The following is a 54049-nucleotide window of genomic DNA, read 5'->3' on the forward strand; positions in this document are numbered from 1 at the left end:
TCGCCTTCGACGGCGACGCGGACCGCTGCGTGGTCCTCGACGAGAAGGGCGTGCCGGTGCGGCCCTCGGCGATCACCGCACTGATCGCCGAGCGGGAGATCGGCCGTGCCCGCCAGGAGGGGCAGGAGCGGCCCGCTGTGGTCGTGAACCTGGTCTCCTCACGCCATGTCACCGAGACGGTGCGCGCCGCCGGCGGGGAGCCGGTGCGCTCGCCCGTGGGGCACTCCCGGATCAAGACCCTCATGGCCGATCATGATGCGGTCTTCGGCGGGGAGCACTCCGCCCACTATTACTTCCGCGACTTCTTCTTCGCCGACTCCGGCATGCTCGCCGCGCTGCACGTGCTGGCCGCGCTCGGTGCGACCGACGCCCCGGCCTCCGCACTGGTCGCCGCGCACGATCCCTATCCCGCCAGCGGCGAGATCAACTTCCGCGTGGTCGACGCCGAGGCCTCCCGCGAGCGGGTGCGCAAGCATGTCGCCGCCCTGCCCGGCGCCGTCACGGACGACCTGGACGGGCTCACCGTCCAGCACTGGGACCAGGAGCTGCCCGCGGAGGACCGCTGGTGGTTCTCTCTGCGCTCGTCCCACACCGAGCCGCTGCTGCGGCTGAACGTCGAGGCGGAGCGGGAGACCACCATGATCCGGATCCGCGAGGAGATCCTTGCGCTCGTGCGCGAGGAGGACACGAGCGCCGTCGCGCCCGCACCCGCAGCGGCGTCGGCGGAGAGCGCCGCCTCGCTCTGGACGAGCGACGGCGAGGAGCAGAGCCGCGCCGATGCGCTGCCCGCAGGAGCCAGCGGCGCCGATGTGCCGCGCTGGGCGCGGGCGATCCTGCGCTGCCCGGACTGCGGCGGCACACTGCGCGACGTCGACGCGGCGATGCAGTGCGAGAGCTGCCATCGGGTCCACCCCGTCGAGGGCGGGATCCCCGTACTGATCGCCGGCCGCCACGAGGCGCCCGGCGCCGGGCTCACGCGCTGAAGGGCACCGTGCGGACCTCCGCCGAGAGCTCCTGCTGACGCTCCTGGGCACGGCGCAGCCGTGACTCGTCGCGCCGTGAGCGCTCGGCGAGCACCGCGGTGAGGAACTGCTCCGGATCGGTGCCCGGCGGGGGAGCGGGAGCGACATGCGGCAGGGTGCGGCGCAGCAGGTCCCGCGACAGCTGGCGGCGCGACTCGGGATTGATCGTGCCGGCCCGGGGCAGGAACGAGCGGATGTCCTGCATCAGCGTGAGCGGGAGCCGGCCCACGTCCGCACCGCGCACCCAGTCCTGCAGCGCCTCGGGCACCGCGGCACGCTGAGGGGTCAGATCGCGCATCCGCTCCTGGACCACCATGGTCCCGGCCAGCAGGTCTCCCACCCGGCGGGATTTTCGGTCGATGACCGAACAGGTCAGCGCGATCGCCCCGGAGGTGGACCAGATCTCGAGCATCGCCATCACGGCGCGCAGCAGGCTCTGGCGCACGTGCACGGGACCGCCGTCGTCGCGCACCACGCGCGTGCCCATCACGAGCCGTCCCACCGACCGGCCGCGCAGCAGCAGCTCGCACAGCACCGGATAGCCGACGTACGCGGTGACGGAGGCGACCAGGACGCCGGCCACGACCAGGCCGTCGTCGAGATCGGCCCATTCCGCGGTCCAGGCCATCGCGATGCTCCCGCCCACCAGGAGCACGAGCTGGATCACCCCGTCGATCACCGCCGAGAGCATGCGGGTGGCGAAGGAGGCGGTGCGCAGATCCAGCAGCACCGCATCCCCGGTGATGAGCGCGTCGCGCTCGGCGGAGGGTGCCTGCGCCGGCGAGAGCGTGGATGTCATGCCCCCATCCTTACATCGGCGCCGCGCGAGGGTCAGCACCGACCGTCGGCTTCCGACGCGCTGGCCTCCGACTTTCGTCGGCGGTCCTGCTGCGGCCGGGACTCTAGTCTGGAGGCGTGGACACCGACGCCTTCATCGCCGTGCACCGGCCCCGCTGGGACCGTCTCCAGGAGCTGACCCGGAGCCGGGAGCTCGACGCGTCCGGCATCGACGAGCTGCTCGCCCTGTATCAGGAGACGTCGACGCATCTGTCCACCATCCGCTCCACCAACCCGGACCCGGTGCTGATCTCGCGGCTGTCGCTGCTGGTGCATCGTGCCCGGCTGCGCATCACCGGGGCGCGCACCTCGCTGTGGAAACACGCCCGCACCTTCTTCTGGGAGGACCTGCCGGCCGCGCTGTTCGACGCCCGCTGGACGGTGGCGCTGGCCGCCGGGATCTTCCTGCTCTCGAGCATCGTGACCGGGCTCTACTTCGGCTTCGATGCGACGGCGCGGGAACTGCTGGTGCCCGAGGCCCAGCAGCGCACGCTCGCCCAGCGCGACTTCGTCAGCTACTACTTCCAGGGCGAGGCCTCGGGCTTCGCCGCCCGCGTATGGACCAACAACGCCTGGATCACCGTGCAGGCGGTGGTCTTCGGGGTCACCGGCTTCTGGCCGGTGGTGATGCTGGTCCAGAACGGGCTGAACATCGGCCTCTCGGCCGGGGTGATGGGCGCCTACGGCGGGCTGGACACGTTCTTCGTCTTCATCCTTCCGCACGGCCTGCTCGAGATCACGGCCGTCCTGGTGGGGGCGGGGGCCGGGCTGCGCACCTTCTGGGCGTGGGTGCGCCCGGGCCCGGTGCCGCGCCTGTGGGCGCTCTCCCGCGCGGCCCGCGCCCTGGTCACCGTGGCGATCGGCCTGGTGCCGGTGCTCCTGGTGGCCGGCTTCATCGAGGCCTTCGTGACGCCGAGCTCTCTGCCCCCGGCAGTGCGGATCGCGATCGGTGCGGCCGCGTGGCTCGCCTTCATGGTGTTCATGCTGGGCCGGGGTCGCCAGGTGCGCCGCGCAGGGGTCACCGGCGACCTCTCCGAGGAGCTGGTCGGCGCGAAGGTCGCCACGGCCGGCTGAGGCCGGGGCACTGCTGAGCGCCGAGTGCTGAGTGCTGAGTGCTGAGCACCCCGCAGCCGGCACCCGGTGCCTGGCATCTCGCATCCCTGACCATCGCTCCCTGACCATGGCTCGTGTGCTCCGGGCGAGATCGGCGCTGCACGGTCGATCACGGGATGGTCGATCACGAGCGCCACGGCGAGGAGTATGCCGATATCTCCGCAGTCATCGCTCCTGCGCCGGTACCCGACCATGAGGCACGGGCCTGCATTCGCCGTCGGCGGGAATGGGGCCGAAGGTGACCGCGTGCTGATCCGCGTTGCTGCACGTGCCGATCCGCGATACTGGATGCGTGTCGAACACGCTCGAGGGGCTCCCGCCGGATGTTCTGCCGGAGCTGCGGCGGCGCCTGCCGGAGCTGCCCTGGGATCACGTGCGCGAGACCCATGGCGCCTTCCATCACGTGCTGCTGCTCCCGCCGAGCGCAGCGCTTCGGGTGCGCACGGGTACAGGACACGAGGCCGCGATCCGACGGGAGCATGACACGGCGGCAGCACTGTCAGCCGCCGACCTCCCGGTGGCGCGACCGCTCCTGGACCCGGTGCACGCCGCGGAGTGGTCGGTCATGGTGGCGGAGCTCGTGGACGGGCACTCGCGCGAGCCGAGGACCTGGTCGGAGGATCGCATCGGCGTCCTTGCCCTGCTGGAGTCCTGGACCCCGGCCGCGACTGAGCATCCGGAGCTCGCCGTCTCCCTCCCCTCGGCGCGTGCCTGGTGCGGCGGTGACTTGTGGCCGATGCTGGTCGAGGAGATGACCGCGGCGGATCCCGAGGTGCAGGAGGGGGCGCGGGCTCGGATGGACACCGTCCTCGAGCTCGAGGCGTCCGCAGAGGGTTATGCGGTCCACGGTGACCTCGGGATGCACAACATCCTGTGGAAGAGAGACGGATCGGCCGTGCTGATCGACACCGATCACGCGGCGTGGGCGGATCGCGCGATCGACATCGCGCCCCTGCTCAGCGCCTACGGCCGCGACGCTCTGGCCGCGGATCTTCCCGGGGAGGTCCTCGATCGGGCGGTCGCGCACCGACGCGTGCTCTCGCTGCAGGTGGCTGCAGCTGCCGAGCTCCGCGGGGACGGGAAGCTGCGCGACCACGCCCTGGCCAACTTCGCTCTGAGGATTCGCAGCGGGGACCCGCAGTGGTGAGCGCGCGGGACGAACGGATGGGCGAGATGCCGCGTCGCAGCCCCGAGCGGGACTTCTCCGGATACAACGCCGCGCAGGCGGAGCGACCGGTGCGCCCACTCGCCCGAGCTGCGGTCTCGCTGGCGCTCGCAGGACCCCGCGCCGCCGGGCAGGTACCCGGTGCTCTCGCGGCCCTGGCCCCGCGGGTCGCAGTCGAGCTCGGCAGCGGAGCCGGGGTGGAGGCACGGTTCCTCGCCGAGAACGGCTTCGAGGTGCACAGCTATGACGCCGATCCCAGCGTCGCCGATGCCTACGCCGAGCTCGCGCGCAGTCTGCCGATCAGCCATACGACGGCGGACCTCGCACAGATCGAGACGTTCCCGGCAGCGGATCTCGTGCTGTCCTGTGCCACGCTGCCCTTCGTGCGACGGGACGAGTTCCCGGCGCTCTGGCGCAGGATCCTGGACTCGCTGCGCCTGGGCGGGATCCTGGCCGTGGACCTCTTCGGTGACCGTGACGACTGGGCCAGCACAGACGGCACCTTCCTCTCCCGGGACGAGGTGGAGCAGCTGCTGCGCGGAACCGACGTGCTCGAGCTGGTCGAGGAGGAGCGGGAGGGCCGGTCCTTCAGCGGGCCCAAGCACTGGCACACCTACCGGGTCCTCGCTCGGCGCACGTGAGGTGCGGCGTGGTCGGGACTGGCGCCACAGCGAGGAGTATGCCGATATCTCCGCAGTCATCGCTCCTGCGCCACCTCCCGACCATGCCCCAGCATCCCGAGCCCCGAGCCCAGGCACGGCCAGCCCCGAGCACGGGCAGCGGTGGGCTCAGAGCCTCCCGGCGGCCTTGAGGGCGAGGTAGGCGTCTGCGAGGGCCTGCGGCGCCCGCTCCGGCGGGGCGTCCACGACGTGCGCGCCCACCCGCTCGAGGGCGTGAGCCACCCCGGCCTTCTCGGAGCGGGCCTGCTCCGCCGCCGCGGCCTGGTAGACCGCCTCGGTATCGCCGCGCCCGGCGGCGAGCTGCTCGAGCGCCGGATCGGCCACCGAGGCCACCACGAGGGGATGATCCTTGGCGAGCCGGGCCGCGATGGGCAGCAGCCCGGTGTGGACCACGGGGGCCTCGACCGGGGTGAGCAGCACCACCAGCGCACCGCGACGGGCGCGCTGGGCGATCGTGGCCGCCGCCAGCTCCCAGTCGGTCTCCACCAGCGCCGGCTCGATCGCCGCGGTGGCGGTGACCATGTCGTGGAGCACCTTGGTGCGGGTCGAGCCGATCACCGAGAGATGGGGGATGCGGTCCACGCAGATCAGGTCCACCCGGTCCCCGGCCTGACCGGCGAGGGCGGTCAGCAGCAGCGCGGCGTCGAAGGCCGTGTCCAACCGGGTGGAGTCCCCGAGCCGGCCTGCGGAGGTGCGGGAGGTGTCCACCACGATCAGCACGTGGCGGTCGCGCTCGGGGCGCCAGGTGCGCACCACCACGCTGCGGCGCCGGGCCGTGGCGCGCCAGTCGATCGAGCGCACGTCATCGCCGTCCACGAAGTCGCGCAGGGAGTCGAACTCGGTGCCCTGGCCGCGCTGATGGATCGCCGCGAGGCCCTCGATCTCCCGCAGCCGCTGCACCCGCGAGGGCAGGTGACGTCGCGCGCCGAAGGGGTGCAGGGCCAGGAGCCGCCCGGGAGCGTCGACCTCGGTGGTGCGCCGGGCCAGACCCAGCGGGCCCAGCGAGCTGACCAGCAGGGCCCGAGAGCTGTGCTCGCCGCGGCGGGTCGGGGTGAAGGACTGCGCGATCGCCCGGCGCTCCTGCGCGGGCACCTCGATCCGGGCGCGCTGCTCGGCGAGACCCGCGGTGGGGTTCCAGGCGTCCCGCACCGCGAGCGAGGCGCCGCGCGAGGTCGGGTTGGTCAGCAGCAGCCTGCCGCCGACGGTGCTGCCGAGCCGTACCTGCGTCGGAGCCTCGCGGCGCACCCGGAGGCGTCGCGGGTCGGTGGCCCGCAGCGCGTCGGCGAGGATCACCAGCGCCCACAGCGTCACCAGGATCAGCAGCACCCACCAGTGGGGCCACAGCACGATCACGGGCAGCGCGATCAGCGCGACCAGGGCCGCGCGCGGGGTCAGGGAGATCCTCATCGAAGCGAGCCTCAGCGGGGGACCGGGACCGAGGCGAGGGTGGCGGCGAGGACCGCCTCGACCTGTGTGCCCTCGAGCTCGGCCTCGGTGGTCAGCCGCACTCTGTGGGAGAGGGTGGAGGGGGCCATGGTCTTGACGTCGTCGGGGGTGATGAAGTCTCGTCCCGAGAGGTACGCCCAGGCGCGCGAGGTGCGCAGCAGCGCGATCGCGCCGCGCGGGGAGACCCCGAGGGCCAGGCTCGGGGAGCGGCGCGTCGCCCGGCACACGTCGACGATGTACTGCACGACGGGGTCCTCGGCCTTCACCGCGGAGACGTCCTGCTGGGCGCGGTGCAGGGAGGGGATGTCGACCACGGCGCGCAGCCCCGTGGCGGCGAGATCGGTGGTGTCGAACCCGTCGGCGTGGCGGCGCAGCACGTCCACCTCGACCTCCCGCTCCGGAAGCGGCATCACGGCCTTGAGCAGGAAGCGGTCCAGCTGCGCCTCGGGCAGAGTGTAGGTGCCGTCGAACTCGATCGGGTTCTGTGTGGCGACGACCAGGAACGGGTCCGGCAGCGGGCGGCTCGCGCCGTCGACGCTGACCTGCCGCTCCTCCATCGCCTCCAGCAGCGCGGACTGCGTCTTCGGGGGAGTGCGGTTGATCTCGTCGGCCAGCAGGAGATTGGTGAACACCGGTCCCTCGCGGAAGACGAGGTCGCTGCTGGCGTTGTCGTAGACGAGGGAGCCGGTGATGTCGCCGGGCATCATGTCCGGGGTGAACTGCACGCGGCGCATGCGCACGTCGAGCGCCGCGGCCAGGGAGCGCACCAGCAGCGTCTTGGCGACGCCGGGCACGCCCTCGAGCAGCACGTGGCCGCGGCAGAGCAGGGCGACGACGAGGCTGGTCACGGCGGCGTCCTGGCCCACCACGCCCTTGTGGATCTCGGTGGAGAGCTGCTGGAGCTGGGCGCGGGTGTCGAGGTCGACGTCCGGCCCGTCGGCCGATGCAGCATCGCCCTGCGGTGCGGGGTGCGCGGCGGCATCCGGGGTGGTGTCGGTCATCGGTCGATCTCCTTCTCGAGACGGTCGAGGTCGTGCGCGAGGCGCACGAGGTCCTGGTCGCTGGTCACGGGGGTGGGGCCCAGCAGCGTGCGCAGCTGCTCGGGGGTGCGGTCCACGTGCGGGGCGAGCGCCGCGAGCAGACCGTCGAGGGCGGTCTCGTGGCGCAGGCCGAGCCGGTCCGCGAGGCGGGTCGAGGTGGCCGAGCGCAGGGAGCGCGCCGCGGCGTCACGGGAGCTGGAGCGTTCGAGCAGCCGGGCTCGGCCCAGCACCAGCTCCTGGGGGCGGACGGTCACCGGCAGCGGCTCGACCACCACGGGCCCGAAGCGCCGGCCGACCGCCACCAGGGCGACCACGGCGATCAGCCCCAGCCACAGCAGCAGCGGCCCGGTCCAGTCCGGCAGATATCCCAGCAGGGTCTGGGAGGTCGTGGCCATGGGATCGGTGGGGGAGGGGACATACCAGCTCAGCGCGCCGTCGGCGCCGAGAGCGTTGAGCACCAGGGCCGAGTTGTCCGCACTGCCCACACCATCGTTGGTGAGCAGATCCGCGCTGCCCAGCACCAGCACCCCGTCATGCTCGGCGACCAGGGCTCCCTCCTGCGCGGTGAAGCAGCTGGTGCCCTCCTCGCCCACCCGGTACAGGGAGGCGGCGCCGTCGATCCCGTCCTCGGCGCCGGGCAGCTCGAGCGTCCGGGCGCCGTGGGCGAGGTCCCCGCAGTCGGGCCCTGCGAGGACCTGCCCGCCGGAGCGCAGCGCACCGGCGGGGGAGATCTGGGAGGTGAAGGAGGACAGGGTCACGAAGTCCGGCTGGACCAGCACGATCCGCCCGCCGCCCTGCTCATGCGCCTCGGACAGCGCCGTGATCTGTGAGGCGCTGAGAGTGCGCGGCGCGGTGACCAGGACGGTGCGGCCGCTGAGCAGGGACTCCTCGGCATCGGTGGTGTGGCGGTCCACATCCACCTCGACGCCGAGGTCCTCGAGCACCTGGACCGTCGCCTTCGAGCCCTGCCCGGTGGGGGCGTCGGGCTCGAGCGGGCCATCGCGGTAGTAGCCGCGGGCGATCGAGACCAGGACCGCGGCGAGCATCGACAGTACGAGCAGCACGGTGAACCAGTGCCGGCGGCCCGAGCGCGGCGCGGCGGGCGCGCCGGCGGCTCCCGGCGCGGGCGCGGCCGGCGCGGGGGAGGGGGCCGACGGAGCGGGCGCGGCCTGGATGCTCATGCCGACGCTCCGGCCGACGCGGCGCTCACGGGCGGCTCGTCCTCGACGGCGGTGAGATCAGGGACGGACTCGGCGATGTACTCCGCCAGGCGGAGCAGATCATCCGCCTGCTTCGGCGAGGCCGCACGATGGGAGTAGGCGGCGGTGTCGAAGGCGACCGCCCCGCGCTGCAGGCGCCCGCGCAGCTCGGGGAAGGGAGCGGCGGCGAGCACGGCGGCCTCGTGCGCGGTCATCCCCGCGGTGACATCCATCAGCGTGCGCTCCTCGAGATCGCGCACCAGGGCCCGCAGCGCCAGCACCGTGCCGTCATCGGTGCGGCCGGCGCCGATCGCCTCGCGCGCCGAGTCCCGCAGCTGGGACCCGCTGAGCACCGGTTCGGCGTCGAGCTCGGACGCGACGGCGAGAGCATGCGAGCGGCGGATCAGACCGGTGCGACGCAGCACCAGGAACACCACCGTGAGCAGAGCGACCACGATCAGCACGGCGATGCCGGCCTGCGCGGTCGAGGAGCCGTCGATCCCGTCGATCACGGACATCAGCCAGTCCTCGATCACACCGAGCAGCCAGGGGATGAAGCCGGGGGAGTCGTCGTACTCAGGCTTCGAGAGCTCCTCGAGCACGCGCGAGCGCGCCTCGTCGGGGTCCAGGGGCGGCCCGGCGGGTCTCACCGCTGCTGCGCCCCGTCCCAGCTCTCGCGAGCCCGCCGGATCAGCTCGACGTCCCAGGCCTCATGACGCATCCGGCCATCCGCGTAGACGGCCACGAAACCGGCCGAGAGGAAGGGCGCCAGCAGGACGGTCGCCACGTAGCTGCCGAGCATCGTGAGCACGGTGAGCACGATCATGCCCAACAGGAGCGCCTCGAACCCGCTGATCAGCAGGATCCCGATGTAGACGATGACGGCCACGGTGCCGAACACCCCGGCGATCACCTGCACGGCGACCATGTACAGCAGGGACAGCAGCAGCCCGATCCCCAGCACCCTCCACAGACGGCGTCCACGGGTCATCTCGAGGCTGCGGCGGAGCGCGCCGAGGATGCCGGTGTCCTCGAGGACGAGGGCCGGGATGGCCAGCAGCGTGCGGGCGAAGACCCACAGCACGCCCAGCACCGCCAGGACCAGACCCAGCAGGAGGAGCACCACGGTCAGGACGGTCGGCTCCCCGAGCAGGATCAGCGGGAGCATCGCGAGGCCGAGCACGACTACGAACACGACGGAGCAGAGAACACCGATCAGCAGGCTCACCACCATCGCGGGCAGGCCCTTGCGCCGCATGGTCGCCCACATCTCGGCGCTGCTGACGGGGGTGCCCACCGCTTCTCCCAGGGCGACCCGGGTCAAGGCCACCGTCACCAGCGCCGCGGAGACCAACGAGATGATCCCGGTGACCAGGCTCGAGACGACCGTCAGCACGACGTCGCCTACGCTGCCGGTCCAGGTGGGCACAGCCTCCGGATCCTCGAGGGTGGCCTGCATGTCCCCGAGCATGGGGACCATGCTCGCGCCGGTCGCGAACGTCATGATCACGAAGGCGACCCCGTAGACGATGGCCGCGACGCCGAGCACGGACCGGGCGCGCAAGCGGTAGATCCGCACGGAGGCGCCGAGGATCTCGCCCAGGCCCAGCGGGCGCAGCGGGAACAGCGGCATCGACTGCACCAGCTCGCGCCGTGGGCCGCCGGGAGCGGCGGGCTCCCCGCCGCCGGGCCCGGCGGCGAAGGGGCCGCCGCCCGGAGCCGGTGACGGCGAGGGCTCGCCGGCGGCGCTCGTCCCGGGGGCGGTCCACTGCGTGCTCATCGGTCCTCCTGGTGCTGGTGCTGTCCGAGCATCGACCGCCGCGCCCTGGCGGGCCGGGACCGGTGCTCCTGGGACGACCCTACGGAGTGCAGGGGCCGCAGCCGATCCGACGAACGTCGAAGACCGCGCGTCTTCCGGACACCCTCGGGGCCCGCCTCCCAGGTGCACGCCGCGGGCGGTGGCACAATGACCGCATGACGACGCCTTCACGGATCCTCGTGGTCGACGACGATCAGGCGATCGCCGAGATGGTCGGGATCGTCCTGCGCGGCAAGGGCTACGAGGTCGCCACCTCTCCTGACGGAGCCTCGGCGCTCGAGACCTTCCCGCGCCTGCGGCCCGACCTGGTCCTGCTCGACCTCATGCTCCCCGGCATGGACGGGATCGAGGTGTGCCGGCGCCTGCGCAGGGAGTCCGGCGTGCCGATCATCATGCTCACCGCCCGCACCGACACCGCCGATGTGGTGGAAGGTCTCGAGGCGGGCGCCGATGACTACCTGACCAAGCCCTTCGAGCCCGAGGAGCTGGTGGCGCGGATCAAGGCGCGCGTGCGCCGCGTCGAGGCGCCCACCACCGAGCAGCTCACGATCGGTGATCTCACGATCGACGTCGACGGCCACGAGGTGCGCCGCGGGGACGAGCTGATCTCGCTCACCCCGCTCGAGTTCGATCTGCTCACCCAGCTCGCCCGCAAGCCCTGGCAGGTCTTCACCCGTGACGTGCTGCTGCGGGACGTGTGGGGATACCGCCACAGCGCGGACACCCGCCTGGTCAACGTCCACGTCCAGCGCCTGCGCTCCAAGATCGAGCACGATCCGGAGAAGCCCGCGATCGTGGTGACGGTGCGCGGCGTCGGCTACCGCGCCGGGGGCGGATCCTGAGAGCACCGGCACGACCGTGAGCACCTCCGACCACGCCGAGCGGCGACCCGCGCCCGAGGCGACCGGCATGGTGCTCGGCCCCGACCCGCGCAGCTGGCCGCTCGCGCTGCGGGTGGTGCTGGTGACGACCCTGCTCTCGATCGTCGCGCTGCTGGCGGTGGGCGCCTATCTCTCCTCCGTGATCGCCGACGGTCTCTACGAGCAGCGACGTGACCGGGTGCTCGAGGAGACCCTCGAGGTGACGAGCGACCTCACCGACACCCTGACGCAGGTCTCCGGCGCGACCACCACCCAGCATCAGGACGCGGTGAGGGCCTTCGTGCAGAGCTCCGGCGGGCAGGGCGGCGGCGACCGCCGGGAGGTCGCCCTGGTGCCGGTGGAGACCACCGGCAACGTCTTCCCCGTCGCGTCCTCGGACGGGACGCTGTTCGACGAGGTCGATGCCGAGTTCGCCGCCGCCGTCGCGGAGAACCCGGAGACCATGTCCTGGCGCTCGATCGGCCGCGAGAATCCCTCCGGACGGGTCGATCCCGCGCTGCTGGTGGGGACGCGCGTGATCGTGCCGGGGGCCGGGTCCTACGACCTGTACCTCGTGTACTCGATGCAGGAGGAGCAGGAGACCCTCGCCTTCGTGCAGCGGGTGATCCTCGGCGGCGGCGGGGTGCTGATGGCGCTGATCATCGGCATCGGCACGGTCGTGGCGCGGCTGGTGACCACGCCGCTGAAGCGCGCCGCGCTCGCTGCGGAGAAGATGGCGGCCGGTGATCTCACCAGCCGCGTCGAGGTCTCCGGGGCGGACGAGCTGGCGCGGGTGGGGCAGTCCTTCAACCACATGGCCCGCAGCCTCGAGCAGAAGGTCGACGACCTCACCGAGCTCTCCCATCTGCAGCAGCGGTTCGTCTCGGATGTCTCCCATGAGCTGCGCACGCCGCTGACCACCATCCGCATGGCCTCCTCGGTGCTCGACTCCCAGCGCGCGGAGCTGCCCGGTGAGCTGCAGCGCACCGTCGAGCTGCTCGTCGCACAGGTCGAGCGCTTCGACGTGCTGCTGGGGGATCTGCTGGAGATCTCCCGCTTCGACGCCGGGGCCGCGGAGCTCGAGGCGCACCGCGAGGATCTCAACGCCCTGATGGAGCGGGCGCTGGATGATGTGCGACCGCTCGCCGCGGCGCGCGGATGCCGCCTCGAGGTGCAGCTGTCCGGCGTGGACGTGCGCGCCGTGGTCGATGCCCGCCGGATCGATCGCGTGCTGCGCAATCTGCTCACCAATGCGATCGAGCACGGCGCCGGGCATCCGGTGCTGGTGCAGACGGGCGCCGACGACGAGGCCGTCGCCGTGGTGGTCCAGGACTTCGGGCGCGGCATCTCGCCCGAGGACGCCCAGCACGTCTTCGACCGCTTCTGGCGCGCCGATCCCTCCCGGGCACGCACCATCGGCGGCACGGGGCTGGGCTTGTCGATCTCGGTCGAGGACGCTCGCCTGCACGACGGCTGGCTCCAGGCCTGGGGGCAGGAGGGCGAGGGTGCGGTGTTCCGGCTGACCCTGCCGCGCAGGCCGGGAGCGGTGCTGACGCGCTCGCCGCTGCGGCTGGAGCGCCCCTTCGACCTGCGCGCGATGGAAGCGCCGGGCTCGGCGACGCCCACGGGGGAGATCCGGATCGATCCCGGTCAGCTGCCCAGCCTCGAGGACGATCACGACGCGGAGCAGAGCGGAGGCGAGCGATGAGACCGGCACGACGCCATGTGCTGCGCGCGGCAGGGGCCGCGGCGCTGCTGGGGCTCGGCGCCGCCTGCGCCCGCATTCCCACCGACTCGCCGATCGACTCCCGACCCCTGACGGGGCAGTCGCAGCCGGGCGCCCCCTACGTGCGCGCTCTGCCTCCCGCGCCCGACGCCACCGCTCCCGAGGTGGTCAACGGCTTCGTGCAGGCCGGCGTCGGCTCCGAGGAGGACTTTGCGGTCGCCCGCGCCTATCTCACCCCTGAGGCCAGGAACAGCTGGGACCCCGCGGCAGGGATCACCGTCTACTCCGGCAGCCAGGAGCTGAAGGTCGAGGAGGTCGAGGAGGGGCGCCTGCTGCTGATGCTCCAGGTCGTCGCGAGCGTCGACCGGCAGGGCGTGCGCCACCTGCTGGCCGGCCCCGTGGTGCGGGAGGTGGAGGTCGCGGTCGAGCAGGTCGAGGGCCAATGGCGTCTCAGCGCGGTGCCCGACGGGATCTTCCTGTCCGAAGCCGCGTTCGAGTCGCTGTTCGTCCCAGCCCGCCTCTATTTCCTCGACGCCCGCGAGGAGCTGCTGGTCCCCGACCACCGCTGGTTCTCGCTCCGGCGAGGACCCACCGCCGTCCTCGAGGCGCTCGCCGCCGGGCCGACGCCCTTCCTCGACGGGGCGGTCACCAGCCGGATCCCGAGCATCTCCAGCGGCACAGAGCTGATGATGGGCACCGGCGCGGACGGCACCGCACAGATCGCCGTGCCGCGCGCGATCGCGGATCTGCCCCAGGGCCCCAGGATGCTCGCGCTCTCGCAGCTCGAGGCCTCGCTGCGCTCGATGCGCACCATGGCGGGGGTGCGGCTGGTTCTGGACGAGGTGGAGGTCAACCTCGACGAGAACACCAGAATCGAGAGGGCGCTGCCGGGGCACCGGCCGATCGCCGCCGGCCCCACCGGAGTCATCTCGCTCGCCGATCCCGGCGCGTCGGCCCCCGCCGTCCAGCTGGTCCCCGCGCTCGCGGACGTCGAGGTGTCCTCCCCGGTGATCTCCCACGGAGGGGTGCTCGCGGCGGCCCGGAACCCGGAGGGATCCGTGGTGCTGATCGCCTCGACGGACGGCTCGGTCCCGGTGCGCGAGGCGGCGACCGGCGGGTCCTTCGTGCCGCCCACGATCGATGCCGCGGGCTACGTCTGGACCTCGACCGTCTCGAGCGCGGGGGCGCTGCTGGCCCTGTCCGGCCACGGGGCGGAGCTCGATGCGAAGGTCGACGCCCCCTGGCTGACGGGCCGGGAGGTGCGCTCCCTGGCGATCGCCGCCGACGCCACCCGGATGCTGGTGCTCTCCGACGATGCGGCCGGGACACGGCTGGACCTGTGCGCGGTGGTGCGGGGCTCCGACGGGGCACCCTCCTCCCTCACCGAGCCCGTCGTGGTGCGCACCTCCCTGACGGACATGACCGACGCCAGCTGGTACGACGAGATCGCGGTGGTGGTGCTGGGCACGGACCCCGCCACCGGGGACCGGCGCGCCCTGATCGTCGACCTCGCCGCCGGACGCGACCCGCTGCCCACCCTCACCCCCGGCGCCGCGCAGATCGCGGGATCCGTGGTGGCCGAGACGGTGTGGATCAGCACCGAGGACGGTGAGCTGCTGCGCAGCGACGGGGAGACCTGGAACGCGGTCGACATCGAGGGCGTCGACCCGTCGTTCTACTGACCCGCGACAGCCGCAGCGCCCCTCCACCGCGGGCCCATGCCGGACGGTCCCTCCACACCGCCGGTTCGTCCACAGCGAGAACAGGAAGCATCCACGAACCGGCCCGCTGCGGTGGACTCGGAGGATGCACCCCGAGGACTCCGCGAGCTGGTGGGGCCACCTGCGCGAGATCGCCGCGCAGACCTGCTCGCTGGTGGCGCCGCGGCAGTGTCCCTGCGGCGAGGAGGGGACGCTGCTGTGCGCCCGCTGCATCGCGCTGCTGGAGGCGGAGCCGCAGCGGGTCGAACAGTGCTGCGACGCGCTGCAGGAGCTCAGCGCCGCCCGGGTGCGGGACGTCCGCGTCGGTGCCCAGCTGCTCCCCGCCGGGGTGGACCACACCCCGCTGCTGCCCGTGCTCGCGCTCGGCGAGTACGAGGGCGACCTCCAGCGCCTCATCCTCGCCTGGAAGAACGGCGGGATGCTCCACCTCGCAGCGCGGCTCGCCCCCGCCCTGCTCCCCGCCGTCCACCGGCTCACCGCTCCCACCGGCGCGGCGACGGTGCACCTCGTGCCGGTGCCCTCCCAGCGCAGCGCACGGCTGCGCCGCGGGGAGGACCACACCGCCGAGCTGGTCCGCGCGATGCAGCGCTGCGGGGCAGGGCACGCCCTGACGCTCGAGGCGCGGCCCACCACCGCCCAGGACGGCCAGGGGGCGCGGCAGCGCCGAACCCGCCGGATCGTGCTCTCACCGCGCAGCATCCGCCGAGCGCAGCGCGTCCCCGGACCCGTGGTGATCATCGACGACGTGGTCACCACCGGCTCCACCTTGCGCGGCATGCACCGAGCCCTCACGGACGCGGGGATGGACGTGCTGGGCGCCGTCGTGATCGCCTCGGCACGGATGCCGCCGGGATCCGACGGGACGAGATGAGAATTCGGGACCAACGCCCAGGAAACATGCGGCGAAACATGGCATGCTGGTGACCCCCGCCACAGAAGGGCGGGACCCCCTTCATCAGGAGGTGCGACACCCAGCCGAAGAGCCATCGCGGCCGGGCTCAGAGCGGCCGCACCCGGATAGGAGGAGAACCCACTCATGGAGATCAACGTCGTCGGACGCCACATGGACGTCCCGGACCGTTTCCGCCGTCATCTCGCCGACAAGCTCGACAAGGTCACCCAGTTCGCTCCCGCGGCCCTCCGCGTGGATGTCGAGATCTCACAGGAGAAGAATCCCAGGCAGGCCGAGCTCAGCGACCGCGTCGAGCTCACCGTGCACGAGAACGGCACGGTGATCCGCTCCGAGGCCCGGGCGGACGACCTCTACGGTGCGCTCGACGTCGCCTACGGAAAGCTCCTCGAACGCCTCCGCCGCGCCCGCGACCGCCGGAAGGACCACCGCCGGGGCCGCGACCGCGCCCACCAGAGCAGCGGAGCCAGCCTCCGCACCATGCCGGCGGATCAGGAGCTGCCCGCAGCGCTCCAGCAGGATCCGCCCGCAGCCGCCGTCGAGACCGAGGAGACCCCTCGCGCCGACGAGCACGATCTGGCGGATGCCGGCAGCCCCGTGGTGATCCGCGAGAAGAAGCATTCCGCGACCCCGATGAGCATCGACGACGCGCTCTATCGCATGGAGCTCGTCGGCCATGACTTCTTCTTCTTCGTCGACGCCGACTCCGGCAACCCCAAGGTGGTCTACCGCCGCAAGGGCTGGAACTACGGGGTTATCGAGCTCGAAGCGGAGAAGACCGCATCCTGAGCACCCACCCCCGGAAGAGGGCGGGAGGAGCGCACCGGCGCCCTCCCGCCCTCCGCCGTGCCGCGCACCGCAGGAGCACTCCCGCATGAGCGAGACCCTCAGCTGGACCGCCGCCCGACGCATCGCGCTGCGGGCGCAGGGGATGGGCGCCGCTCGCCGAAGCCGGATGCCGCAGCCCGCCGCCAGCAGGAACGCGATGCTGCGCGCCCTGCAGCACACCCACCTGTTCCAGATCGACTCGGTGAACGTCTTCGCCCGCGCCCACCACCTGCCCGTCTACACCCGCAGCGGGATCTGGGACCCGGCCGCCCTGGATCGCGCCGTGCGCCCCGGACCGCACCGGGCCCTGCGCGAGGGCCTCGCTCACGAGGCCGCCTACACCGACATCGACGTCCACGACCTGCTGGCCTTCCGCCGCCACGCCACCTCTCAGCGGGACTGGGGCGTGATCCGTGAAATCGCTGAGAACTTGGAGTCCTCGCCCGAGCTGTTCACCCGGATCGCACAGGCCCTGCGGGAGCTCGGCCCCAGCAGCGCAGCCGCCGTCTCCCGGCACCTGGGCGACACCGAGCGCGGCGAGGGCTGGGGATGGCGCCGCACCGCCAGCCAGTGGGCGGTCGAGTACCTCTTCCGCAGCGGCGCCCTGGACTGCGTGGGACGCAACGCCCAGTTCGAACGACTCTATGTCCCAGTCCCACTCCCACCGGCACCGGAACCGGCGGCTCCGGACGCGGAGGCCGCGGACGAGGCGACGGCGATCCGTCAACTGGTCGCACGAGCGGCCCGCTCCCTCGCCATCGCCGAGATCGACTCGCTGGCCGACTACTTCCGGCTGCGCATCGGGCAGGTGCGCCCCGCCGTGCAGGATCTGCTCGAGGCGGGAGAGCTGCTCGAGGCCGAGGTGAGCCACCCGGCCGGCCCCCGCACGATGCTGCTCCATCGCGAGGCGCCGCGACCCTCGCCGCTGCGCACCGCCGCACTGGTCAGCCCCTTCGACCCGATCGTCTTCCACCGGCCCCGGCTGAAGACCCTCTTCGACGTCGACTACCGCATCGGCATCTACACGCCCGCAGCCCAGCGCACCACCGGCTACTACGCCCTGCTGTTCCTGCTGGACGACCTGCTTCCCGCACGGGTGGATCTGCGCGCCGACCGCGCGCGCGGCGTGCTCGAGGTGCGCGGCACCTACCGCGAGCCCCTGCCCCATCTGACCGGGCGGAGGCGCCCGGCGGAGGAGCGGGTGCTCGAGGCGCTCGCCGAGGAGCTCGGGCGCGCCGCCCGCTGGCAGGACCTCACTCGCATCGAGGTGCGCACGGGGGAGGGGACGGGGGAGCTGGCCGCCCCGCTCGCGGAGGTCATCACGGCCCGGTGAACGGGGGAAGGCCCTCGCCCGGCACGCCGCGCCGAGCACCGCCGGGCCGACCTGCGCGGGTGAGGAAGCGCGCAGGTGGTCACCTTCGGGGACGGTGACGCATACGATGGGGCAGGCATCAACCGCCCCGAGGGCGGCAACGAGATCTACGGGAGCACGAGTGGTCAACCTCTTCGACAAGATCCTGCGCGCCGGCGAAGGCCGAGAGCTGCGCAGGCTCGAAGCCATCGCCCAGCGAGTGGGCCAGGCGGAGGACGTCTTCACCGAGCTCACCGATGACGAGCTCCGCGCCGAGACCGCTCACTTCAAGGAGCGGCTCGAGGACGGCGAGACCCTCGATGACGTGATGGTCGAAGCCTTCGCCGCCGTGCGCGAGGCGGCGCGCCGCACCCTGGGCCAGCGCCCCTACGACGTGCAGATCATGGGCGGCGCGGCCCTGCACCGCGGCCGCATCGCGGAGATGAAGACCGGTGAGGGCAAGACCCTCGTCGCCACCCTCCCCGCCTATCTCAACGCCCTCTCCGGCAAGGGCGTCCACGTCGTCACGGTCAACGACTACCTGGCCAGCTACCAGAGCGATCTGATGGGCCGAGTGTTCCGCGCGCTGGGCCTGACCACCGGTGTGATCAAGTCCGGCATGACCCCGGCCGAGCGCCGCGAGCAGTACAGCGCCGACATCACCTACGGCACCAACAACGAGTTCGGCTTCGACTACCTGCGCGACAACATGGCGCTCTCGCCCGAGGACCGGGTCCAGCGCGGCCACAGCTTCGCGATTGTCGACGAGGTCGACTCGATCCTCATCGACGAGGCGCGCACCCCGCTGATCATCTCCGGTCCCGGCTCGGGCGATGCGAACAAGTGGTTCAGCGAGTTCGCGAAGGTGGTCAAGCTCCTGCGCAAGGACCGCGACTACGAGGTCGACGAGAAGAAGCGCACCGTCGGAGTGCTCGAGAGCGGCATCGACAAGGTCGAGGACCACCTCGGCATCGAGAACCTCTACGAGTCGCTGAACACCCCGCTGATCGGCTTCCTGAACAACGCCATCAAGGCCAAGGAACTGTTCAAGAACGACAAGGACTACGTGGTCCTCAACGGCGAGGTGATGATCGTCGATGAGCACACCGGGCGCATCCTCGCCGGTCGCCGCTACAACGAGGGCATGCATCAGGCGATCGAGGCCAAGGAGGGGGTGAAGATCAAGGCGGAGAACCAGACCCTCGCCACGATCACCCTCCAGAACTACTTCAAGCTCTACGACAAGCTCTCGGGCATGACCGGTACGGCCGAGACCGAGGCCGCCGAGTTCATGAACACCTACACCCTGGGCGTCGTGCCGATCCCCACCCATCGCGAGATGCAGCGTGTGGATCAGCCCGACCGCATCTACCGCACCGAGAAGGCGAAGTTCGACGCGGTCGTCGAGGACATCGTCGAGCGGCACGAGAAGGGCCAGCCGGTGCTGGTGGGCACCACCAGCGTGGAGAAGTCCGAGTACCTCTCCAAGATGCTCACCGCCCAGGGTGTCCGGCACGAGGTGCTCAACGCCAAGAACCACGCCGGGGAGGCCGCGATCGTCGCGATGGCCGGTGCCAAGGGCGCCGTCACGGTGGCCACGAACATGGCCGGCCGAGGCACGGACATCATGCTCGGCGGCAACGTCGAGTTCATGGCCCACGCCGAGCTCGAGAAGCGGGGCCTGGACCCCGAGGAGGATCGGGAGGCCTACGAGCGCGCGTGGGACGAGGAGCTCGAGCGCGCGAAGAAGGCCGTCGCCGAGCAGCATGACGAGGTCGTCGAGATCGGCGGGCTCTACGTGCTGGGCACCGAGCGTCACGAGTCGCGCCGCATCGACAACCAGCTGCGCGGCCGCTCCGGGCGCCAGGGCGACCCGGGCGAGTCCCGGTTCTACCTGTCCCTGCAGGACGATCTGATGCGCCTGTTCAACTCCGGTGCGGCCGAGTCCCTGCTCGCCCGCGGCGGGGTGGACGAGTCCGTGCCGCTGACCGGCCGCATGGTCTCCGGTGCGATCCAGCGTGCGCAGAACTCGATCGAGTCGCGCAACGCCGAGATCCGCAAGAACGTGCTGAAGTACGACGACGTGCTGACCAAGCAGCGTCGCAAGTTCTACGAGGAGCGCTCCCGCATCCTCGAGGGCGAGGAGCTCGACGCGCACGTCGAGCGCTTCATCGAGGAGGTCATCGGCGGCACCGTCGATGCGCACACCAAGGGCAAGCCCGCCGAGGACGTCGACCTCGAGGAGCTGTGGGGTGCGCTGCGCCCTGCCTACCCGGTCTCCCTCACCGCGGACGAGCTGATCGAGGAGGTGGGCGGCAAGGAGAACCTCGAGGCGAGTGTGCTGAAGGCGGAGATCCTGGCCGACGCCCGCGTCGCCTACGAGAAGCGGAAGGAGGAGCTCGGCGAGGAGGGCCTGGCCCAGCTCCAGCGCCGTGTGCTGCTGTCGGTGATGGATCGTCGCTGGCGCGAGCACCTCTACGAGATGGACTACCTCAAGGAGGGCATCGGCCTGCGTGCCATGGCCCAGCGCGATCCGCTCATCGAGTACGAGCGCGAGGGCCACCTCATGTTCAACGACATGATGGCGGGCGTGAAGGAGGATGTGGTCGGCTACGTCTACAACCTCGAGGTCCAGGTCGAGAAGCCCGAGCCGGTGGTCCCCCAGGCCGTCAGCGATCTGCTGCGCAGCGCCTCGAAGGTCGCCGCCGCGGCGAAGGCCGCAGGCGCATCCACGATGGCGAGCGGATCCGCTCCGACCGACGGGCCGACGGGCGAGAACGCCGAGAAGGCGGAGACGGCCGCTGCGCCGGCCGAGGCCGATGAGACGGACGCGGAGGCGCAGGACAGCGTTGCCGACACCGACACCGACGCAGACACCGACGGAGCGGCCGAGACCGATGAGCGGTCCGCCCAGCTCGCCGAGGAGAACCGGGTGGTGCTGCGCGCCAAGGGTCTGGACGACGGCCCCAGCGAGCGTCAGCTGCGCTATTCCTCCTCCGAGGGCAGCGGGGTCCAGGACTCCTCGACGCTCTCGCGGGCCCAGCGCCGTCGCCAGGCGCGTCAGGAGCGTGCGGGCGCCTCCGGCACCGCCTCGACGGACAAGGTGCAGGACAAGCCCGAGGGCGCTCCCGTGGAGTCGAGCCAGAACCGCGCTCAGCGCCGGGCCAAGCGCCGCCGCGGCTGATTCAGCCGATCTCCAGCACGGTCACGCGCCAGCCGGTGTGCCGCAGCTCCCAGCGCATCGCGAGGAAGCGGACCCGGTCCGGCTCGCGCAGCACGCAGCTGGCCTCGACGGTCTGATCGTTGACGATGCAGCAGCGCACCCCGGTCACCATCAGCTGCCGGGGCGGTGCGTAGCCGGTGCTCGCCCGCAGACGCCGAGTCAGTGAGGCACGGCGCGCGAGATGCTGCGTGATCTCCGGGGTCACCCACCGTGACAGGGAGTTCTCCGGGCGCATGTCGCGGACGATCTCGACCGCGCGGCGGGCGACCGGAGCGATGAGCTGCTCGACGGTGCGAGGGTCCTCGGGAGCGTAGGACTCCGCGGGGGAGGTGACGGGCGCGGGGCGCTGATCGGTGGTGCTCATGGCAGATCCTCAGGGGTCAGTGATGCGGGCACGGTCAGTTCCATTCCGGGGTGCAGCTCGTCCGGGTCCTCTCCGATGAGGTCCTCGTTGGCCTCGTGGAGCAGCGGCCAGGCGGCGGCGATCGCGGCAGAGTCGGAAGGCGCAGGGCCCAGCAGGTCCTCGGAGATGCTCCACAGGCTGTCGCCGTGCCGCACGGTGACTGTGAGCGGCTCCTGCGGCGCCGGGTCATCGACTGCTCGAGGCTCCTCGGGCGCGACGGGCTCGGACTCGGTCCAGCCGAGGCCCGGCAGCGGCGCACCCTCGGTGCGACTGCTCGTGCCCTCGGGAGCTCCCGGGGCAGCGGCCTCCGGAGCCGGATCCGGGATGACGCGCTCTGCCGGCAGGTACTGGGCGCTGTGAGCCGGCGCGTGCTCCGAGAGCGGCGCGGGCTGCGGCGGCGCCTCGGAGGCCATCGACGGGGCGAGGACCAGAGCGGTGGCCGTCGTGGCGACAGCGGCGCCAGTCGTGACCCTTCGCGCCAGGTGCGGAGCGAGGACCTTCAGCGCGCCCAGCAGGGCGGCGCCGGTCCGGGTGGCCGGGCCGCTCAGCAGCACCGCAGCGGCCAGAGCCCAGATGAGCGTGAGGTAGAGGCAGAGCAGGAACCCCGTCGCGGCGACGCCGACCAGCACCCACGTGATCAGCGCCTGGGTCGGAGGGCTCGAGGACGCATCGATCCACAGCGTGATTGCCGCGGCCGTCATGGCCGCAGCGCCCGCTGCGGCGAGCAGTGCCCGCAGCAGCACGGGGCCCGGGCCGGAAGCCGGCCGGAGCATTCTGACGTTCTCCATGGATCCCCCTTCACGCAGCAGCCCGGCGTGGGCCGACCCTGCCAACTATGTCGTTTGATGCAGTTTGATGCTGTCTGCATCGATATGAAGCAACCTAACGCGTTGTGATGCAGGGCGCAATGAGTGCGCGAAAGTCTGTGGATCCAGACGGGATCGGGAGGGGAGGAGGCGGCGCCGTGCGTAGAGTGGGCCCATGCGATTCGACCGATTCTTCGACGACCTCGAGGGGCGGTTCGCGCATCATGAGCAGCAGGAGATGCGCGCGGTCTCGGAGGATCTCGCGCGCGCCGAGCGAGCTCAGCTCACCCTCGCTGACCGTCTGCGAGGCGCCGGTGACCAGCGCCTGACCATTCATCTCGGCGCAGGACTGCAGATCAGCGGCGTCGTCGACGAGGTCGGGGCCGACTGGGTGATGCTGCGGGACGGAGGTGCCGTGCGTCGCTCCCTGGTGCCTCTGGGCGCGATCGTGCTGGTGCACGGACTGCCCACCAGGGCGCGCACCCAGGAGGAGTCGCTGCGCTCACCGCTGGGCCTGGGGTCCGTGCTGCGCGAGATCGCGCGTGATCGGTCCGTGGTGCGGATCGAGACGACCGGAGGCGGGGTGATCGGCAGGATCGCCGCTGTCGGCGCGGATTCCGTGGACGTCCAGTCGCTGCCGACGGGGGAGTCGGTGATGGTGCCGGGCACCGAGCGGCTCACCATCACGAGCACATCGCTGCTCGCCGTGCTGCCCCGGTGACCTCGAGGGCTCGACGGATGGCCGGTTCAGGCCGGCGGGATGCCGTGCGGCGTCGGGAGCATGGAGCTCAGCCCTTCTGCTCCGCCCGCCGTCGCTCCTCCTCGAGGATGTGCTCCGTCTCCCGGTAGCTCCGCTCGATATAGGACTCGAGCTCGCTGACCTCGACCCGCCACTGCCCGCGACCGCCCACCTTGATCGCTCGCAGCTCTCCGGAGCGCACCAGGGCGTATGCCTGCGAGGCGGAGATCGAGAGGGTCTCTGCGACATCGGACAGCGGGACGAAGCGTGGCGGCATGGACGTTCCTTCCGGGGAAGACCCCTGCGGGTGCGCTCTTATTCTCGCATCATCCCTCAGCGCCTGCCTGCGCCGATGTGGACAGTGTGTCGTCGGGGCCCGGTGGCGCGTTCTCTGGGCTCCGTCGCCGAAGTTGTCCACAATGCGCCGACTCCGACCCCTGGGAGCATGCAGTGCCGGTACTCTCCCGGGAGATCCCGGCAGTCCGGGACGATGACCGCCTGGGGTGAGGAGAACGTCGTGGGGCCGACTGCACCGGTGATGAGGCTGCGCAAGCCGCGGTGGAAGGATCCGAGGCTGATCGTGGGGATCGTGCTGGTCGTGGCGAGCGTGCTGATGGGAGCGCTGCTGGTCTCGCGACTGTCCGCGACCACGCCCGTGCTGGTCGCGCGCTCCGCGATCGTGCCCGGTCAGACGATCGAGGCCTCCGACTTCGTCGTCGCCGAGGTGCGGCTCGGCGATCACACCGAACGCTATGCCGGCAGTGTGGAGGCCGTGCCCGACGGAGCTGTCGCGATGCAGGCGGTGCAGGAGGGTGAGTTGCTGCCGATGTCCGCGATCGGTCAGGCAGCGGATGTCACCCTGCGGCCGGTGCTGATCCCCGTCGACGCCACGGTGGCCGAGTCCGTCGCCCCGGGTGCCACGGTGGAGCTCTGGCACACCTCGCCGGCCACCGATGAGTCGGAGGAGGCCAGCGCCGTGCTGCTGGTGCCCGATGCGGTGGTCCGCCGGGTCGACGAGGGCAGCTCCCTGGGCATGCGCTCGATGTCCGTCGAGGTGCTCGTGCCCAGTGACAGCGTGCACGAGGTGCTCGAGGTCCTCTCCGAGGACGAGCGCCTGGACGTGATCGGCGTGCCCGGAGCCCACGGACTGGCGCCATGATCGACATCGTGCTCTGCGCCTCCGGGAGTGACGAGGTCCGTATCGTCCACGATCTCGCCGTCGACCGCAGCCGGACGGCGAGGGTCGTGCGCCGCTGCGCCGACCTCGCCGAGACGCTCGCCGTCACCGCGGCCGGCATCGGGGACGTGGTGCTGATCGACGTCTCGGTGCGCGGCCTGGGACGCGACGCGATCGCCGCGATGATGCGGGATGCCTCGGTGGTGGGCCTGACCTCCCAGGAGGATTCCGGGCAGACCTCTCTCGGTCTCCGGCACGTCCTCGCGGCGAGCGCCCCGATCGAGGAGATCCTCGCGACGGTGAGCACGGCGGTCGCCGGCGAGAGCGAGGGGACCGTCTGGATCCAGGAGCCGGAGGAGGTCACGGAGGAACGAGGGCGCCTGGTCGCGATCTGGGGCCCCGTCGGCGCGCCGGGCAGGTCCACCGTCGCCGTGAACCTCGCCGCCGAGGCGGCTGCCGCCGGGACCGAGACCGTCCTGGTCGACGCCGACACCTACGGACCTTCGCAGAGCCAGCTGCTCGGTGTGCTCGACGAGTCGCCGGGGCTGGTCGCGGCGGCGCGCGCCCATGATCGGGACACACTCGACGCGGAGACGATGGAATCGCTCCTGCCCCTCGTCCAGCCGGGCCTGCGCCTGCTCAGCGGCATCGGTGTCCCCGGGCGCTGGGCGGAGCTGCGCCGCACCTCGATGGACGGCGTCTGGTCGGCCCTGAGGCGCAGAGGTGGTCTGGTGATCGCCGATGTCGCACCGCTGCTGGAGGAGGACGAGGAGCTCAGCTACGACACCATCGCACCGCAGCGCAACGCCGCGGCGATCAGCGCGATCGAGGCGTCGGACGCCGTGATCGCCGTGGTCACCGCCGACCCGATCAGCATCACCCGCCTGATGCGGGAGCAGAGCCGGCTCGCCGAGCTCGGTGTCGAGGAGCTGCATGTGGTGGTCAACCGGGTCGGACCGCCCGTTCTCGGGGACAAGGTGCGGGAGCTGATCACCACCCGGCTCCCGGTTGCCTCCCTGACGCTGCTGCCCGATGATCCGGTCGCCTGCCGCACCGCCGGCTGGGACGGCGCACTGCTGGCCGAGGCCGCTCCCCGCTCCGCCCTGCGCAAGGGACTGCGGGAGCTGGCTGGGACACCGGCGCTGAGCGGGGAGGGAGTCGCCGCCAGCGGTGACACGGAGCCGGTGAGAAGATGACCCCATGAGGATCTACCTGCCGCTGACCCCGACCGACCCCCCGGCGCTCGAGAACGCCGGAGGGCACCTCGAGCTCACAGCAGGGCGCCCTGCATGGGCCGTCACCGCGGAGGCCCGTGCGGACCGGCCCGGTGAGGACGAGGAGGACCTCGAGTACGACGCCCTGCAGGATGCCGTCCACATCGCGCTCAGCCAGGGCGCCGACGACGCGCGGGCGCTCGTCATCGCCGCCGACGTCCCCGATGCGATGACCGCACCCGCCGCGGAGGAGGGCGGGGCCTTCGGTGTCAGCCTGCGCGAGACGGCCTCCGCGCGGATCGCCAGCTTCCACGTCACCGAGCTCGATGCCGCAGCGGCGGCGGCTGACGACACGGATCCTGCGCTGCTGTGGTTCGACGCCTCCGAGGGCGCCGCGGCGCTCGAGTTCCTCGCCGGTGGCCCCGCCGAGTGAGGGAAGGGCCGCCGCAGCAGGAGGCTCAGCCCGCCTGCGACTCCCGGTAGGTCTTCGCCGAGCGCTCCTCGGCGCGCAGCACCGTGGAGACGTACGGGATCGCGGCCTTCTCCAGCCGCGGGCCGAGCAGCGGGATCTTCGCGACCAGATCGCCGTCGATGTCCACCGAGCTCGCCGCCTCACCGGACGGCGACAGGCGCAGCGTCGCGGTCAGGCCCGCAGGGGTGCCGGCAACCTCCAGCGTCATCGTCCCCTCGCGGCCGCCGTCCGCCGCGGGCGCGGACCAGGACTGCTTCTCATGGATCGTCACCGAGGAGCCGACGAACGGCTTGACCATGTCCGGCACCCGGTCCGTGGGCATCGACAGCTCGGTGCGGACCGTGAACGCTCCCTCCGGGCTGCCCTCCACGGTGGACTCGGCCCGGGTGGCACCGAGCGTGCGACGCCGGATCTCGGTGTACTCCTGGTCGGCGTACATGTCCGCGGCCGAGCGTGCCGGCAGCGGGAGCGACAGATTTTCGCGAAGCTTCATCCTGGTCCTTCCTCGGAACTGATCGGTCTCAGCCTAGGGCAGTGACGGAGCGGCCGTCGTCGCGGACCGACTCGGAGAACACCGCTGCGACCCCTATTCTGTCCTCATGCCGAGCCTGTCCAAGTTCCTCGCCGACAACCGTGGTCTCTCCGAGAAGGAGGCCGACTGGCTGCAGCATCTGGTCGGTGACTGGAATCTGCTCGCCGATCTGCTGCGCGCCGACCTGGTGCTGTGGATCAAGGAGGAGGAGGGTCCGCTGGCCGTGGCGCACTGCCGCCCTGCCACCGGCGCCACGGTCTACTACGAGGACCCGGTGGGCAGCATGGGCGACGGCGGCGAGGAGAGCACCGAAGTCTCCCGGCTCCTGGACGGCGGCGAGCCGGATCACCGGCGCCTGCCGATCGAGCGGGAAGGGCGTCCGGCCACCGGCACGCTGGTGCCCGTGCGCAAGAACGGGCGCACCCTCGCGGTGCTGGCCGCGGAGGTCCCCGTCGCCGAGCACGAGCCCTCGGACAACGAGATCCATCAGCGAGCTCTGGGTCACCGGCTGCTGGGAATGCTCCAGAACGGTGCCTTCCCGATCGAGGGCGCCCCGATCCCGCCCCGGCGAGGCGCACCGAGAGCGGGCGACGGCGTGGTCGAGCTCGACGAGGCCGGAGTCGTCCAGTGGACCTCCCCGAACGCACGCTCCGCCTTCCACCGCTTCGGCATCGCCGGCGCGATGGAGGGCATCACCCTCGCGGAGCTGTCCACCGAGGTGCTGCAGTCCCGCTCACCGGTGGACGAGTCGCTGCCGCTGGTGCTGATGGGCCGTGCGGCCTGGCGCTCGGACATGCAGGCCCGCGGAGGCACCCTGTCCCTGCGGGCGGTGCCGCTGACCGAGAACGGGACACGGACCGGAGCGGTGATCCTGGTGCGGGACGTGACCGAGCTGCGCCGGCGGGAGCGGGAGCTGATCACCAAGGATGCGACCATCCGCGAGGTCCACCATCGGGTCAAGAACAACCTCCAGACCGTGGCCGCGCTGCTGCGCATGCAGTCGCGGCGGATGAAGACGGAGGAGGCGCGCGAGGCTCTCGCCGAGGCGATGCGCCGGGTCTCGACGATCGCTCTGGTGCACGAGTCGCTGCTGCAGGGCTCTCAGGAGGCCGTCCACTTCGACGAGGTGATCGACCGCTGCCTGCGCCTGGCCGTGGATGCCGCGAGCGCGACCGTCCACCGGGCAGGGACCCAGAAGCTCACCGACACCCAGGTCGAGGTGCGCACCCGGAAGGTGGGCCGGGTCGGCTCGATCCGGGCGGAGGAGGCCACTCCGCTCGCGCTGGTGGTCACCGAGCTCGCCACCAACGCGGTCGAGCACGGGCTGTCCGAGACCGGGGGGACCCTGACCATCCGCAGCGACCGCAAGGGATCCCATCTCGTCATCTCGATCGAGGACGACGGTGAGGGGATGGGGGCCGCGAAGCCCACCGGTCTGGGGACCAACATCGCGCTGACCCTCGTGCAGGGACAGCTCGGAGGAACCCTGACCTGGGAGGACCGCCCCGAGGGTGGGACTCGCGCGGTGGTCGAGGTCTACCTGGATCCGCTCACGCTCTGAGGGAGATCCACTCACGCGCTGAGGGATCCGCCTGGGGGAGGGATCGCCCATCGGGGCGCTCCGGGCGAGCCACTCATGCGATGCGGGCCCGGAGCGGGGTCCTGCGGCGCCTCTCAGGGGGCGTGCCGCAGGACCGGGGAGTTCAGCTCGCGCGACGGGCGCGAGCGTTGCGGCGCTTGAGGGAGCGACGCTCATCCTCGGAGAGGCCACCCCAGACGCCGGAGTCCTGGCCGGACTCGAGCGCGAACTTGAGGCATGCCGTCATGACGTCGCACTTCTGGCACACCGCCTTCGCCTCCTGGATCTGGGTGATCGCCGGTCCGGTGTTCCCGATGGGGAAGAACAGCTCGGGATCATGGTTGAGGCACTCGGCACGGTGGCGCCAGTCCATCGTCACTCTCTCTTTCCAGGACGCCCCGCCCGGCCCCAGGGGCCCGGCGCGGCGAGGGTCACCCCCTGACGGGGCGTTCTCGGGTCTCTGGCTCCTCCGGGCGGTGACGGTCGCAGGGTGCTCCTGCGACGGACCTCGATCCGACGAGCCGTTCTCCATTCTGCGGAGCGCCCCGCGCCTCGACAAGGGTCTGAATGCGCAAGCCTGGTGGCACTTCCCACACCCGTCGGTGCGGAGCCCGGGAGGGCGTGATGCCTGGCACGAAGGCGTTGCATCCGGGTGCGGAAGATGGTTGAGCGGCACCCGCCCCCGAGGGGCACACGGACGGGCACGACGATTACAGTGCCACCATGCCCACTGACTCCTCTTCCGCGCGGCGGGGCCGCTCTGCGGATGATCGCGCCTCCGGACCGGCCACGGCCACGGACCCGAGCCCGCGCATCCGGCCCGTCGTCTCCCTCCTGCTGGGACTCGAAGCGCTGCTGCTGCTCACCGCCGCGGTGTACTGCTTCGTCTCCGTCTCCGGGGGAGGGCTCCAGGCCCGGCTCGGCATCGGCCTGGGCATCTTCCTGATCCTGTTCGCGGTGCTGCTCGGCCTGGCGGCGCGGTCGATCCTGGTGAAGGGGCGCTTCGGCCTGGGCTGGGGCATCACCTGGCAGCTGTTCCAGGCGCTCGTGGGGGCGAGCATGCTGAACGCGGCCCTGTACTGGCAGGGGGCGCTCGCGCTGGTGCTGGCGATCGCCCTGTTCGTGCAGCTGACCCGCCTGGTCCACTCCACCCCGCTGCCCTCGCGCGGCGACTGAGAGCCGCCGCGACCCGCCGGCGCCGTCGGGCCGAGGGGCCGTGCACCGGAGAACTCCGAGGCACGGCCCGTCAGCTGCGAGGGGACGATGGCCGCCGCCCCGGTCGATGGGGCGGCCGGGTGTTTCAGTCTGCGTCGGCCAGAGCGGCGGCCGGTGCGGTCCGTGCGGCCGCCCTGCCGGGCAGCACCGAGGCGAGAGCGCCGGAGAGGATCGCGAGCACCAGCACGAGCCCCAGCTGCCCCCACGGGATGGTGATCGAGACCGGGAAGGTCGAGCCCAGCAGCGCGTTGATGCCCAGCACGCCGTACATGCTCCCCAGCAGGAGCCCGAGCACCGCTCCGACGAGGGCGAGCAGCACACCCTCCCAGCCGAGCATCGCGCGCATCTGCCGTCGCGTGGTGCCCAGCGCACGCAGCAGCGCGTTCTCCCCGGTGCGCTCGACGACGCCGAGGCTGAGCGTGTTGGCCACACCGACCAGCGCGACCAGCACCGCGACCGCCAGGAGCGCGACCGTGATGCCCAGCAGCACATTCAGGACCTGGGTATAGGACTCCCGTTCAGCGCCGCCGGCGACCGCCGAGGCCTCGGACCAGCCGCTGCCTCCGGTGAGCTCGTCCACCGAGCTCATCAGCTCGAAGGCGTCCACGCCTGCACGAGCGGGGCTGCCCGGATCCGCGAAGTCGGCCAGCACCACCGGAGAGACCGCATCGCCGAGCAGCTGCTCGAGGGTGGCCGGGGTGACCAGGGACATCTGCAGGTTCGCATCGACCTGCACCCGCAGCTCATGGGACCGACCGTCGTCCCCGGAGATCTCGAGCACCTGCCCGTCCTGCACCCCGAAGCGCTCGGCGCGCTCCTGACCCAGCAGCACCGTGCCGTCGCGCAGCTCCTCGGCCATCAGGGGCCGGTGGGAGGTCTCCCGCAGCGCCTCGGGCGTGGCGGAGTACAGGGTCATCGGCTCCTCAGCACCTACCTCGATGTCTCCCCGGGCGGAGGCATGGGCGGTGTCCATGCCCTCGAGGGCGGCGATCTGTGAGGGGGCGTCCTCGGGCATCTCCTCGGCGCTGACGATCAGATCGATGGGACGGCGGGAGTCGACCTCGGAGGTCAGGGTGGCCTCGGCGGTACGGGCGCCGACGGCCATCATCGTCATCAGCGTGGTGCCGATGAGCAGCGCGGCGATCGTCGCGGCGCTGCGCCGCGGGTTGCGGGCCACGTTGGCGCCGGCGATCCGGGCGGGCAGCCCGCCCAGACGGCCGACGGCGCGTGCCACCAGCGCGGACAGGGGTCGGGTGAGCACGACCAGCGTCAGCAGCACGCCGGTGAAGGAGACCACCCCGCCGATCATCGCGGCGAGGATCCCCGGCGCGACGCTCCCGGCGAGGGACAGCAGGGTGCCCGCCCCGAGCGCGATGATCCCCAGCACCACCGCCGCCAGGCCCAGTACACCCTGCACCCCGAGACCGCGATGGGTCGCCGGAGGCGCCGGGCGCAGCGCCTGCAGCGGGGCCACACGGGTGGCCGCACGCATCGGAGCCAGGCTCGCCAGCAGCGTGATCAGCACCCCCGCGACCACGGGCAGCAGCACCGACAGCACCGAGACGGGCACCGGTGCCAGCCCGTCGAGCCAGCCGAGCGCGGCGGCCCCGGCGAGGGCGGCCTGCGCCAGCAGGTGCCCGCCGAGCATGCCCGCCACGGCGCCGAGCAGTCCCACCGTCAGCGACTCGCGCAGCACCGTGCCCCGCACCTGGGCGCGAGTCGCGCCGAGGGTGCGCAGCAGGGCGAGGGCGCGGGTGCGCTGGGCGAGGGTGACCGCGAAGGTGTTGGCGATGACCACGGCGCTGGTGAACAGTGCGATGACCACGAACACGGCGAGCATCATCCCCAGCGCCCCGAAGCCCCGCAGATACGTCTCGGCTGCCTCGTCCTCGGCCTCGTCGACGGTACGCACGCTCAGCCCGTCGGTGTCGGCCGCCTCCGCGACCTCCGCCGGATCGGTCCCGGCCGGCACCGTGGCGAGCCAGGTCTCGGTGATCGTCCCGGCGGTCGGGCCGAGCAGGGCCTCGGCGTTCGACTCCGAGATCACGGCGCGCGGCGTGCTGCCGAAGGCGGCTCCGGACGGCGCCGGGGCGATGCCGACGACGGTGAAGCTCTGCTCCTGGCCCGTGGCCGTGCTGTCCTTCGGCAACGTGACGGTGTCCCCGAGGGAGACCTCGAGGGTCGAGGCGGCGTTCTCGTCGAGCACGATCTCGGTGTCTTCCGCGGCCGGGACGCCCTCGAGCAGGTGCTCGGCGGTGTCCTGGCCCGGAGGCGCCATCGTGGCCTGCAGGAAGGAGCTGGTCCCCTCACCCTCGAGAGGGAGGTAATGGTTCAGCAGGGGCCAGACGGCCTCGGCGCCCGCGACCTCCGGCGCCGCAAGCGGCTGCACGCTCGCCCAGTCGTCGTCGGTCAGCTCTCGGGTGATCTCGAGATCGGCGCCGTCGAACTGTTGCGCGGCCTCGGCGCGCAGGGAATCCTGCATCAGGCTCCCCGCCACGACCATCACGGCGACGAAGGCGCAGGACAGCGCGATGGTCAGCACGGCTGCGAGGTGCCGGCGCAGCGGGGTGAGCTTCACGGTGGTGCGGCGTGCCATCAGCGCTGCCCCCGCAGGTCCTCGTCGCTGCTGATCCGACCGTCGGCCAGGGTGAGGACGCGGTCGGCTCGCTCGGCGGCGTCGCGCTCATGGGTGACCATGACGACGCTCTGCCCGAGCTCGTCGACCGAGAGCCGCAGGAAGTCCAGCACCTCCTCGGTGGTGCGGGAGTCGAGGTTCCCGGTGGGCTCGTCCGCGAAGACCACGGCGGGCGAGGTCACCAGCGCGCGGGCGATCGCGACGCGCTGCACCTGCCCGCCGGACAGCTGCGAGGGGAGGTGCGTGAGCCGGTCGGAGATCCCGAAGGCGGAGGTGAGGGTCTCCAGCCAGGCACGGTCCGGGCGCTTCCCGGCCAGCTCGAGGGGGAGCAGGATGTTCTGCTCGGCGGTCAGCATCGGCAGCAGGTTGAAGGACTGGAACACGAAGCCGATCCGCTCGCGACGCAGGCGAGTCAGTGCATCGTCGCCCAGCGCCGTGATCTCGGTGCCGTCCAGCTGGATGGTTCCGCGGTCGACCTCGTCGAGACCGGCCAGGACGTGCAGCAGGGTGGATTTGCCCGAGCCCGAGGGGCCCATGATCGCGGTGAACTCGCCGCGGCGGATGTCCACGTCCACGGCATCCAGCGCCGTGACAGCGCCGGCGCCGGTGCCATAGAGGCGACTCACCCCGCGCGCGATGATCGCGGGGGACTCCGCAGGGAGGGCGGGCGAGGCGGTCATCAGGTTCCTTCGAACGAGGGTTAGCGGTCATCGTCTATCCTGTGAGATCCGCCCTCACGGAGTCGTCCACCCGTGGTCGCGGCCCGGGCCCTGATGCTCAGACCATGACGACGGCGGGGTCATACCGTGGTCTGATCCGCCAGGGTCAGCTCACTCCGCGCCCGGGGAGACCAGTCCGGTCTCGAAGGCGATGATCACGGCCTGCACCCGGTCGCGGGCGCCGAGCTTCGCGAGCACGCGGCCCACATGCGTCTTCACCGTCGCCTCGGCGACGAACAGCTCCGCGCCGATCTCCCGGTTGGAGTGCCCGCGACCCATCAGGGTGAGCACCTCGAGCTCTCGCTCGGTGAGAGGGGACAGCACCGAGGTGTCCTTCTCCTCGGGCTCCGGCGCCCGCACCACCCGCTCGAGCAGACGCCGGGTGGCCGAGGGCGCGATCACGGCGTCACCGCGGTGCACGGTGCGGATCGCGCCCAGCAGGTCCTCGGGCTGGGCGTCCTTGAGCAGGAAGCCGCTGGCGCCCGCACGGATCGCGGCGACCACGTACTCGTCCAGATCGAAGGTGGTCAGCACGATGATCTTCGGGGCCCGGTCCACGGGCACCTGGTCGAGGATCTCGGCAGTGGCCTCGATGCCGTCCTTGCGGGGCATGCGCACGTCCATCAGCACCACGTCCACGGTGCGGGCGCGCAACTCGTCCACGGCGGCCTGGCCGTCGGAGGCCTGGACGATGACCTCCATGTCGTCCTGGGAGTCGATCACCATCGCGAAACCGGCGCGCACCAGCGGCTGATCGTCGACCAGGGCGATGCGCAGCGGGCGGTCCGGCTGAGCGTTCATCGGGTCTCTCCTCGGAGGTGATGAGCAGGGGAGGGTGGATGCGCGGAGCGGTCCACCTGCGGTGCGAGAGTACCGGTCAGCGGCACGGAGGCGCGCACCCGGAAGCCGCGGGAGGGGAGCGGGCCGGCCTGCAGCGTGCCCCCGAACACGGCCATCCTCTCCCGCATTCCGGTCAGGCCGTGGCCCTGCCCGTCGGAGGCGGGATCGGTGCCCTGGCCGTCGTCGAGCACCTCGATCAGCAGCTGCTGGGGGTCGCGGCGGATCCGCACCGCGGCGCTGCTGCCGGGCCCGGCGTGCTTGAGCACGTTGGTCAGCGCCTCCTGCACCAGGCGGAAGACGGACAGCCCCAGTGCCTGGGGGAGGTCCTCGAGGGAGTCGTCCATCTCGAGGTCGACGGCCAGGCCCGCGGCATGCACTCGCTTTACCAGCTCGGGCAGCATCTCCGGGCCGGGCTGGGGGCCGAAGCTGGTCTCGTCCTCCTGCCGCAGCACGCCCAGCAGGGAGCGCATGTCCGCGAGCGCCGCCCGGCCGGTCTCGCCGATGGTGCCGAGCACCTCGGCGGCCTTCTCGGGCTTCTGGGAGGCGACGAAGCGGCCGCCGTCGGCCTGCGCGATGATCACGGAGAGGGAGTGGGCGACCACGTCGTGCATCTCGCGGGCGATGCGGGCGCGCTCGTCGGCGACGGCGAGGGCGGTGCGCTGCTCGCGCTCGCGCACCGCCTGCTCCGCCCGCTCGCGGGTGAGGGCGAGCTGACGCATTCGGGCCCGCTGAAGATTCGCCAGCGCCCACACCGCCACGATGGTGATGGTCCCGACGACGGTCAGTCCCACGAAGCTGGCCAGCGCCTCGAGCGCTCCTCCGTACTCCGAGCGCAGCGACTGCACGGACCAGTAGGCCGCCTGGACGAGCACGCCGAGCATCCCTGCTGCGATGCCGATCCCGTGCACCAGCGGGCGGCCGTAGGCGACCGCGCAGAACATCGCGTAGAAGGTCATCGCATCGCCGAGCACCACCGGGACGTTCACCAGCACGTGCAGCACGGCGATCGCGCCGATGACGATCACCCCGGGCAGCGGCCGGATCCGGCACAGCGCCCCGGCGGCGACCATCGGCACGCTGAACAGCGTCCACCAGCCGTAGGACCTGGTGGTGAGGGCGAACAGCAGCACCATCACGGCGGCGCCGCCGAAGACGATCAGGTCGACCTTCCCGGGATTCTCGATCACCCAGCGGAACGGGTCGCTGAGGCGGACGCGCCTGCGGGGCGCGTCCGGGCTCTGCACGGGTCCGTCGGTCATGGCCTCGAGAGTACGGCGGCTGCATCGCGCGGCGCGTCAGACCGCGGTCGGATTGCGCGGATCACAGCAGGGTCTGCGGCGGCTCGAGCAGCTCCGGGCCGTCGTTGCCCACCTTCCCCACCGCCGGATCCACCTCGCGCACCGAGAGGGTCGCGTCGTCCAGCAGGTGGGAGTCCTCGAGGATCCACTCCTGAGCCGCGTGGCGATCATCCATCGCGGTGTCGAGCCAGCTGTCGATCTCGCTGCGCGGCAGCATCACCGGGGTGCGGTCGTGGATCCTCGCCAGCTCGCCGCTCGCCTCCCGGGTGATGATCGTGGCGCTGAGGAGGAAGGCGCCGTCCTCGCTGGCCGCCGGCCCCTCATGCCCGCCCGGGCCCCGCCACCACGACACCAGCGCCGCCATCAGCAGCGGGGAGCCGTCGGCGGAGGAGATGAAGTACGGCTGCTTGCGCCCGCCCTTCGCATCGCGCACCCACTCGTAGTATCCGTCCATCGGCACCAGCGCTCGATATCGGCCCAGGCTCCCGCGGAAGCTCGGCTTCTGCCCGAGCGTCTCCCGGCGCGCGTTGAAGGTGCGCGAGGAGAAGGCGGCGTCCTTCGCGAACGGAGGCAGCAGCCCCCAGCGGGCGATGCGCAGGGCGCGCAGCACCTCGCCGGTCTCCTTGTCGATCGATTCGGTGACCACGTGGATCGGTGCCGTGGGCGGGATGTTCCATCGGGCGCGCAGCCGGGGGTCACTGAGGTCGACGGCGTCGAGATCGTCGATCAGCGGCTCGATCTCCTGGTAGAACGCGAAGCGCCCGCACATCTCAGGAGTCCTTCGACGGTGCCTCGGCCTCGTCCGGGTCGACGGAGGGCACCCCGTGGCGGGGCGTGAGCCGGGCGCTCTCGCCCGTGTAGGCCTCGGAATCGTGGTGGAGGTTCTGGAGGCGGATGTCTCGCCCCTCGTCCACGATCTTCTCGTGCTTGGCCTCGGCCTTCTCCGCGGCGGAGGTGTCGCGCATCGGCAGGGTCAGGGACTCCTCGGCGGGTTTGCCCGAGGCGAGCTCGCGGGCCCGCTGGTACTCGGCGTCCACCTCCGCGCCCATGATGATCACGATGTTCATCACCCACAGGGCGAACAGCACCGCCATGATGCCGCCGATCGCGCCGTAGCTCGAGTACCCGGCGACGGTGCCCATGTAGATCGACAGCGCCACCGCTGCCACGCCGATCCCCAGGATCGCGAAGACCCCGCCGGGGGAGATGAAGCGGAAGGGCTTGTCGACGTTGGGCGCACCCCAGTACAGCAACGAGATCAGCGCGAAGGCGATCACCAGGATCACCGGCCACTTCACCCAAGCCCAGATCGGCAGGAAGGAGCTCATCAGGAACTCCAGCACGCCCTCGGCGCCGATGGTCGAGGCGATCGGTCCCAGCAGGCTCTCCACGATCGTCTCGTTCAGCAGCATCGAGACCATGACCAGCAGGATGCCCAGGATCATCGCGACGGTCAGCGCGAGCATCGTCGCGTTCATCCGCACCGGTCCGCGCCCCTCGGGCACCTCGTAGATGTGGTTGGCGACCCGGCCGTAGGCCTTGATATATGCGGAGGCGGACCACAGGGCGGTGGCGATACCGATGATCAGTGCGACCGTCCCGCCGGCCGCCGAGCCCATCAGGGAGTCGATCGTCGACTTGACCGCGTCGCCCGCGCCCAGCTCGGAACCGCTGGCGGCGGATTCGATCGCCTCGGTGATCAGCTGCGCGATCTCGTCCTTGAGGTCCGACAGCAGCAACGTCGCCAGAGAGAACAGGGCCAGGAGGGTGGGGGCGATCGAGAGCACCATGAAGTAGGTCAGCTTCGCCGCCTGATCGGTGCCACCATCCCGCAGGAACTCCGTGAGGACCCGCTTGGCCATGTACTTCAGCGTGGTGCCCGACATCGAAGGGGCGTCGTCGTCCTTGCTGCGGGGCTCGGCCATGGGAAGGGCTCCTGGGGTCGGTGCGGCTCACTGACAGCTGTCATCCTGCCATGAACAGGACCGGGGAGAGTTGTCCACAATCGCTGGGAGGCGGAGGCGCTGAGGGCCGTTCCCCCTTAGAGTGGCGGAGGCGCGGAGGGTGCGCCACCTCACAGAGGGGGAAGGGCTACCGGCCGGTCAGGTCCGGGAGGGGAATCGATGGACACCGCCACCATCATCGAGAGCGAGTCGCGGGAGCTGATCCGCCGCCGCGGGCTGGACGTGCACGCGGACCAGCTGGAGCCTCTCATCCGCGAGGTCGTGGCCGATTATGAACGGCGCTCCACCTCCGGTGAGGTGCCGGTGATGCGCGATGACGACGACACCCTGGTCGCCGAGATAGCCGCCCGGATCGGTGGCTTCGGTCCGCTGCAGGAGATGCTCGACGATCCGGGCATCGAGGAGATCTGGCTGAACTCGCCCTCGCAGGTGTTCGTCGCACGTAATGGCCGCAGCGAGCTGACCACCGTCGTCCTCAGCGATGTCGAGGTCCGCGGGATTGTCGAGCGGATGCTGGTCAGCAGCGGCCGACGGCTCGACATGAGCACCCCGTTCGTCGACGCCCTACTCCCGGACGGCTCGCGCCTGCACGTGGTGATCCCCAGCGTCACCCGTGCGCATTGGGCGATCAATATCCGCAAGTTCGTCGCCCGAGCCCATGACATGCAGGGCCTCGTCGCGCTCGGCTCGCTGCCCCAGCAGGCGGCGGACTTCCTCGACGCCGCGATCGCCTCCGGCCTCAATGTGATCGCATCCGGGGCGACCGGCGCGGGAAAGACAACCTTTTTGCGCTGTCTGGCGCAGTCCGTGGGGGCGCGGGAGCGCGTGGTCACGATCGAGGAGGTGTTCGAGCTCAACCTCGCCCTGCGCGATGTGGTCGCGATGCAGACCCGTCAGGCGAACCTCGAGGGCACGGGGGAGATCTCGATGCGCCGGCTGGTGAACACCAGTGCTCGCGAACGCTACGTAGCCGCTTGAGTCCGTGGGTGCCTGATCCGCTAGCGCAGGCTCGATCATCGCCCTCGCTGGCTATGCTCAGATTATGACTTCCTCGTCGCTCCCCGTCCGCTGGCTGGCTGCCGGTGCCGCGCTGCTCGTCCTCGCGGGGTGCGCAGCTGATCCGGAGCCGACCGCTACTGCGCCCGAGCCGGTGGAGACCACCGCCGCGGCGGTGACGCTCGAGGGGGCAACGGGGACGCTCGAGCTGACAGGCGACCCAGATGCCGACATCGCTGCGGTTGCTGGCGACGACTTCCCCAGGGAGTGGGCTCGGGATGCAGCCTGCGACCCGCCAGACGACGAAGACGATGAAGCGCTGGGAGTGATCTGGCGGAGCCAGCTCCGATCCCTGACGAGGCGGGTCTCCGACTGGGATGCTGGCAAGGACGCGATCCGGATCACCGTGCACTATGCCTGCCCCGAGCACTACGACGCCGTGGATGACGCGCTCAGGTGACGTGCGCTCGTCTTGTTCGTCTGACCTGCACGACAGACTCGAGCACATGGACTTCATGACGACCGAGGAACTAGCGGCCCACCTGCGGGTGGAGCCGAAGACACTCGCGAACTGGCGCTACCTGGGCCGCGGGCCCATCTACGTCAAGGACGGCGGGCTCGTCCGGTACCGGCGCGAGGACGTCGAAGCCTGGGAACGTGACCACACTGTGCGCCCGACGGCATGATCATCGAGTCCTGGCTGCTCCGTACTCCCCACGGCTGGGCCGAACCCACCCCACCGACCTGTGGGTGCGGGAGTGACCGGTACCTGATCGGGTGGCAGGCCTGCCAGTGCGGGGCCGGGCCGTTCACGGGTGGGCACCGGACCTGGGAGTGCCGGGGATGTGGTGCTCGGACGTTCGTGGGGTGTGTGGGTCGGGTGGGTGCCGGGCCGATGGAGGAGTACGGAGTGCGAGCCCGCGCTGGTGATTGACGCCTGTAGGATTCGGGCTCAAGAGTTCTAACGATGGCGCGACTGTTCACGGGGGATGCATGGCTCCAAGCGATCGCACTGCGCGCCGCCTTGTTGACATGACGATCTACCCCGAAGAGGTGGAGTATGAGCCACCGCCGCAGAGCGCGTGCGAGAACCTCGTCATCCCGATCGATCTCACTGACGAGCTGAAGCTCCAGACCGTCCAGTACATCTATCGTGGTCTGGTCGTCCGATTCGCGATCATGCTCTACTACGTGTCACCGGAGGGTCTGATCAGCGAGATTTCGAGGATCGACACCTGTCATGGCACGGTTCACCGCCACCGCTTCACGCAGGGATCGAAGGAAGAGCTCGGTGATCCACAGATCATTCACAGGATCCTTGTGGACGGTTCGGAGTGGGAAGTGGTTAACTCGCACTATGATCAGCATCTCGACCAGATGATCGACGAAGCTGAGGAGTACTTCCGGAGGTGGAAGCGATGAACACCGTACGAGCAAGGCTCGAGGTCGCGCGTGCGTTCGGCGAACTCTCGAAGACCGCTGACGGCCGAGAGTACCTGCGAGCTAACAAGTTCCTGTCCGGGACCCCCGTGATTGCCGTGGAGTACGAGGACTCGATCGATGACGTCCTCCGGCGCATGGCCCAGTACCGCGGCGACCAGGTCGCTGTAGCGATGCTCCGCGATTCCGGTATCCAGGTCGTGGGCTTCACTGCCACGTCCCCGAGCGATGAGTCGAGCGAGGTGTCGCGCTACTCGTGCATCGGGATGCTCTTCGACGCTCTCGCGCAGAGCAAGCGTCGCGAGCGCTTCCGGTTCACCGACACCCTTGTGGGCCAGTCCGTGCGATTCAGCCAGCCGATCAAGGTGGCACTGCCTGCCTGAACACAGCAAGAAGCGCCCCCATCCCGACCGTGAGGCCAGGATGGGGGCGCTTCTTCATGCTCCGAGGTCAGTGTCGTGGTCGGCGTACCGGTCGAGGTCGTCCTCGCGCTTGCACCACTCGGCGCTCGTGTGGTCCTCGTAGGTCGCGCCGCAGCGGGGGCAGACGTACATCAGGCGTCCCCGGCTCGCAGGTTCGGGTCCCGCTCTGCCGGCACGTCCGTGTTGACGGTGGCGAGGGCCGGCACACCGCTACCCAGCAGCGCGCCGGCGAGGCCGATCCACAGTGCCGCGTCCGATTCCGCGATCACGCCGTACGCGACGAGGAGGGGCACGGCGGCGACGGCGATGCCGTAGATCCAGCGGCGCGTGCGCGGCTGCGCGATGACACGGGCAGGGTTGCCGATGACGGTCGGGACGTTGGCGCGGTACTTGTTCATGGGGTGGGGTCCTTTCGGAAGTGCGGGAGGTGCTTGAGGATGTACTCGAGAATCGACGCGGGCTCATCCGGGGGCTGCCGGCGCAGGCGCTCGAGTACGCCGACGATCACGTTGCGGAACACGCGGTTCTCCTCCGCTAGCTCGCGGTTCGACTTCTCGAGGTCGGTGATGCGGGACCGGTTCGACTCGTCACTCTTCGACAGCCGGGTGACCTCGGAGTCGAGGCGGGTCATCGCACGCTCCATGACAGAGATCGCGCGCTCCTCGCGCTGAGCCTCGATGTCGCGGTCAGCGCGGCGCCCGTCGGACCGGTTCTTGCGGTGGTCCACCCACAGACGTAGACCCACCCAGATACCGCCGCCACTGAAGACGGCCGCGACTGCCCCGGTGAGGATGGCGGGGACATCCATACGCTTACCCCCGTGCCACGTCGTCGAGTCGTTGCAGCCTGCGGTGGATCAGGGTCAGCATCCGGGCGCGGTGCGAGATCAGCAACGCGAGCATGACCAGCAGCAGGGCGCGCGGCCCCGACCCCCACGTCCCGGAGATGACCTGATCCCAGGACAGGAGCCCGTAGAGGATCACGCCGCCGAGTGCGAAGATCAGGCCGGGCAGCTCGATCCGGTATCGCTGGGTGATGTTCCCGGCGAGGACGAGGAGTGATCCGGTGATCATCAGCCCGGCCCACAGGAACGTGACGATCAGCCCGAATCCTGCGTAGGTGCGGGGAGGGTAGGCGAGGACCCAGATCCCGCATGCGGTCGCGGCGAGCCACGCACCGATGATGAAGGCCCGCAGCCACCGATCAGGCGGCACGGGGTACGGCGAGGAGAGCATGGATCAGTCCTCGTCTCGAACGCTGACTTCGAGCTGCCCGGCCACGTCCTCCGCAGACACCCGCGCCGACGCCTCCGCCGCAGCGGTAGCGATCGCCTGCACCTGCTCATCGGTGAGGCCCTGCGCCTTGCCGGTCTCCTGCACAGCCTCGAGCACCGCGGCGCGGGACGTGGCGATCCCCGCCTTGATCTGCCGCAGATCCTCCGCGTACCAGGCCCGCATCCGGCGCAGCGTGGACTGCTGGCCCTTCCACTTCCCCTCAAGGTCGACGGGGGCGTCGAGGACCATGCCCGGGATGTCGTTCCGGAACCCGCGGAGCGCGGAGACGAGCTCGCCGTCGGTGCGCTTCCCCGCGATTCCGGGCTCGAGCGTCCGCTTGATCGTCGCGAGGTCCTTGCTGATCTTGTCGAGAGTGGTCACTGCATCCTCCAGATGGGTGCGAGTGGTGGGGCCGGGGCGGCCGTCCACCGGGGTGATTCCGAGAGCCTCCTGCGCCGCCCTCGTGGCGGTAGCGGTCTTCGTGCCGTAGATGCCATCTAGCGGCCCCGGGTCGAAGCCGAGCTCCTTCAGCCAGGCCTGGGTCTTGTCCACGTCCGCGAACTCGGTGCTCGGAGTGCTCGGCTTCGAGGGGGTGCTCGGATTCGACGCTCCGGCGGAGCTGCCCGTGAGGGACCCGTCACGGATCGAGCCCATGATGAACGGGCCAGGGCAGCGGGTGGAGTTCCCGGACATCTCCCGGTGCCCCCACACGCCCGAGGACGCGCCGCGCTTGCGGAGCGTGGCCCGTAGCGCCCGGAACGCGGCCTTCGCCGCGGCGGTCAGGGGCTCGTTGTCGCCGACGATGAACAGCACGCCGAGGGTGGTGGAGTTGTGACCGTAGGTGTGGCCACCGACGCGATCACCGCGCAGCGAGTAGATCCGCCCCGACTGGCCGATCGCGTAGGAGTATCCGATGTCCATCCAGCCGAGCGAGTTCACGTGGTACGAGCGCCAGCCGCGCAACCGCGCCGCCTCCTGCGCCCGGGTGAGCACGCCGACCGCCTTCCCCATAGCGGGGTAGTGGCAGACGATGCCGCGGACTCGCGACCACGTGATGCCGGTGCCGCGAGCGCTGGTCGACGACCACGCCGACCTCGGCAGGATCTTGTGCGCCATCAGTCCTCTCCGTCCTCGACTGCCGGCTCGTCCTCGATCGGCTCTTCCGGGTCGTCGTCGTAGATCTCAGGCGGGTAGTCGCCATCGGGGTGCTCGCCGTCGATCATCTGGTCGGCGGTGTCGTCCTCGATCGGCTCGTGCTCGTCGCCGTACAGCTCCTGCTCGGGGTCCTCGCGGTAGTCAGGGACGCTCATGGTGGTGCTCCTTCGGTAGATGGGGCGTGATGAGATGCCCGCTGAGCGCGGGCTGTGAAAGGAGTTGCAACCTGGTCACGGCGACCCCACCTACCAGGTAGTTGCCGGAATGCTCCGGTAGAAAGGAGGCATGTCTTCGATGCCGCGGGAACACTCGGACCCTCAAGTCGCGTCTGCTGAGGCCGAAGAAGCTGAGGCTCGGCGCGACCATCTCCTCGCACGAGTCGGGGAGTTGCATGCGCTGGCCGACGATCTGCACCGCGCAGACGATGGCGAATTCGGCAGAACCCTGTCCCGGATCGAGGACGTGGTGCAGCAGCTCCGAGAGCTGTAGTCGCGACTGTGTGATTCCGGCCCCTGCCCAGGTGCCGGTGGGATCACGAACCGATGACGACGGCGCATCTCGCTCGCGGCGTCCGCGACAATTCCAAGCATGGATCAGCACGCCGCCACCACGAACCCGCACACCGGACTGCGCGAGACGTGGAACGACTTCTACGGCGTGCCGCTGGTGCATCAGAAGAGCCTCGGGATGCTTCGGTTCAACGGTCAGGCGACCGCCGTGCACACCGCCCCCATCGGTAGCGGACTCACCCTGGACTTCTACGCGCACCTCAAGCGCAGCGACGAACTCATCGTGACGTTCCCCGGCGCTGCGAGGCCGGGAAAGAACATCTACCCTCTGTTCGCTCGCGTCGCCACGTTCCGAGCGATGAAGTCGCCAGCGTTCATGGCGTTCGCGGACCCAACGATCCCGATGGACCCGGACGGTGAGCTGCTGCTGGCATGGTTCCTCGGAGGACCTGGGTTCGACCCTTTGGACTCCATCCTGAAGGCAGTGCGGAAGGCGCAAGGGAAGACCGGCGCGGAGCATGTCGTGTTCGTCGGCGGGTCTGGTGGCGGGTTCCCGGCGCTGCGACTGTCTGCCTTGGTGCCGGGGTCGATGGCTTATCTCCATGAAGGCACGACCAGTATCGCCCGCGCATTGCCCGTGCAGTCGGAGCGGTACTTCTCGAAAATCTGGCCGGGCTGGGATCCCGTGAAGCTCATCAGCGCTTTTCCCGAGCGGTTCGACATGGTCCGCCATTACCGTCGACGGCCGCTGGAGAACTTCGTGTACTTCGCGCAGAGCGAGGACGACTCCCGCTTCCGGGAGAGCCATTACGGCCCGTTCAAGGACGCGATGGGGGTCAAGGAAGACGCCGGCGTCTCGAAGTCGGGCAGCCGCCATTTCGCGCTCTACAAGGGCGAGGTGAAGGGGCACGGGAAGGTCACACCGAAGGAGTTCCGCCATCACTTTGGCAACGCTATGCAGGCGTGGCGGAAGTGGCGCGAGAGCCGCTGACCTCTGCTCTGTGGCGGGTCATGTTTCAAATGCGACCCGCTCCGGCGTGAGCGCGTCGGCGACCCGCTCGAGCAGCTCGTCACGGTCACAGCCCGCCGCGGCGGCATCACGCGCCATCGCGGCGAGCTGGTCGGGGAGCTGCGCGAGCTTGGCGCGGCGCTCCTGCTCGATCAGCACCGCACGCCGGTGCTCGTCGAGCTGCTCATCGGTGAGGGTGGTCAGGTCCATTGGTGCGCCTTTCAGGCGGGGTCGCCGGGCAGGGTGGTCGGCCACGGGTCCGTAGTCACCCACGACGCCGTTGCGGCACACGCACCGCTGAGCCCGCTAGCGGACGCGACGATCACGTTGCCGGAGGTCTGCACGAGGAGTCGGGCGTGCTGCTCCGCGCTCCCCTTCGTGAGGAGGCCGTTGAACTCCTGCGCGGGCCGGAACCCGGCAGGGATGGGTTGCTGGGCCTGCGAGAACGGGGCGGACGACACGGCAAGCACGTTGACGATGGAGAGCGTCACCCGGTCTCCAGTGCGGGAGATTGTCGTGGAGATGCCTGGGCGGGTCGTCAGGATCGTCCCGTCGATGAACGGGACGTCCCGTGGGGCGATGGTGCCGTCCGTGACAGTCCAGGTGGTGCCGCGCTTCTGCCACTGCCACGCGCCCTGCGGCCCGTCCGTGGAAACGAACGTCGTCCCGGAGGGGGCGTCGGCGACAGCGGATGCGACGGAACCGATCATGGACCCGGTGACGTCTGGACGTCCCGCGCCAACGATTGCCAGCCGTGCACCGAGCCCGTCCACGTCCGTGGAGACCCGACCGATCATCTGGGCCGCGTCTGCTGGGGACAGCGCCAGATCGGGCTGTTCTCCCCAGCCCGCCTCGACTCCCGGGTGCTCGGTCGGCCACTGCTGATCCGTTGCCAGCCTCCCGGTGCCCCAGTAGGGGACCCCCTGGTCGCTCCGGGCGAGGGACATCCCCCCGCCGTAGTTCGGGGTGAGGTCGGCATCAGACCCGTTCTCTCCGTAGACCAGGAAACTCGTTCCCGCAGTGGGGCGGTATTCCAGAGGCAGGTCTCCCCACGTCAGAATCACCCCGTTGCTGTCCGTCGCCAGCCCCGCGATGCTGTACTCGACGAAACCCTCACTGCGGCGGATGTAGACGCGCCCACCGATGACCCGTGAGGAGTCCAGCCTCGCCGTGATGTCCCGCCACGGCCCGACGTGGGGGGTGGCGGCGTCGATAACCTCCTCGACATGCGCGACTGCTGCTGTGGGGAGTCTGCCTTCTGGTGTGAGCGCGTGAATCTGCGCCATGATGCTCCTGTTCCTGCCCCAAAAACAGGGCATACAGAAAGCCCCCGGCAAGGAACTGCGCGGGGGCCAACGGGTTAACGGGCGGGGCTAGTTAATCTCGTACACGCCATCACCCACATAAGTGACGCCGCCAATCTCGGACGGGTTCTTCGCGGTCAGCATCGGCAGGGTGATTTCCCCATCGAGGGCCTGCGCCCGGAGCTTCTGCCCCATCTCGCTGAAATGCACATCAGTCGGCGACTCCCGCAGCTCGACCCTCGCCGTCCACGGCTTCTCCGGGTCGGCGAACATCGCGGCCTGATCGTGCAGAGCCACGACCTCGGGCCGCTTCGTCGCCTCGTACCGAATCCACTGGTTCCAGTCGGAGAGCGTGCCGTAAGAGTCGCCCGTGCTGTCGCTGGTCCACCGCGAAATCTGCGTCAGCAGATGCACCGGAGGATTCCCGAGCGCGTTGAGGCGGGTGTTCATCCACCGTTCCATCTCGGCGATAGCTTCCTGAGCGGTCGCGCCACGGGCCTCAATGTTCGATCCCATGTCGAGATAGATGCGGTCAGCGATGCGGGTCGGGTAGCCGAAGCGGTTGATGATGTCGGCCTTGTGCATCGACGCGTCCATGATCGACCAGCCACCCGCTGCCGTCAGGGCGCAGAACGCACCGTTGCGGCGAGCGTGCTGGGTCGGGTAGGACATGAACACCGAGGACGTGCCAGCGAACACGTTGTTCGACGCGCCGATATACATGTTGATCGGCACGTTCGATGGGGCCTCGCACTCAATCCAAATATCCATTGGTTGCAGCGTGAACCCGCCCCAGCCGTTGCCGTAGACCGCTTCCTCGGTCGTGTCGTACTTCGCCCGGTCGGCGTGCGCCCAGCACTTGCCGGAGACGAGGTCGCGGGAAGCGTCCAGCCATTCTGCTCCGTAGGACAGCAGGAACGTGCTGCCGGGAGTGAGGCCGACATGGAACCACTCGGACGTCCAGCCCGCTCCGGGCACTGTCGCGCCTGCCGCGTTCGGGGCGTACCAGCGGGAGCCAGTGATCGTGCCGAGGCCGTTCTGCGCAGCCTGAGCGATCATCACGCCCTCGAGCCGTGCCGGACCCCACTCGATCTCGGTGCGGTAGTTCCAGGGCCGCATGTGCACGCGGACACGGGAAACGTTGGTGGGGACGGTAAACGGGAGCCGCACCGCCTCGCGCGACACAGCGACCGGGCCATACTCGCCAGCCGGGGCCGTGAGCACCACCGGAGCGGAGCGCATGATGTGCTTGTCCGAGCGTTGCCACCGGTCGCGGAGATTCCCCTCGGAGTTTGTGGCGACCTCCCAGACCGCTTTCGCCCCGAACCCGGACCCCGAATCGTTCGGCGCGAAGGTGATCCGGCGCTGCGTGCCCGCATCAACAACTTCGAGCTGCCCGATGAGGCGCTGCGGGAGCCCGAACGCTTCGGCGGTGCCGACGTACCGCACCAGGTACAGGCCGGGCCCGAGCCCGGCGAGCGTTGTAGCATCCTGCTCGTCCAGGTTCCCCTTGAACCACGAGTTCCCATCGACTCGCTCCCAGGACGCCCAGCCGTCGCTGAACCTGGACCGCTGCCATGTGCGCTGCTCGCCCGTCGTCTTCACGTGGTAGCGCTGCAGTCCGACCCATTCGTAGGATTCGACCACGCCGTTCAGGCTCTCCGGAAGGCCGATGGCTTCGGCCACGTCCCCGTTGACGACAACGTAGGCACCATCTGCCAGGGTGTCCAGGTCCGCGCTCGATCCCAGCGCGCCCTTGTACCAGGCGGTGCCGCCCGGCGGGACGGTGAGTACGAACTGAAGAACACCGCCATCGAGGGACACCGTCGCGCCCCACTGCGAGCCTTCCACGACAGTGATCCCGGCACCCGTGAGCGCCCACTGCACCTCCCGGCCGCGCAGCGGGCGGATGTTCGGGAGAGCCGACAGCGCGATCGCGGACGTGCCAGCGGGGACGCGGATCGCCTTCTGCGACCCCCACGACGCGGTGACGAGGATCGCCCAGTCCTTGCCACACCAGGTCTTCACGTCCTCGTCATAGACGGGGAGACGGATCCGCCCCTCACCGTTGCTGTCCAGGACTACTTCGGCCTGGGTCTTCGCGATCACGTCACCACCGGAGGTGACGTCGAGCGTGTCGGACAGGGCGAAGCGGACCATCTGCCCTTCAAGAGACGTGCCGCCCTCGGTCACATCGGTGGCCGAGATTGTCACGACGCGGGACGGCATTCCGGGCGCGAGATCGACCGGCGGCACGATAGTGCTGGTCATAGGTGCCTCCTAGGCAGCAGAGAAAGCCCCCGGCACCGAGCGGCGAAGGGGCGAGAACGAGGGAAGAGTCAGCTGTTGGGGTTCAGGCCACCACTGGGGTAGCCGGTGTGCTGACGCAGCCACGAGTCGATGACATCGATCTGGGACTCGACCGACGCGACCCGGTCCCGCAGCGCAGATAGCTCCCCCGGCGTCGCGTAATCCAGGCCGTCGATCCGGTTGTGCGCCGAGTCGGCACGGGACTGCGCCGTCGCGGCATCCGCGAGCGCACGCCCCGCACGATCCCAGGCGTCATCCGCGCGCGTGTACGCGGCGTCCGCGCGCCCACGGGCGTTAGTCCCCGTCGCTTGCGCGGTCGCCGCATCCGCGAGCGCACGCCCGGCACGGTCCCACGCATCATCACCCCGCGTGTACGCGGCATCCGCGCGGCCACGGGCGTTCGTCGCCGTGTCCTGCGCGGTCGTGATCCGTCCCGACAGGGAGTCGTCCTCGTCCTGCAGATCCTGGATCAGATCCGGGATGAAACGCAGGGAGCCGCGGTGCCAGATCGACACGCCGAACCGCCCATCGGGCTGGTCCCCGAGCGAAGCGCGGACATCCCCGGACTCGGTGAGGAGATCGAGGGACCCCTCACCCTCCGTCACCGATGAGTACCCGATCTCGCGGGACGTATCCCCAGCACGGGACGAGGCATGGAGGCGGGAGAGATCATCATGCACGGTGACCCTGCCATTCCAGGTCATTCGACTTCCTCCATCTCCACATCCACGAGCGGGGACCCATACGCGTAGGTGGCTTGGCCGACGCGCATCCGCCACGACCCGCCCTCCGGGTAGGTCCACGCGGGCGCTACCGACACGTCATGCACCCCACCGATCACCGGGGGCCGCGAGAGGCGACGACCATCCACCGTCGCCTGGGTGGGTTGCCACGGGTCCTTGCTGTCAGCGAGCACCTGGTCGGTCTTCATCTGCAGCTGAGCATTGCTGTACTCGCCGGAATGGTGCACGTTGCGGGTGATCGCGATATGCCCCCGAGACAGGTGATTCCCGTCCTGCGACATCGCGTAGCGCTGTTTCTTGCCCTTCCCCGCACCCCACCCGATCACGGTCCCAGCGATGCGGGAGAAATCGTAGGAGCGGGAGAACTCGGTGAGGTTCCCGCCCCGCTCACCTGGCCCCGCCTTGACCAGCGGGTCCGGGTGCGGCGTCGAGAGGATCGGCTGCTGATACGTGACCGTGCGCGTCACCTTCACGGGCGCGCCGTCGGCCCAGGTAGCGGTCGGGACGATCCGCCACTCCGTCAGCCCCAGCGCGTCCAGATCCCCGATGAGGTCGGAGTAATAGCCCGTGCGGGGGAGGGTCTTCATGTCCATGCGGTGCCCGAGCGTCGGGGCGGTCGAGACGACGATCTCCCGATCCGCTGGCTGGAAGGTGTTGAACACGTCGACCATCGCGTCGTGGTAGATCTGGCCGGCGTCCGCGTTCGTGTACTTGAAGTCCGTGTGGATCGACCGGTACTGCAGGTAGTCGTCCCACTCGAACCCCGACACGGCAGCGGTGGCAGCGTCGTGGTCCCGGACGTACCCGAACACCACCCACTCACCGAGCGTCTCCGTCCCGGAGGTGAGGAGGATCGAATGTCGGCCACCGCCCATCGCCTGCAGCACGGTCAGCAGAGCACTCGTATCTCTCGATCCGTCCCGGTCCCGCAGCGACGACAGGACGACCTCTCCGGTCATCCGCCCGCCACCGATCACCGACGTGAATCTCGAGCGATCCGTCATGTGCACGCGGGTTATCACGTCACCGGTCAGAGAGTCGACCAGCCAGGTCTTCAGATCCATGCCGACACCCCATCCACTGTCCCGGTCCCGTGCGATGTTGAGATGGTCGCGGTCGCGCCGGGCCGGATCGACGGGAAGGCGGGGAGGATCGGGAACACCGCGGAACCGCCCAGGTAGATCGTTTCGGTGCGGCAGTCCACCGTGAACACCTCCCCGGCTCCGAGGTTCCGTGGCGCGCGCGTAGACCACGACCCAATCGTCACCGTCGGCCGCTGCCCGGGTGCCGTCACCGACACCACCGGACGAGCCCGCACCGCACCGTGATTCGTCACAGCTCGAGACGGAGCGAGCGACAGCTCATCGATGGACGAGATCAGTGGATCATCGAGCACCACGACCACCGAATAGCGAGCGAATCGATCCGACAAGCGAGTGATCTGCGTCTGGACCTTCTCGCACACCGCCTGCCGCCCAACGTCGACTTCCCACACCTTTAGCGAGTCGCCGCGCGCGCCTTGCAGGGCGCGCATCTCATCGACGAGCTCGACGCTCGACTCGCATTCAAGGATCCCGGACCAGGACACCGTGCGGGACGCAAAGTGGGACGCGCCCGCCCACATCCCGCGCGGTGCTCGGGTCTTCTCCGGCTCATCGGCGCTGCCATTGAACCAGTCCGTTTCCCGTAGCTTCCACTTCGGGTACTCGAACCGGTCATGCCTAGAGGAGAACTCGATCCCGGCCCATTCGATCGAAACGTCGTCGTCTTCGCACCAGGAGAACGCGTCCATCAAGCCCCCCTGGTTCCTGTCGACTGAGTCTCGGTCCAGTGCTTGAACGACTGGAACGCTCGAGCCTCAACCACGTGAGCGTCGGGCCCCGTGATGGTTGGGCTGTAGGAGAACTGATTCCCGACCGGCTGGGCGACGGTGCTGCGCCCCCGCCCTGAGATGCCACCGTCCGCGAACCGCTGAGCGCCGACAGGGACCATGACGTGTCCGAACCTCGCGGCGACGTCGTGCATGATCGCGAGGGACCGGGCACGCTTGTGCGGCGCGAGAGGCACATACGCCTCCCCGCCGGTCTCTTCCTCCGCCCACACCCGCCACGCCCCAGCAGGAGCGATCTGGGCGACGCGATGCTCCACGCCGCCGTCCGCGTACCGCTTCCCCTTGGGGAGGTGCACGGACCCATCCGCGTCGACTGTCGCGATGTTCCGTCCACCAGTAGCGATGCGGGGCCGTGTCCCGGACGTGACGTAGTTCGTCCGGACCTGGATCGTCTTCGACTGAAGCCGGTCAATCGCCCGCTTCAGCGCCTCCACCGAGTCGAACCCGTACGTTTCGGCGATGACCTCAGCGGTCTTGTCGGGGATCGAGTCGAGGTCGATCTTCGCGCCGGCGACGACGTTCTCGAGCAGCGCCTTCTCCGCGTTGATCTCCGGGGTGGGTTCCATCCCGTCGAGCTCTTCGAGCCTTGCCGTTGCGGCGGACACGATGCGGAGGTTCTCCGACTCGTCCGCGCCGATCATCGGATCAGCGGACAGGCCGGCGACGTAGGCCATTTGGAGGTCGGTCTTGTTGACCGCCTCGTCGAGGCCGGTGGTGTCGCCGTAGATCGCGGCGACGACCTCAGCGGGGAGACGGTCGAGCATGTCTCCGACGCGGAGTGTCGCGAGCTCGGCGTCCTCGCCGTTGACGACGACGTCGGTCATCACCTCCGGAGGGAGGATCCCGAGGGACAGCATGAGCGCGTTCGTCTCCTCGGCGCCCAGGTTCGCGGCCTCAGCCACGGCCAGGATGTCCTCGTAGAGCCCGTCGTATACGTCCCTGACGCCGTCGGTGTCGCCGAGCTCAGCGAGAGAGACCGCCCAGGTGTTGGCGTCGTCTGCCAGGCCACCAAAGTGGTCTCGCAGCTCCGATGCTGCCTTCGACTGCTTGTTGAGCGACCCGTCGTCGTTCAGGATCTCGTCGAGCTGTTCCTGCTCGTATGCGAGCTCCGAGACAGCATCGGTGGTCTCCCTGACGTTGTCGGCGTACGCGAACGCGGCATCCTCTGCGGAGCGGGTGCCGCCCGCGATGAGGTCGAGAGCCTCCTTGAGGGCACGCAGCTTCTCATCCGCCGACGACGTTTCATCCGACAGGACCGCGAGTGCGTCCTCGAGGAGCTTCGTGCTCCGCGCAACGCCAGAGAGCTGGTCGGCAGTGAGCTCTGCCGCTTGGCCGGTGGCCTCAAGCTGTCTCTGCTGCTCTTCGCCCTCCGCTATCGCGTCCTGATAGGCCGGGCCGAGACCTTCCAGCTCACCCTTGAGGCGACGGGATGCCTCAGCCTCAGCCTCGGTCACCTCGATCGTCTCACCGGTCTGAATCGAACGCTTCCGCCCTGCGGACGTGGTGCGATCCAGCTGAGCCTCTAGCGCTTCGAGTTCGGGCCCGCCCGCCTTCACCGCTTCGATGATGGCGGTGTAGTCGTACCCCATCTCGCGGAGCACGTCCCAGTCACCAGCGGTCAGCGACTCGTTCAGCTGGTCGAGGATCAGCCGGTCGGTCTTTGCCGTGGCTGCTCCGGTCAGCTCATCGAACGAGTCTGCGAGGTCGTCGGTGAGCGCCTTCGCCTCTGCCGACTGCTGCATGTAGTGGCCGATCACGCCGGCGAGGGCGGTGATCGCGAGCATCGGGGCACTCGCGATCATGAGTCCCTTGACCGCAGTACCGAGCGCGATCGCTCCGGCCCGTGCGGTCATCATCGAGGTGTTCATGATCCCGGCCTCACGGCCGAGCGCCTGGAGCGTGCCCTGGGAGGCCGCCCACGTGGTCCTGCCAGCGGCGAGAGCGTCGGTCAGGCGTGTGATGACACCACTGACGTCCACTCCCCGCATGAGGACGAGCGCGGCGACGACGCCGAGGATCGGCCCCTCCGCACCGGACGCGGATTCGATCAGCCCCGCAAGGAAGCCGAGCAGCGGCTCCGCAACGGAGGTGACGAGCCGGATCGTGGCGGTGAGTCCATCGATGCCGAGCTCGAGCAGGTCGATCGCTCCACCAGCCTCGCCAGCGGGGCCGGCGATGGCGGTGAGGATCTGGACCAGTCCGTCGATGAGGACGTTCCCGAGGTCACCGACGGCGAGGACGAGGTCGCCAGCCTCGTCCTTCAGCTCGGCGAACGAGGAGAGGAGGTCGAGAGCCGCGCCCCGTGCGTCAGGAGACGCAGCGACGATCGCGACCAGCGCGGCGGCGACGGGGTTCAGGGACAGGCCGAGCGCCTTGATCGGCGCGGCCTGCGTACCCATCGCGAACAGCGCCGCCGACACAGCAGCGAGGGGCGCCGCGTACTCGCCGACACCGCCGAGCTGTGCGATCAGCTGCTGCATGTCGAGACTGTCGACCGCGGCTGCGGCGTCCTCGAGCCGCGCGGTGATCCCGTCCGCGAGCGGCAGGATCTTCGGCAGCAGCACCTCGATCAGGGGGCCGGCCTGGCGCTCTACGGCGCGGAGGAGGTCCGCGAACCCGTTCGCCCAGTCGAGTGCCTTACCGCCGCCCTGGGGGTCGACGAAGGGTGCGGCGAGGGCGGAGCCGAGGTCGCGGGTCGCGCCCTTGATGCGGTCCGTCGCACCGACCCAGGTGTTCTTCACACCCTCAGCCGCGCCACCGAAACGCTCGGTGAGCGACTCGACGAGGGGAGTCCACACTTCGGCCACGGGGATGCCACCGGGCTTGGAGGCCATGTCGCGGATCTCCGCGCCGGTCTTCCCCATCGACTCGCCCAGGATGGAGGCGGCGTCGATGCCGTACTGGCCGAGCATGTTCAGGGTCTCGCCGGTCAGCTTGCCCTGGCCCTGCATCTGCGCGAGCGCGTAGGTGACGTTGGAGATGTCCTCGTTCGACCCGCCGACGGCGGCGACGGAGTCCTGGATCGCGGACAGGGCCGGGATCACGTCCTCGGCGGCGACGCCGAAGCCGAGCAGCTGCTGCTGCGCCTCGATGAACACCTGCTTCGCGAACGGGGAGTTGCGGGCGAAGTCGTCGAGCTTGTCCATCTGCGCGTTCGCCGCCTCGGCGGAGCCGAGGATGGTGGTGAGCGCGGCACGGGAGGCCTGCTGCAGGGTGTTGTAGGCGACGCCCTGGCGGAGGAGAGCCGCGGCGAGGCCAGCGGCGGCGGTGGTGCCGGCCGCGAACCCGGTCGCGACGGGCTGCAGGGCACGCATGGCGCCCTGACCGAAGCGCTGCAGGTCGATGCCGTTCCTGGACAGCTTCCGCTGGAAATCGCTGTCGTCCATCCGCAGGTAGGAGACGAGCTCGCCAACCTCGAGCGCCATGGGCAACCTCCTGCTATTCGGTTGTCACCCCTTCACGAGGGGCTGGATGTGGGTGCGGTAGACGCGGGAGGACGGTTCGGTGAACAGGCCCTCGACGTAGCCGCGGATCACCGGCCACGGCCAGGCGAGCGCCTGATGCCAGTGCACGTGGTAGGTCTGCGCGAGGTCGACGACCACGGTCGGCCAGTCGCGGTAGATCGCGGCCCACGGGACCCTGACCCCGGGCTCTTCCGCCTTCGTCATTTCAGCGGGGAGGCGGTAGTCGGGGTAGATCCCGTCAGCGTCGGGGGTGCCGACCCCGTAGGGGGCTAGTTCCTCCCACGTCGTCGGAGTTTTCCCCGCGGCCCCTTCTCACGCGACTCGAGGATCTGATCAGCGGTGTCCTCGCCGAAGGTCCAGTAGTAGGTGGCGTAGGTGCAGACGGTCTCGACGTCCTTGCCGGGCCAGCCCTGCTCGAGCATGGTGTCGTACGCGTCGCCGACTGCGAGGCGGTGCAGGCCTTCGGTGTCGAGGTCCTTGAGGAGGTTCTGGGCGATCGCGTTCACACCGTCGTTCACGTCGTTGGTGGCGACGGCTGCGCCGAGCGTGACGAGCGCGGCGAGCTTCGCGCCGTCAGCGGCGGACGGGGGGTCGATGGAGACCTTGCGGCCCCTGCCGAGGTTGATGTCGAGCGTGTCGGCGGCGAATGCGGAGAGGTCCTTCATCGGGCGTCTGGCCCTTCCTGTGAGATGGGGAGGGCCCCGCCGATGTGCTCGACGGGGCCCTCAAGAGGTGGTGGGTCAGGGGGTGGGGACGGTCTCCTCGACCCAGCCGGTGAACGGGTTCGCGATCTTCTTCCGGCGGCCGCGGCCGGTGATCGACACGGTCCACGATCCGATCTCGGCGTTCCCGGTCTGGGCGCGGGTGATCTGCACGGTGCCCTCGCCCTCGAATGCGTGGTCGGGGTTGGGGGTGCCGTCGGCGGGCTTGTCGTACCAGCGGAACCTGCCGAACGCGAGCTCTCCGACGGCGTCGGGCTCGGCGAGGGCGAGGAGCGCC

The 54049-nt window shown here is 70.3% G+C and carries 55 protein-coding genes and 1 pseudogene (2 of these 56 only partly in view); 24 read left to right on the forward strand and 32 right to left on the reverse strand.

What is annotated here, in order from left to right; all coding sequences use genetic code 11:
• On the forward strand, positions 1–983 hold the 3' portion of the coding sequence (locus BN4251_RS01970) for a hypothetical protein (RefSeq protein WP_087483490.1). The gene continues 757 nt to the left of window position 1, outside the view; only the last 983 of its 1740 coding nucleotides appear in the window; its start codon lies off the left edge, out of view; its stop codon occupies positions 981–983.
• Here the strand turns inward: BN4251_RS01970 and BN4251_RS01975 are convergent.
• A complete protein-coding gene (locus tag BN4251_RS01975) occupies positions 973–1821 on the reverse strand; it encodes an RDD family protein (protein ID WP_087483491.1) in 849 nt (282 codons plus the stop codon). The two genes, BN4251_RS01970 and BN4251_RS01975, sit on opposite strands and share 11 nt — an antisense overlap.
• A 116-nt stretch (positions 1822–1937) precedes the next feature.
• Here BN4251_RS01975 and BN4251_RS01980 point away from each other — a divergent pair, with 116 nt between their 5' ends.
• The 3 genes from BN4251_RS01980 (at position 1938) to BN4251_RS01990 (ending at position 4778) form a co-directional block, all read left to right on the forward strand.
• A complete protein-coding gene (locus BN4251_RS01980; protein WP_087483492.1) occupies positions 1938–2933 on the forward strand; it encodes a stage II sporulation protein M in 996 nt (331 codons plus the stop codon).
• Positions 2934–3264: 331 nt separating this feature from the next.
• Positions 3265–4119 carry a phosphotransferase gene (locus BN4251_RS01985; protein WP_087483493.1) on the forward strand — a complete coding sequence of 285 codons (855 nt, stop codon included), beginning with the start codon at positions 3265–3267 and terminating at the stop codon, positions 4117–4119.
• 26 nt (positions 4120–4145) lie between these two features.
• Complete coding sequence (locus BN4251_RS01990) at positions 4146–4778, forward strand: class I SAM-dependent methyltransferase (protein WP_087483685.1); 633 nt, start codon at positions 4146–4148, stop codon at positions 4776–4778.
• A 147-nt stretch (positions 4779–4925) separates the two neighbouring features.
• Here BN4251_RS01990 and BN4251_RS01995 read toward each other — a convergent pair whose 3' ends face one another.
• The 5 genes from BN4251_RS01995 to BN4251_RS02015 are packed head-to-tail and all read right to left on the reverse strand — an operon-like array spanning position 4926 to position 10282.
• A complete protein-coding gene (locus BN4251_RS01995) occupies positions 4926–6224 on the reverse strand; it encodes a DUF58 domain-containing protein (protein ID WP_087483494.1) in 1299 nt (432 codons plus the stop codon).
• Between the two features lie 11 nt (positions 6225–6235).
• Positions 6236–7264: an AAA family ATPase gene (locus BN4251_RS02000; RefSeq protein WP_087483495.1), complete on the reverse strand. Its 1029-nt coding sequence runs from the start codon at positions 7262–7264 to the stop codon at positions 6236–6238.
• Positions 7261–8484, reverse strand: coding sequence for a DUF4350 domain-containing protein (locus BN4251_RS02005; RefSeq protein WP_087483496.1), 1224 nt, complete (start codon positions 8482–8484; stop codon positions 7261–7263). Before BN4251_RS02005 ends, BN4251_RS02000 begins: the two co-directional genes overlap by 4 nt.
• Positions 8481–9152 (reverse strand): DUF4129 domain-containing protein, encoded by a 672-nt coding sequence (locus tag BN4251_RS02010; protein ID WP_087483497.1) that lies wholly within the window; start codon positions 9150–9152, stop codon positions 8481–8483. The genes BN4251_RS02005 and BN4251_RS02010 overlap by 4 nt, the downstream gene beginning before the upstream one ends.
• Positions 9149–10282 (reverse strand): glycerophosphoryl diester phosphodiesterase membrane domain-containing protein, encoded by a 1134-nt coding sequence (locus BN4251_RS02015; RefSeq protein ID WP_087483498.1) that lies wholly within the window; start codon positions 10280–10282, stop codon positions 9149–9151. Before BN4251_RS02015 ends, BN4251_RS02010 begins: the two co-directional genes overlap by 4 nt.
• A gap of 194 nt (positions 10283–10476) precedes the next feature.
• On the opposite strand from BN4251_RS02015, the gene mtrA reads away from it, so the two are divergent.
• The 7 genes from mtrA (at position 10477) to secA (ending at position 20901) form a co-directional block, all read left to right on the forward strand.
• Complete coding sequence (mtrA, locus tag BN4251_RS02020) at positions 10477–11163, forward strand: MtrAB system response regulator MtrA (RefSeq protein ID WP_087483499.1); 687 nt, start codon at positions 10477–10479, stop codon at positions 11161–11163.
• 16 nt (positions 11164–11179) lie between these two features.
• Positions 11180–12889, forward strand: a complete 1710-nt coding sequence (gene mtrB, locus BN4251_RS02025; protein WP_245810156.1) for an MtrAB system histidine kinase MtrB — start codon at positions 11180–11182, stop codon at positions 12887–12889.
• Positions 12886–14589 (forward strand): LpqB family beta-propeller domain-containing protein, encoded by a 1704-nt coding sequence (locus BN4251_RS02030; protein WP_087483500.1) that lies wholly within the window; start codon positions 12886–12888, stop codon positions 14587–14589. Before mtrB ends, BN4251_RS02030 begins: the two co-directional genes overlap by 4 nt.
• Before the next feature lie 124 nt (positions 14590–14713).
• The gene (locus tag BN4251_RS02035; protein ID WP_087483501.1) at positions 14714–15499 is read left to right on the forward strand and encodes a ComF family protein; all 786 of its coding nucleotides are present in this window, start codon (positions 14714–14716) and stop codon (positions 15497–15499) included.
• Between the two features lie 165 nt (positions 15500–15664).
• Complete coding sequence (gene hpf / locus BN4251_RS02040) at positions 15665–16327, forward strand: ribosome hibernation-promoting factor, HPF/YfiA family (protein ID WP_087483502.1); 663 nt, start codon at positions 15665–15667, stop codon at positions 16325–16327.
• 85 nt (positions 16328–16412) lie between these two features.
• Complete coding sequence (locus BN4251_RS02045; protein ID WP_087483503.1) at positions 16413–17699, forward strand: DNA glycosylase AlkZ-like family protein; 1287 nt, start codon at positions 16413–16415, stop codon at positions 17697–17699.
• Positions 17700–17859: 160 nt separating this feature from the next.
• On the forward strand, positions 17860–20901 hold the full coding sequence (gene secA / locus BN4251_RS02050; RefSeq protein WP_087483504.1) for a preprotein translocase subunit SecA: 3042 nt from the start codon (positions 17860–17862) through the stop codon (positions 20899–20901).
• A gap of 1 nt (position 20902) precedes the next feature.
• On the opposite strand, the gene BN4251_RS02055 is transcribed toward secA, so the two are convergent.
• Entirely contained in the window at positions 20903–21304 is a 402-nt protein-coding gene (locus BN4251_RS02055) for an Rv3235 family protein (RefSeq protein ID WP_087483505.1), read from the reverse strand.
• Complete coding sequence (locus tag BN4251_RS02060) at positions 21301–22131, reverse strand: LysM peptidoglycan-binding domain-containing protein (protein ID WP_087483506.1); 831 nt, start codon at positions 22129–22131, stop codon at positions 21301–21303. Before BN4251_RS02060 ends, BN4251_RS02055 begins: the two co-directional genes overlap by 4 nt.
• A 193-nt stretch (positions 22132–22324) precedes the next feature.
• Here BN4251_RS02060 and BN4251_RS02065 point away from each other — a divergent pair, with 193 nt between their 5' ends.
• A complete protein-coding gene (locus BN4251_RS02065; protein ID WP_087483507.1) occupies positions 22325–22870 on the forward strand; it encodes a hypothetical protein in 546 nt (181 codons plus the stop codon).
• A gap of 67 nt (positions 22871–22937) precedes the next feature.
• Here the strand turns inward: BN4251_RS02065 and BN4251_RS02070 are convergent, their stop codons facing one another.
• Positions 22938–23165, reverse strand: coding sequence for a helix-turn-helix domain-containing protein (locus BN4251_RS02070; RefSeq protein WP_087483508.1), 228 nt, complete (start codon positions 23163–23165; stop codon positions 22938–22940).
• 213 nt (positions 23166–23378) lie between these two features.
• Between BN4251_RS02070 and BN4251_RS02075 the strand changes: the two genes are divergently transcribed.
• Genes BN4251_RS02075 through BN4251_RS02085 form a run of 3 tightly spaced genes read left to right on the forward strand, consistent with a single transcriptional unit; the run spans position 23379 to position 25712 of the window.
• Positions 23379–24047, forward strand: a complete 669-nt coding sequence (locus BN4251_RS02075; RefSeq protein WP_245810157.1) for an SAF domain-containing protein — start codon at positions 23379–23381, stop codon at positions 24045–24047.
• Positions 24044–25261, forward strand: a complete 1218-nt coding sequence (locus BN4251_RS02080) for a CpaE/TadZ family protein (protein WP_087483509.1) — start codon at positions 24044–24046, stop codon at positions 25259–25261. The genes BN4251_RS02075 and BN4251_RS02080 overlap by 4 nt, the downstream gene beginning before the upstream one ends.
• A gap of 4 nt (positions 25262–25265) precedes the next feature.
• Complete coding sequence (locus BN4251_RS02085; protein WP_087483510.1) at positions 25266–25712, forward strand: DUF6912 family protein; 447 nt, start codon at positions 25266–25268, stop codon at positions 25710–25712.
• Between the two features lie 25 nt (positions 25713–25737).
• Here BN4251_RS02085 and BN4251_RS02090 read toward each other — a convergent pair whose 3' ends face one another.
• Positions 25738–26244 (reverse strand): DUF2505 domain-containing protein, encoded by a 507-nt coding sequence (locus BN4251_RS02090; protein ID WP_087483511.1) that lies wholly within the window; start codon positions 26242–26244, stop codon positions 25738–25740.
• 106 nt (positions 26245–26350) lie between these two features.
• Between BN4251_RS02090 and BN4251_RS02095 the strand changes: the two genes are divergently transcribed.
• Entirely contained in the window at positions 26351–27844 is a 1494-nt protein-coding gene (locus BN4251_RS02095) for a sensor histidine kinase (protein ID WP_087483512.1), read from the forward strand.
• A 142-nt stretch (positions 27845–27986) separates the two neighbouring features.
• On the opposite strand, the gene BN4251_RS02100 is transcribed toward BN4251_RS02095, so the two are convergent.
• On the reverse strand, positions 27987–28235 hold the full coding sequence (locus BN4251_RS02100; RefSeq protein ID WP_010549779.1) for a WhiB family transcriptional regulator: 249 nt from the start codon (positions 28233–28235) through the stop codon (positions 27987–27989).
• A gap of 350 nt (positions 28236–28585) precedes the next feature.
• On the opposite strand from BN4251_RS02100, the gene BN4251_RS02105 reads away from it, so the two are divergent.
• Positions 28586–29038 carry a hypothetical protein gene (locus BN4251_RS02105; protein ID WP_245810158.1) on the forward strand — a complete coding sequence of 151 codons (453 nt, stop codon included), beginning with the start codon at positions 28586–28588 and terminating at the stop codon, positions 29036–29038.
• Between the two features lie 124 nt (positions 29039–29162).
• On the opposite strand, the gene BN4251_RS02110 is transcribed toward BN4251_RS02105, so the two are convergent.
• From BN4251_RS02110 to BN4251_RS02135, 6 genes are all read right to left on the reverse strand, one after another.
• Complete coding sequence (locus BN4251_RS02110) at positions 29163–31673, reverse strand: FtsX-like permease family protein (RefSeq protein ID WP_087483513.1); 2511 nt, start codon at positions 31671–31673, stop codon at positions 29163–29165.
• Positions 31673–32392 (reverse strand): ABC transporter ATP-binding protein, encoded by a 720-nt coding sequence (locus BN4251_RS02115; protein WP_087483514.1) that lies wholly within the window; start codon positions 32390–32392, stop codon positions 31673–31675. The genes BN4251_RS02110 and BN4251_RS02115 overlap by 1 nt, the downstream gene beginning before the upstream one ends.
• Positions 32393–32542: 150 nt before the next feature.
• Complete coding sequence (locus BN4251_RS02120) at positions 32543–33232, reverse strand: response regulator (protein WP_087483515.1); 690 nt, start codon at positions 33230–33232, stop codon at positions 32543–32545.
• Entirely contained in the window at positions 33229–34530 is a 1302-nt protein-coding gene (locus tag BN4251_RS02125; RefSeq protein ID WP_087483516.1) for a sensor histidine kinase, read from the reverse strand. Before BN4251_RS02125 ends, BN4251_RS02120 begins: the two co-directional genes overlap by 4 nt.
• A 61-nt stretch (positions 34531–34591) precedes the next feature.
• Positions 34592–35338 carry an SOS response-associated peptidase gene (locus BN4251_RS02130; protein WP_087483517.1) on the reverse strand — a complete coding sequence of 249 codons (747 nt, stop codon included), beginning with the start codon at positions 35336–35338 and terminating at the stop codon, positions 34592–34594.
• A 1-nt stretch (position 35339) separates the two neighbouring features.
• Positions 35340–36494: a YihY/virulence factor BrkB family protein gene (locus BN4251_RS02135; RefSeq protein ID WP_087483518.1), complete on the reverse strand. Its 1155-nt coding sequence runs from the start codon at positions 36492–36494 to the stop codon at positions 35340–35342.
• Positions 36495–36692: 198 nt separating this feature from the next.
• On the opposite strand from BN4251_RS02135, the pseudogene BN4251_RS02140 reads away from it, so the two are divergent.
• The 5 genes and pseudogenes from BN4251_RS02140 to BN4251_RS02160 form a co-directional block, all read left to right on the forward strand.
• Positions 36693–37496: pseudogene (locus tag BN4251_RS02140) on the forward strand (TadA family conjugal transfer-associated ATPase); the annotation flags it as partial.
• A 79-nt stretch (positions 37497–37575) separates the two neighbouring features.
• Positions 37576–37989 (forward strand): hypothetical protein, encoded by a 414-nt coding sequence (locus tag BN4251_RS18165; protein ID WP_087483519.1) that lies wholly within the window; start codon positions 37576–37578, stop codon positions 37987–37989.
• A gap of 46 nt (positions 37990–38035) precedes the next feature.
• Positions 38036–38215 (forward strand): helix-turn-helix domain-containing protein, encoded by a 180-nt coding sequence (locus BN4251_RS02150; RefSeq protein WP_087483689.1) that lies wholly within the window; start codon positions 38036–38038, stop codon positions 38213–38215.
• A gap of 346 nt (positions 38216–38561) precedes the next feature.
• On the forward strand, positions 38562–38951 hold the full coding sequence (locus BN4251_RS02155; RefSeq protein ID WP_087483520.1) for a hypothetical protein: 390 nt from the start codon (positions 38562–38564) through the stop codon (positions 38949–38951).
• A complete protein-coding gene (locus tag BN4251_RS02160) occupies positions 38948–39352 on the forward strand; it encodes an HAD family hydrolase (protein WP_087483521.1) in 405 nt (134 codons plus the stop codon). Before BN4251_RS02155 ends, BN4251_RS02160 begins: the two co-directional genes overlap by 4 nt.
• A 170-nt stretch (positions 39353–39522) precedes the next feature.
• Here the strand turns inward: BN4251_RS02160 and BN4251_RS02165 are convergent, their stop codons facing one another.
• The 5 genes from BN4251_RS02165 to BN4251_RS02185 are packed head-to-tail and all read right to left on the reverse strand — an operon-like array spanning position 39523 to position 41975.
• Positions 39523–39789, reverse strand: coding sequence for a phage holin (locus BN4251_RS02165; protein ID WP_212647572.1), 267 nt, complete (start codon positions 39787–39789; stop codon positions 39523–39525).
• Positions 39786–40199 carry a hypothetical protein gene (locus BN4251_RS02170; protein ID WP_087483522.1) on the reverse strand — a complete coding sequence of 138 codons (414 nt, stop codon included), beginning with the start codon at positions 40197–40199 and terminating at the stop codon, positions 39786–39788. Before BN4251_RS02170 ends, BN4251_RS02165 begins: the two co-directional genes overlap by 4 nt.
• 4 nt (positions 40200–40203) lie before the next feature.
• The gene (locus tag BN4251_RS02175; RefSeq protein WP_087483523.1) at positions 40204–40626 is read right to left on the reverse strand and encodes a hypothetical protein; all 423 of its coding nucleotides are present in this window, start codon (positions 40624–40626) and stop codon (positions 40204–40206) included.
• A 3-nt stretch (positions 40627–40629) separates the two neighbouring features.
• The gene (locus BN4251_RS02180; RefSeq protein ID WP_087483524.1) at positions 40630–41781 is read right to left on the reverse strand and encodes a peptidoglycan recognition protein family protein; all 1152 of its coding nucleotides are present in this window, start codon (positions 41779–41781) and stop codon (positions 40630–40632) included.
• Positions 41781–41975, reverse strand: coding sequence for a hypothetical protein (locus BN4251_RS02185; protein WP_087483525.1), 195 nt, complete (start codon positions 41973–41975; stop codon positions 41781–41783). The genes BN4251_RS02180 and BN4251_RS02185 overlap by 1 nt, the downstream gene beginning before the upstream one ends.
• Before the next feature lie 130 nt (positions 41976–42105).
• Here BN4251_RS02185 and BN4251_RS02190 point away from each other — a divergent pair, with 130 nt between their 5' ends.
• Together BN4251_RS02190 and BN4251_RS02195 are read left to right on the forward strand one after the other, a co-directional pair.
• Positions 42106–42309, forward strand: a complete 204-nt coding sequence (locus BN4251_RS02190) for a hypothetical protein (protein ID WP_087483526.1) — start codon at positions 42106–42108, stop codon at positions 42307–42309.
• A gap of 99 nt (positions 42310–42408) precedes the next feature.
• A complete protein-coding gene (locus BN4251_RS02195; protein ID WP_087483527.1) occupies positions 42409–43320 on the forward strand; it encodes a hypothetical protein in 912 nt (303 codons plus the stop codon).
• A gap of 18 nt (positions 43321–43338) precedes the next feature.
• On the opposite strand, the gene BN4251_RS02200 is transcribed toward BN4251_RS02195, so the two are convergent.
• The 10 genes from BN4251_RS02200 to BN4251_RS02245 form a co-directional block, all read right to left on the reverse strand.
• Positions 43339–43548, reverse strand: coding sequence for a hypothetical protein (locus tag BN4251_RS02200; RefSeq protein ID WP_087483528.1), 210 nt, complete (start codon positions 43546–43548; stop codon positions 43339–43341).
• Between the two features lie 11 nt (positions 43549–43559).
• Positions 43560–44624, reverse strand: coding sequence for a hypothetical protein (locus BN4251_RS02205; protein ID WP_087483529.1), 1065 nt, complete (start codon positions 44622–44624; stop codon positions 43560–43562).
• Positions 44625–44711: 87 nt separating this feature from the next.
• A complete protein-coding gene (locus BN4251_RS02210) occupies positions 44712–46913 on the reverse strand; it encodes a pyocin knob domain-containing protein (protein WP_087483530.1) in 2202 nt (733 codons plus the stop codon).
• Positions 46914–46981: 68 nt separating this feature from the next.
• Positions 46982–47656 (reverse strand): hypothetical protein, encoded by a 675-nt coding sequence (locus BN4251_RS02215; protein ID WP_087483531.1) that lies wholly within the window; start codon positions 47654–47656, stop codon positions 46982–46984.
• Positions 47653–48759 (reverse strand): hypothetical protein, encoded by a 1107-nt coding sequence (locus BN4251_RS02220; protein ID WP_087483532.1) that lies wholly within the window; start codon positions 48757–48759, stop codon positions 47653–47655. Before BN4251_RS02220 ends, BN4251_RS02215 begins: the two co-directional genes overlap by 4 nt.
• Positions 48750–49487 (reverse strand): hypothetical protein, encoded by a 738-nt coding sequence (locus BN4251_RS02225; protein WP_087483533.1) that lies wholly within the window; start codon positions 49485–49487, stop codon positions 48750–48752. Before BN4251_RS02225 ends, BN4251_RS02220 begins: the two co-directional genes overlap by 10 nt.
• Complete coding sequence (locus tag BN4251_RS02230; protein WP_087483534.1) at positions 49487–53011, reverse strand: tape measure protein; 3525 nt, start codon at positions 53009–53011, stop codon at positions 49487–49489. Before BN4251_RS02230 ends, BN4251_RS02225 begins: the two co-directional genes overlap by 1 nt.
• Positions 53012–53035: 24 nt before the next feature.
• Entirely contained in the window at positions 53036–53254 is a 219-nt protein-coding gene (locus BN4251_RS02235; protein WP_087483535.1) for a hypothetical protein, read from the reverse strand.
• Between the two features lie 65 nt (positions 53255–53319).
• Entirely contained in the window at positions 53320–53715 is a 396-nt protein-coding gene (locus BN4251_RS02240; RefSeq protein ID WP_087483536.1) for a DUF7426 family protein, read from the reverse strand.
• A gap of 75 nt (positions 53716–53790) precedes the next feature.
• Positions 53791–54049, reverse strand: partial view of a phage tail tube protein gene (locus BN4251_RS02245; RefSeq protein WP_087483537.1) — the end only. The gene runs 263 nt beyond the window's last position; only the last 259 of its 522 coding nucleotides appear in the window; its start codon lies beyond the right edge, outside the window; the stop codon is at positions 53791–53793.

This window comes from Brachybacterium massiliense (assembly GCF_900184245.1).
GTDB classification, from domain to species: domain Bacteria; phylum Actinomycetota; class Actinomycetes; order Actinomycetales; family Dermabacteraceae; genus Brachybacterium; species Brachybacterium massiliense.

What these genes read in the sequence shown, in the direction of transcription:
- BN4251_RS01975 (WP_087483491.1), bottom strand. Translation starts at nt 1,821, where the DNA reads ATGACATCCACGCTCTCGCCGGCGCAGGCACCCTCCGCCGAGCGCGAC.
- BN4251_RS01990 (WP_087483685.1), top strand. Translation starts at nt 4,146, where the DNA reads ATGCCGCGTCGCAGCCCCGAGCGGGACTTCTCCGGATACAACGCCGCG.
- BN4251_RS01995 (WP_087483494.1), bottom strand. Translation starts at nt 6,224, where the DNA reads ATGAGGATCTCCCTGACCCCGCGCGCGGCCCTGGTCGCGCTGATCGCG.
- BN4251_RS02000 (WP_087483495.1), bottom strand. Translation starts at nt 7,264, where the DNA reads ATGACCGACACCACCCCGGATGCCGCCGCGCACCCCGCACCGCAGGGC.
- BN4251_RS02005 (WP_087483496.1), bottom strand. Translation starts at nt 8,484, where the DNA reads ATGAGCATCCAGGCCGCGCCCGCTCCGTCGGCCCCCTCCCCCGCGCCG.
- BN4251_RS02015 (WP_087483498.1), bottom strand. Translation starts at nt 10,282, where the DNA reads ATGAGCACGCAGTGGACCGCCCCCGGGACGAGCGCCGCCGGCGAGCCC.
- mtrA (WP_087483499.1), top strand. Translation starts at nt 10,477, where the DNA reads ATGACGACGCCTTCACGGATCCTCGTGGTCGACGACGATCAGGCGATC.
- BN4251_RS02030 (WP_087483500.1), top strand. Translation starts at nt 12,886, where the DNA reads ATGAGACCGGCACGACGCCATGTGCTGCGCGCGGCAGGGGCCGCGGCG.
- BN4251_RS02035 (WP_087483501.1), top strand. Translation starts at nt 14,714, where the DNA reads ATGCACCCCGAGGACTCCGCGAGCTGGTGGGGCCACCTGCGCGAGATC.
- hpf (WP_087483502.1), top strand. Translation starts at nt 15,665, where the DNA reads ATGGAGATCAACGTCGTCGGACGCCACATGGACGTCCCGGACCGTTTC.
- BN4251_RS02045 (WP_087483503.1), top strand. Translation starts at nt 16,413, where the DNA reads ATGAGCGAGACCCTCAGCTGGACCGCCGCCCGACGCATCGCGCTGCGG.
- BN4251_RS02055 (WP_087483505.1), bottom strand. Translation starts at nt 21,304, where the DNA reads ATGAGCACCACCGATCAGCGCCCCGCGCCCGTCACCTCCCCCGCGGAG.
- BN4251_RS02060 (WP_087483506.1), bottom strand. Translation starts at nt 22,131, where the DNA reads ATGGAGAACGTCAGAATGCTCCGGCCGGCTTCCGGCCCGGGCCCCGTG.
- BN4251_RS02065 (WP_087483507.1), top strand. Translation starts at nt 22,325, where the DNA reads ATGCGATTCGACCGATTCTTCGACGACCTCGAGGGGCGGTTCGCGCAT.
- BN4251_RS02070 (WP_087483508.1), bottom strand. Translation starts at nt 23,165, where the DNA reads ATGCCGCCACGCTTCGTCCCGCTGTCCGATGTCGCAGAGACCCTCTCG.
- BN4251_RS02075 (WP_245810157.1), top strand. Translation starts at nt 23,379, where the DNA reads ATGACCGCCTGGGGTGAGGAGAACGTCGTGGGGCCGACTGCACCGGTG.
- BN4251_RS02080 (WP_087483509.1), top strand. Translation starts at nt 24,044, where the DNA reads ATGATCGACATCGTGCTCTGCGCCTCCGGGAGTGACGAGGTCCGTATC.
- BN4251_RS02085 (WP_087483510.1), top strand. Translation starts at nt 25,266, where the DNA reads ATGAGGATCTACCTGCCGCTGACCCCGACCGACCCCCCGGCGCTCGAG.
- BN4251_RS02090 (WP_087483511.1), bottom strand. Translation starts at nt 26,244, where the DNA reads ATGAAGCTTCGCGAAAATCTGTCGCTCCCGCTGCCGGCACGCTCGGCC.
- BN4251_RS02095 (WP_087483512.1), top strand. Translation starts at nt 26,351, where the DNA reads ATGCCGAGCCTGTCCAAGTTCCTCGCCGACAACCGTGGTCTCTCCGAG.
- BN4251_RS02100 (WP_010549779.1), bottom strand. Translation starts at nt 28,235, where the DNA reads ATGGACTGGCGCCACCGTGCCGAGTGCCTCAACCATGATCCCGAGCTG.
- BN4251_RS02105 (WP_245810158.1), top strand. Translation starts at nt 28,586, where the DNA reads ATGCCCACTGACTCCTCTTCCGCGCGGCGGGGCCGCTCTGCGGATGAT.
- BN4251_RS02110 (WP_087483513.1), bottom strand. Translation starts at nt 31,673, where the DNA reads ATGGCACGCCGCACCACCGTGAAGCTCACCCCGCTGCGCCGGCACCTC.
- BN4251_RS02115 (WP_087483514.1), bottom strand. Translation starts at nt 32,392, where the DNA reads ATGACCGCCTCGCCCGCCCTCCCTGCGGAGTCCCCCGCGATCATCGCG.
- BN4251_RS02120 (WP_087483515.1), bottom strand. Translation starts at nt 33,232, where the DNA reads ATGAACGCTCAGCCGGACCGCCCGCTGCGCATCGCCCTGGTCGACGAT.
- BN4251_RS02125 (WP_087483516.1), bottom strand. Translation starts at nt 34,530, where the DNA reads ATGACCGACGGACCCGTGCAGAGCCCGGACGCGCCCCGCAGGCGCGTC.
- BN4251_RS02130 (WP_087483517.1), bottom strand. Translation starts at nt 35,338, where the DNA reads ATGTGCGGGCGCTTCGCGTTCTACCAGGAGATCGAGCCGCTGATCGAC.
- BN4251_RS02135 (WP_087483518.1), bottom strand. Translation starts at nt 36,494, where the DNA reads ATGGCCGAGCCCCGCAGCAAGGACGACGACGCCCCTTCGATGTCGGGC.
- BN4251_RS18165 (WP_087483519.1), top strand. Translation starts at nt 37,576, where the DNA reads ATGACTTCCTCGTCGCTCCCCGTCCGCTGGCTGGCTGCCGGTGCCGCG.
- BN4251_RS02150 (WP_087483689.1), top strand. Translation starts at nt 38,036, where the DNA reads ATGGACTTCATGACGACCGAGGAACTAGCGGCCCACCTGCGGGTGGAG.
- BN4251_RS02155 (WP_087483520.1), top strand. Translation starts at nt 38,562, where the DNA reads ATGACGATCTACCCCGAAGAGGTGGAGTATGAGCCACCGCCGCAGAGC.
- BN4251_RS02160 (WP_087483521.1), top strand. Translation starts at nt 38,948, where the DNA reads ATGAACACCGTACGAGCAAGGCTCGAGGTCGCGCGTGCGTTCGGCGAA.
- BN4251_RS02165 (WP_212647572.1), bottom strand. Translation starts at nt 39,789, where the DNA reads ATGAACAAGTACCGCGCCAACGTCCCGACCGTCATCGGCAACCCTGCC.
- BN4251_RS02170 (WP_087483522.1), bottom strand. Translation starts at nt 40,199, where the DNA reads ATGGATGTCCCCGCCATCCTCACCGGGGCAGTCGCGGCCGTCTTCAGT.
- BN4251_RS02175 (WP_087483523.1), bottom strand. Translation starts at nt 40,626, where the DNA reads ATGCTCTCCTCGCCGTACCCCGTGCCGCCTGATCGGTGGCTGCGGGCC.
- BN4251_RS02180 (WP_087483524.1), bottom strand. Translation starts at nt 41,781, where the DNA reads ATGGCGCACAAGATCCTGCCGAGGTCGGCGTGGTCGTCGACCAGCGCT.
- BN4251_RS02185 (WP_087483525.1), bottom strand. Translation starts at nt 41,975, where the DNA reads ATGAGCGTCCCTGACTACCGCGAGGACCCCGAGCAGGAGCTGTACGGC.
- BN4251_RS02190 (WP_087483526.1), top strand. Translation starts at nt 42,106, where the DNA reads ATGTCTTCGATGCCGCGGGAACACTCGGACCCTCAAGTCGCGTCTGCT.
- BN4251_RS02195 (WP_087483527.1), top strand. Translation starts at nt 42,409, where the DNA reads ATGGATCAGCACGCCGCCACCACGAACCCGCACACCGGACTGCGCGAG.
- BN4251_RS02200 (WP_087483528.1), bottom strand. Translation starts at nt 43,548, where the DNA reads ATGGACCTGACCACCCTCACCGATGAGCAGCTCGACGAGCACCGGCGT.
- BN4251_RS02205 (WP_087483529.1), bottom strand. Translation starts at nt 44,624, where the DNA reads ATGGCGCAGATTCACGCGCTCACACCAGAAGGCAGACTCCCCACAGCA.
- BN4251_RS02210 (WP_087483530.1), bottom strand. Translation starts at nt 46,913, where the DNA reads ATGACCAGCACTATCGTGCCGCCGGTCGATCTCGCGCCCGGAATGCCG.
- BN4251_RS02215 (WP_087483531.1), bottom strand. Translation starts at nt 47,656, where the DNA reads ATGACCTGGAATGGCAGGGTCACCGTGCATGATGATCTCTCCCGCCTC.
- BN4251_RS02220 (WP_087483532.1), bottom strand. Translation starts at nt 48,759, where the DNA reads ATGGATCTGAAGACCTGGCTGGTCGACTCTCTGACCGGTGACGTGATA.
- BN4251_RS02225 (WP_087483533.1), bottom strand. Translation starts at nt 49,487, where the DNA reads ATGGACGCGTTCTCCTGGTGCGAAGACGACGACGTTTCGATCGAATGG.
- BN4251_RS02230 (WP_087483534.1), bottom strand. Translation starts at nt 53,011, where the DNA reads ATGGCGCTCGAGGTTGGCGAGCTCGTCTCCTACCTGCGGATGGACGAC.
- BN4251_RS02235 (WP_087483535.1), bottom strand. Translation starts at nt 53,254, where the DNA reads ATGACGAAGGCGGAAGAGCCCGGGGTCAGGGTCCCGTGGGCCGCGATC.
- BN4251_RS02240 (WP_087483536.1), bottom strand. Translation starts at nt 53,715, where the DNA reads ATGAAGGACCTCTCCGCATTCGCCGCCGACACGCTCGACATCAACCTC.